53 protein-coding genes and 2 tRNA genes (1 of these 55 running past the window's edge) are annotated in these 57,671 nt (G+C 51.5%); 4 read left to right on the top strand and 51 right to left on the bottom strand.

Annotated elements, in window-relative coordinates:
• From kdsB to Q4E64_RS07825, 34 genes are all read right to left on the bottom strand, one after another.
• Window positions 1-373 carry the 5' portion of a 3-deoxy-manno-octulosonate cytidylyltransferase gene (kdsB, locus tag Q4E64_RS07990; protein WP_303167309.1) on the bottom strand. Its footprint begins 359 nt before the window's first position, so only the first 373 of its 732 coding nucleotides appear in the window; the start codon lies at window positions 371-373; the stop codon falls past the left edge of the window.
• Window positions 373-2,904: a tetraacyldisaccharide 4'-kinase gene (gene lpxK / locus Q4E64_RS07985; protein WP_303167307.1), complete on the bottom strand. Its 2,532-nt coding sequence runs from the start codon at window positions 2,902-2,904 to the stop codon at window positions 373-375. Before lpxK ends, kdsB begins: the two co-directional genes overlap by 1 nt.
• A gap of 19 nt (window positions 2,905-2,923) precedes the next feature.
• Window positions 2,924-4,657, bottom strand: a complete 1,734-nt coding sequence (locus Q4E64_RS07980) for an ABC transporter ATP-binding protein (protein ID WP_303167306.1) — start codon at window positions 4,655-4,657, stop codon at window positions 2,924-2,926.
• Window positions 4,654-5,790 carry a lipid-A-disaccharide synthase gene (gene lpxB / locus Q4E64_RS07975; protein WP_303167304.1) on the bottom strand — a complete coding sequence of 379 codons (1,137 nt, stop codon included), beginning with the start codon at window positions 5,788-5,790 and terminating at the stop codon, window positions 4,654-4,656. The genes Q4E64_RS07980 and lpxB overlap by 4 nt, the downstream gene beginning before the upstream one ends.
• Window positions 5,791-5,894: 104 nt before the next feature.
• The gene (locus Q4E64_RS07970) at window positions 5,895-6,701 is read right to left on the bottom strand and encodes an LpxI family protein (RefSeq protein ID WP_368501549.1); all 807 of its coding nucleotides are present in this window, start codon (window positions 6,699-6,701) and stop codon (window positions 5,895-5,897) included.
• A gap of 5 nt (window positions 6,702-6,706) precedes the next feature.
• Entirely contained in the window at window positions 6,707-7,498 is a 792-nt protein-coding gene (gene lpxA / locus Q4E64_RS07965; protein ID WP_303167300.1) for an acyl-ACP--UDP-N-acetylglucosamine O-acyltransferase, read from the bottom strand.
• A 192-nt stretch (window positions 7,499-7,690) separates the two neighbouring features.
• The gene (gene fabZ, locus Q4E64_RS07960) at window positions 7,691-8,134 is read right to left on the bottom strand and encodes a 3-hydroxyacyl-ACP dehydratase FabZ (RefSeq protein ID WP_293553956.1); all 444 of its coding nucleotides are present in this window, start codon (window positions 8,132-8,134) and stop codon (window positions 7,691-7,693) included.
• 3 nt (window positions 8,135-8,137) lie between these two features.
• Window positions 8,138-8,986 carry a UDP-3-O-acyl-N-acetylglucosamine deacetylase gene (gene lpxC / locus Q4E64_RS07955; RefSeq protein ID WP_303167296.1) on the bottom strand — a complete coding sequence of 283 codons (849 nt, stop codon included), beginning with the start codon at window positions 8,984-8,986 and terminating at the stop codon, window positions 8,138-8,140.
• Between the two features lie 30 nt (window positions 8,987-9,016).
• The gene (locus tag Q4E64_RS07950) at window positions 9,017-9,907 is read right to left on the bottom strand and encodes a lysophospholipid acyltransferase family protein (RefSeq protein ID WP_303167295.1); all 891 of its coding nucleotides are present in this window, start codon (window positions 9,905-9,907) and stop codon (window positions 9,017-9,019) included.
• A gap of 65 nt (window positions 9,908-9,972) precedes the next feature.
• Window positions 9,973-10,995, bottom strand: a complete 1,023-nt coding sequence (gene lpxD / locus Q4E64_RS07945; RefSeq protein WP_303167294.1) for a UDP-3-O-(3-hydroxymyristoyl)glucosamine N-acyltransferase — start codon at window positions 10,993-10,995, stop codon at window positions 9,973-9,975.
• A gap of 88 nt (window positions 10,996-11,083) precedes the next feature.
• Window positions 11,084-11,491 (bottom strand): OmpH family outer membrane protein, encoded by a 408-nt coding sequence (locus Q4E64_RS07940; protein WP_303167292.1) that lies wholly within the window; start codon window positions 11,489-11,491, stop codon window positions 11,084-11,086.
• Window positions 11,492-11,522: 31 nt separating this feature from the next.
• Complete coding sequence (locus Q4E64_RS07935) at window positions 11,523-12,443, bottom strand: hypothetical protein (RefSeq protein WP_303167290.1); 921 nt, start codon at window positions 12,441-12,443, stop codon at window positions 11,523-11,525.
• Between the two features lie 43 nt (window positions 12,444-12,486).
• Window positions 12,487-12,969: an OmpH family outer membrane protein gene (locus Q4E64_RS07930; protein ID WP_366935941.1), complete on the bottom strand. Its 483-nt coding sequence runs from the start codon at window positions 12,967-12,969 to the stop codon at window positions 12,487-12,489.
• Window positions 12,970-13,063: 94 nt separating this feature from the next.
• Window positions 13,064-14,332: a hypothetical protein gene (locus Q4E64_RS07925; RefSeq protein WP_303167288.1), complete on the bottom strand. Its 1,269-nt coding sequence runs from the start codon at window positions 14,330-14,332 to the stop codon at window positions 13,064-13,066.
• A 20-nt stretch (window positions 14,333-14,352) separates the two neighbouring features.
• Window positions 14,353-16,461 carry an outer membrane protein assembly factor gene (locus tag Q4E64_RS07920; RefSeq protein WP_303167353.1) on the bottom strand — a complete coding sequence of 703 codons (2,109 nt, stop codon included), beginning with the start codon at window positions 16,459-16,461 and terminating at the stop codon, window positions 14,353-14,355.
• A gap of 23 nt (window positions 16,462-16,484) precedes the next feature.
• Entirely contained in the window at window positions 16,485-16,970 is a 486-nt protein-coding gene (locus tag Q4E64_RS07915) for a hypothetical protein (RefSeq protein WP_303167287.1), read from the bottom strand.
• Window positions 16,971-17,131: 161 nt separating this feature from the next.
• Window positions 17,132-17,767 (bottom strand): sigma-70 family RNA polymerase sigma factor, encoded by a 636-nt coding sequence (locus tag Q4E64_RS07910; protein ID WP_303167285.1) that lies wholly within the window; start codon window positions 17,765-17,767, stop codon window positions 17,132-17,134.
• Between the two features lie 36 nt (window positions 17,768-17,803).
• On the bottom strand, window positions 17,804-22,093 hold the full coding sequence (locus Q4E64_RS07905; RefSeq protein WP_303167284.1) for a translocation/assembly module TamB domain-containing protein: 4,290 nt from the start codon (window positions 22,091-22,093) through the stop codon (window positions 17,804-17,806).
• 235 nt (window positions 22,094-22,328) lie between these two features.
• A complete protein-coding gene (locus Q4E64_RS07900; RefSeq protein ID WP_303167283.1) occupies window positions 22,329-23,786 on the bottom strand; it encodes a TolC family protein in 1,458 nt (485 codons plus the stop codon).
• A gap of 122 nt (window positions 23,787-23,908) precedes the next feature.
• Window positions 23,909-25,177, bottom strand: coding sequence for an MlaD family protein (locus tag Q4E64_RS07895; RefSeq protein ID WP_303167282.1), 1,269 nt, complete (start codon window positions 25,175-25,177; stop codon window positions 23,909-23,911).
• Entirely contained in the window at window positions 25,164-25,919 is a 756-nt protein-coding gene (locus Q4E64_RS07890) for an ABC transporter ATP-binding protein (protein ID WP_368501548.1), read from the bottom strand. Before Q4E64_RS07890 ends, Q4E64_RS07895 begins: the two co-directional genes overlap by 14 nt.
• A 30-nt stretch (window positions 25,920-25,949) precedes the next feature.
• Window positions 25,950-26,720, bottom strand: a complete 771-nt coding sequence (locus tag Q4E64_RS07885; RefSeq protein ID WP_303167278.1) for an ABC transporter permease — start codon at window positions 26,718-26,720, stop codon at window positions 25,950-25,952.
• Window positions 26,721-26,799: 79 nt separating this feature from the next.
• Entirely contained in the window at window positions 26,800-28,461 is a 1,662-nt protein-coding gene (locus tag Q4E64_RS07880) for a SpoIVB peptidase S55 domain-containing protein (RefSeq protein WP_303167276.1), read from the bottom strand.
• 162 nt (window positions 28,462-28,623) lie between these two features.
• Window positions 28,624-30,012, bottom strand: coding sequence for a phosphodiester glycosidase family protein (locus Q4E64_RS07875; protein ID WP_303167274.1), 1,389 nt, complete (start codon window positions 30,010-30,012; stop codon window positions 28,624-28,626).
• A gap of 107 nt (window positions 30,013-30,119) precedes the next feature.
• Entirely contained in the window at window positions 30,120-31,145 is a 1,026-nt protein-coding gene (locus Q4E64_RS07870) for a rod shape-determining protein (RefSeq protein ID WP_303167272.1), read from the bottom strand.
• A 38-nt stretch (window positions 31,146-31,183) separates the two neighbouring features.
• Window positions 31,184-32,446 (bottom strand): UDP-N-acetylglucosamine 1-carboxyvinyltransferase, encoded by a 1,263-nt coding sequence (gene murA, locus Q4E64_RS07865; RefSeq protein ID WP_303167270.1) that lies wholly within the window; start codon window positions 32,444-32,446, stop codon window positions 31,184-31,186.
• Window positions 32,447-32,562: 116 nt separating this feature from the next.
• A complete protein-coding gene (locus tag Q4E64_RS07860) occupies window positions 32,563-32,748 on the bottom strand; it encodes a hypothetical protein (protein ID WP_303167269.1) in 186 nt (61 codons plus the stop codon).
• Between the two features lie 157 nt (window positions 32,749-32,905).
• Window positions 32,906-32,991: transfer RNA gene (locus Q4E64_RS07855), tRNA-Leu, on the bottom strand.
• Between the two features lie 31 nt (window positions 32,992-33,022).
• Window positions 33,023-33,108, bottom strand: a tRNA-Leu gene (locus tag Q4E64_RS07850).
• A 75-nt stretch (window positions 33,109-33,183) separates the two neighbouring features.
• A complete protein-coding gene (locus tag Q4E64_RS07845) occupies window positions 33,184-33,798 on the bottom strand; it encodes a lytic transglycosylase domain-containing protein (RefSeq protein WP_303167268.1) in 615 nt (204 codons plus the stop codon).
• Window positions 33,788-34,396 carry a dephospho-CoA kinase gene (gene coaE, locus Q4E64_RS07840; RefSeq protein WP_303167267.1) on the bottom strand — a complete coding sequence of 203 codons (609 nt, stop codon included), beginning with the start codon at window positions 34,394-34,396 and terminating at the stop codon, window positions 33,788-33,790. The genes Q4E64_RS07845 and coaE overlap by 11 nt, the downstream gene beginning before the upstream one ends.
• Before the next feature lie 9 nt (window positions 34,397-34,405).
• Window positions 34,406-35,227, bottom strand: a complete 822-nt coding sequence (mutM, locus tag Q4E64_RS07835; RefSeq protein WP_303167266.1) for a bifunctional DNA-formamidopyrimidine glycosylase/DNA-(apurinic or apyrimidinic site) lyase — start codon at window positions 35,225-35,227, stop codon at window positions 34,406-34,408.
• Window positions 35,228-35,243: 16 nt separating this feature from the next.
• Entirely contained in the window at window positions 35,244-37,841 is a 2,598-nt protein-coding gene (gene polA / locus Q4E64_RS07830) for a DNA polymerase I (protein WP_303167265.1), read from the bottom strand.
• 65 nt (window positions 37,842-37,906) lie between these two features.
• On the bottom strand, window positions 37,907-38,341 hold the full coding sequence (locus Q4E64_RS07825; protein ID WP_303167263.1) for a hypothetical protein: 435 nt from the start codon (window positions 38,339-38,341) through the stop codon (window positions 37,907-37,909).
• A 227-nt stretch (window positions 38,342-38,568) separates the two neighbouring features.
• Between Q4E64_RS07825 and Q4E64_RS07820 the strand changes: the two genes are divergently transcribed.
• From Q4E64_RS07820 to Q4E64_RS07810, 3 genes are read left to right on the top strand one after another with little or no spacing between them, the layout of a single operon-like run.
• A complete protein-coding gene (locus tag Q4E64_RS07820) occupies window positions 38,569-39,558 on the top strand; it encodes an energy-coupling factor ABC transporter permease (protein ID WP_303167261.1) in 990 nt (329 codons plus the stop codon).
• On the top strand, window positions 39,551-40,363 hold the full coding sequence (locus Q4E64_RS07815) for an energy-coupling factor transporter transmembrane protein EcfT (RefSeq protein WP_303167259.1): 813 nt from the start codon (window positions 39,551-39,553) through the stop codon (window positions 40,361-40,363). Before Q4E64_RS07820 ends, Q4E64_RS07815 begins: the two co-directional genes overlap by 8 nt.
• Window positions 40,360-41,094, top strand: a complete 735-nt coding sequence (locus tag Q4E64_RS07810; RefSeq protein ID WP_303167257.1) for an energy-coupling factor ABC transporter ATP-binding protein — start codon at window positions 40,360-40,362, stop codon at window positions 41,092-41,094. The genes Q4E64_RS07815 and Q4E64_RS07810 overlap by 4 nt, the downstream gene beginning before the upstream one ends.
• Before the next feature lie 96 nt (window positions 41,095-41,190).
• Here the strand turns inward: Q4E64_RS07810 and Q4E64_RS07805 are convergent, their stop codons facing one another.
• The 4 genes from Q4E64_RS07805 to Q4E64_RS07790 all read right to left on the bottom strand — a co-directional run bounded on the left by Q4E64_RS07805 (window position 41,191) and on the right by Q4E64_RS07790 (window position 45,784).
• On the bottom strand, window positions 41,191-42,390 hold the full coding sequence (locus Q4E64_RS07805; protein WP_303167256.1) for an LL-diaminopimelate aminotransferase: 1,200 nt from the start codon (window positions 42,388-42,390) through the stop codon (window positions 41,191-41,193).
• Window positions 42,391-42,487: 97 nt separating this feature from the next.
• Entirely contained in the window at window positions 42,488-43,372 is an 885-nt protein-coding gene (gene dapF, locus Q4E64_RS07800; protein WP_368501547.1) for a diaminopimelate epimerase, read from the bottom strand.
• A gap of 105 nt (window positions 43,373-43,477) precedes the next feature.
• Window positions 43,478-44,650 (bottom strand): hypothetical protein, encoded by a 1,173-nt coding sequence (locus Q4E64_RS07795; protein ID WP_303167252.1) that lies wholly within the window; start codon window positions 44,648-44,650, stop codon window positions 43,478-43,480.
• Window positions 44,651-44,662: 12 nt separating this feature from the next.
• Window positions 44,663-45,784, bottom strand: a complete 1,122-nt coding sequence (locus Q4E64_RS07790; protein WP_303167251.1) for an MBOAT family protein — start codon at window positions 45,782-45,784, stop codon at window positions 44,663-44,665.
• A gap of 529 nt (window positions 45,785-46,313) precedes the next feature.
• On the opposite strand from Q4E64_RS07790, the gene Q4E64_RS07785 reads away from it, so the two are divergent.
• Window positions 46,314-46,664, top strand: a complete 351-nt coding sequence (locus tag Q4E64_RS07785; RefSeq protein WP_303167249.1) for a helix-turn-helix domain-containing protein — start codon at window positions 46,314-46,316, stop codon at window positions 46,662-46,664.
• Between the two features lie 291 nt (window positions 46,665-46,955).
• On the opposite strand, the gene Q4E64_RS07780 is transcribed toward Q4E64_RS07785, so the two are convergent.
• The 13 genes from Q4E64_RS07780 to Q4E64_RS07720 form a co-directional block, all read right to left on the bottom strand.
• Window positions 46,956-48,728 carry a Na(+)/H(+) antiporter subunit D gene (locus tag Q4E64_RS07780; RefSeq protein WP_303167247.1) on the bottom strand — a complete coding sequence of 591 codons (1,773 nt, stop codon included), beginning with the start codon at window positions 48,726-48,728 and terminating at the stop codon, window positions 46,956-46,958.
• Window positions 48,691-48,939, bottom strand: coding sequence for a hypothetical protein (locus tag Q4E64_RS07775; protein ID WP_293729342.1), 249 nt, complete (start codon window positions 48,937-48,939; stop codon window positions 48,691-48,693). Before Q4E64_RS07775 ends, Q4E64_RS07780 begins: the two co-directional genes overlap by 38 nt.
• On the bottom strand, window positions 48,939-50,444 hold the full coding sequence (locus Q4E64_RS07770) for a monovalent cation/H+ antiporter subunit D family protein (RefSeq protein ID WP_303167245.1): 1,506 nt from the start codon (window positions 50,442-50,444) through the stop codon (window positions 48,939-48,941). Before Q4E64_RS07770 ends, Q4E64_RS07775 begins: the two co-directional genes overlap by 1 nt.
• Window positions 50,441-51,934: a complex I subunit 5 family protein gene (locus Q4E64_RS07765; RefSeq protein ID WP_303167244.1), complete on the bottom strand. Its 1,494-nt coding sequence runs from the start codon at window positions 51,932-51,934 to the stop codon at window positions 50,441-50,443. Before Q4E64_RS07765 ends, Q4E64_RS07770 begins: the two co-directional genes overlap by 4 nt.
• On the bottom strand, window positions 51,931-52,308 hold the full coding sequence (locus Q4E64_RS07760; RefSeq protein WP_303167242.1) for a sodium:proton antiporter: 378 nt from the start codon (window positions 52,306-52,308) through the stop codon (window positions 51,931-51,933). Before Q4E64_RS07760 ends, Q4E64_RS07765 begins: the two co-directional genes overlap by 4 nt.
• Window positions 52,289-52,741, bottom strand: coding sequence for an MnhB domain-containing protein (locus tag Q4E64_RS07755; RefSeq protein ID WP_303167240.1), 453 nt, complete (start codon window positions 52,739-52,741; stop codon window positions 52,289-52,291). The genes Q4E64_RS07760 and Q4E64_RS07755 overlap by 20 nt, the downstream gene beginning before the upstream one ends.
• A complete protein-coding gene (gene mbhE / locus Q4E64_RS07750; protein WP_303167238.1) occupies window positions 52,738-53,064 on the bottom strand; it encodes a hydrogen gas-evolving membrane-bound hydrogenase subunit E in 327 nt (108 codons plus the stop codon). Before mbhE ends, Q4E64_RS07755 begins: the two co-directional genes overlap by 4 nt.
• A complete protein-coding gene (locus Q4E64_RS07745; protein WP_293729333.1) occupies window positions 53,064-53,306 on the bottom strand; it encodes a DUF4040 domain-containing protein in 243 nt (80 codons plus the stop codon). Before Q4E64_RS07745 ends, mbhE begins: the two co-directional genes overlap by 1 nt.
• Before the next feature lies 1 nt (window position 53,307).
• Window positions 53,308-53,721, bottom strand: coding sequence for a monovalent cation/H(+) antiporter subunit G (gene mnhG, locus Q4E64_RS07740; RefSeq protein WP_303167236.1), 414 nt, complete (start codon window positions 53,719-53,721; stop codon window positions 53,308-53,310).
• Window positions 53,718-53,981, bottom strand: coding sequence for a monovalent cation/H+ antiporter complex subunit F (locus Q4E64_RS07735; protein ID WP_303167234.1), 264 nt, complete (start codon window positions 53,979-53,981; stop codon window positions 53,718-53,720). The genes mnhG and Q4E64_RS07735 overlap by 4 nt, the downstream gene beginning before the upstream one ends.
• Window positions 53,982-53,983: 2 nt before the next feature.
• Complete coding sequence (locus Q4E64_RS07730; protein ID WP_303167232.1) at window positions 53,984-54,559, bottom strand: Na+/H+ antiporter subunit E; 576 nt, start codon at window positions 54,557-54,559, stop codon at window positions 53,984-53,986.
• Window positions 54,560-54,825: 266 nt separating this feature from the next.
• Window positions 54,826-55,632 carry a glutamate racemase gene (gene murI, locus Q4E64_RS07725; RefSeq protein WP_303167230.1) on the bottom strand — a complete coding sequence of 269 codons (807 nt, stop codon included), beginning with the start codon at window positions 55,630-55,632 and terminating at the stop codon, window positions 54,826-54,828.
• A 199-nt stretch (window positions 55,633-55,831) separates the two neighbouring features.
• Window positions 55,832-57,493: a Na+/H+ antiporter NhaC family protein gene (locus Q4E64_RS07720; RefSeq protein WP_303167228.1), complete on the bottom strand. Its 1,662-nt coding sequence runs from the start codon at window positions 57,491-57,493 to the stop codon at window positions 55,832-55,834.
• Window positions 57,494-57,671: the final 178 nt, after the last annotated feature.

Here is a 57,671-nt window from a genome sequence, read left to right as displayed (position 1 = left end):
AGGTTGCCATCTGCAAATTCTCATCCGCAAAAGCTTCTGCCAAGCGGTCGATAACCTCCGGCGGCAGCATGGGCTCGTCGCCCTGTACATTAACGATAACGTCGGCGTCAGGATAGCTCAGCACCACCTCGGCCAAACGGTCGGTACCGCTGGGATGGTCGGGCGAGGTCATCATAACCTTGCCGCCGAAACTTTCCACAGCCTTTTGCACCAGCTCGTTATCCGTAGCCACCACTACCTCATCCGGCAGCTTGGCCTGGCAGGCACGCTCATAAACGCGCTGAATCATCGGCTTACCTGCAATCAAAGACAAGGGCTTGCCCGGAAGTCGGGTCGAAGCGTAACGGGCAGGAATGACACATAACACCTTCATTATTTATCAAGCTCCTTTTTAATGGCATTATTAATATATTCTTTGAACTTATCCATTCCCTCGGTAATGCAGATATCCATATTCAGGATATACAACGGTATTTCGCGGGTTGAATAAATAAATTCGGTAGGAATTTTAACGGCGTCCTTCGCCGTAGCGATCATGGCCACAGCCTTTAAGCTGCTGGCGCGTTCGTTAATGTACTGCATTTCCAGCATGCCGTAATCGTGGTGGTCGGGGTAACGCACCGACTCCAAAATATTCAGGCCGATACTGGACAGCGTCTGTTCAAAGGAGGACGGATTGCCGATAGCGGAAAAGACCATAACGTCCTTGCCGCGCAGCTCGTCCAGCTCTTTAAAGTTTTCGGAAATGCCTTTATACCAATCGGCAATTTCCACAAAATTTTTAGGATGATGCACGCTTTCCACCACAGGGGCTTTAGCGTTGTATTTAGCGATAATATTGCGCAGCTGCAGCCGGTTCAGCTTACTGCTCTGATCCGTCTTGGTCAGCAGGAACAAATCGCCGCGCGCCAGATTCTGCAAAGGCTCGCGCAAGGTGCCGCGCGGCAGCACGCAACCGTTGCCAAACATATTCAGCGTATCCACCAGCACCATATCCAAATCGCGCTCCAGCTGCCAATGCTGGTAGCCGTCGTCCATGATGATGACCTCCGCTTTCATTTTATCAACAGCATAGCGGCCGGTAACGGCGCGGTTCTTACCGATAATAACTGGTATGCCGGGCAATGTTTTAGCCATCAGGTAAGCTTCGTCGCCCGCCTCGTAGGCCGTCATAAAAATTTTCTGCCCGTCGGACACTACGCCCAGCTCCTTACCCCAATGGGAACGGTAACCGCGGTTGAGGATAACCACGCGGTAGCCCATGGCTTTGATAATGGCCGCTACCTTTTGCGCCGTGGGCGTTTTGCCTGTGCCGCCGACAGTAATATTACCGATGGAAATAACGCAGCAGTTCAGCTTTTCACCTTTTAAAATGCCGGATTCATACAGGCTCAGCTTACAGCAGACGCCGAATTCATACAAATAGGACATCCCCCGCAGCAGGGACAGCAGCAGCCAGCCCATAAACGGCGTTTCCGGCCCGTAAGCGATTCGATAAATATATTGAATCACAGCATCGCCGTGGCGCAGACGCGCGCCGCCCTCGTCCGTAAGGTTGCGCGTATTAACCGGGTAAACGGAGTATTCGCGCGCAGGCACTGCAGTCAGCTCCAGCAATTCCTTTAAATAGCGGATGCTGCGCACGTCAGCCCCGCGGTTTTCCTTAATAACCTGCAAAGAAGCCGCGCCCATCTGCGCCCGGCGTTCGCCGTTCTGCAGAATATCCAATATTTCGCTGGTCAGTTCATCCTTGCTATGCACCATTTTGCAAGCCTTCACCTTGCTTAACAGGGCATAGGAATCTTTAAAATTCTGCATACTGGGGCCAACTAAAATCGGCTTGGCATGCGCCGCTGGTTCCAGCACGTTATGCCCGCCGGTATTACTGAAAGACCCGCCGACAAAAACTACGTCGCCTACGGCGTAAATGCGTCCCAACTCGCCGATAGTATCGATAAGCAGCAGCGGATATTCCGCCCGCTCCCCCTGTTGCTCCAGCATTTTAGAACGATAACCTGTTTCATAACCGTAATGCGCCGCCAGCTTGGCAATCTCGTCGGCACGAGCCGTTTTACGCGGAGCGATTACCAAACGGGCATGAGGATAAGTTTCCCGCACCGCCTTAAAGGATTCCAGCAAAATCTTTTCTTCACCGGGATGCGTGGACCCGGCGACGATAATCGGGTAATCGTTCCTTAATCCTAATTCCAAACGGTATTTTTCCAAATCCGCAGGCGTTACTTCAGCATACGTCTGGTCGAATTTAGTATTGCCGGTAACAAAAATCTTCTTGCGTTCGGCGCCCAAATGCGCAATATAATCGGCGTCGATGCTGGACTGCATGCAAAAGCGCGTTACGGTATTCAACATATCGTCCCAGATACCGTAAAGGTACTTATAATTTTTCACCGATTTTTCCGAGATACGCCCGTTGACCATCATTACGGGGATATGCCGTTCGCGGATAGCCCGCAGAAAATTAGGCCACAGCTCCGTTTCTACCGGCATAAAAACGCCGGGATGTACAAGCTTGACCAAGGATTCGGCCACGAAGGGCAAATCCAGCGGGAAGTAAATAATAGCGTCCGCTTCGGGAATGATTTGCTTCGCCATATTGTAACCGCCTACGGTAAAGGCGGATACCAAAACCGGACGGTCGGGCATTTCCTTACGGATTTGCTTGACCAGCGGGCTGGTAGCAACGATTTCGCCTACGGACGCGCCGTGAATCCATACGCAGTCCTTGCGCATAACCTTAGCTATCTCTTCGCGCTTAATACGCCCAAAGACCTGCTGCTTAAACCGCAGCGCAAAACCTTTTTCCGTAAACAGGCGATAGGTGTAGTAAGGTATTACAAAAACTACCAGCACTATTAAAATGAGAATATTATACAGAAAATACATTTACTGACCTCTTTTCGCCTTAATCGGCTTCTTTGCTGCGATACTGAATTTTATATAAATGAGCGTACAAGCCGTCCTTGGCCATCAGCTCGTCGTGTGTACCCACTTCCGCCAGGCAGCCTTTTTCCAAAACCATAATTTTATCGGCGTTCTTAATTGTCGACAAACGGTGAGCGATAACAAAGGAGGTTCTGCCAATCATCAGCCTATCCAATGCTTCCTGCACTACGCGCTCGCTTTCCGTATCCAAGGCGGAGGTCGCTTCGTCCAAAATAAGGATTTGCGGGTTTTTCAAAATAGCCCTCGCGATGGAAATACGCTGACGCTGCCCGCCGGAAATATTAACGCCGCGATCGCCAAGCATAGTTTCGTACCCGTCGGGCAGCTCCATAATAAAATTATGAGCGTTAGCCGCCTTGGCCGCAGCCTCAATCTCTTCCTTGGTAGCGTCTAAGCGTCCGTACAAAATATTATCGTACACGCTGCCGTTGAACAGCACCGTTTCCTGCGGCACAATGCCCACCTGCTCACGCAGGGAATTGAGCGTCACGCCGCGGATATCGTACCCGTCGATAGTAATACTACCTTCCGTTACATCGTAAAAGCGCGGCAGCAGGCTGGCGACGGTAGATTTGCCTGCGCCCGAAGGCCCGACAAAAGCTATCATTTCACCCGGCTTGACGTCAAAGCTGACATGGTTCAATACAACCTCGCCGGGATTATAAGCGAAGGTAACGTCGTTAAAGCTCACATTGCCCTTTACCATGGGCAGTGCCTTAGCGTCCGGCGCATTTTTAATGGTTTCCGGTAAATCCAGCACGTCGAAAACGCGCTGTGCTGCGGCCAGCGCTTTTTGGATATTGCCGATAACGCGGCTCAGGCGCTTAATTGGATTGGAAATATTGACGGCGTAAGTCAAAAAGGCAACCAGGCTGCCTGCCGTAATCTTGCCGTCAATAACGCTGTTGCCGCCGTACCACAAAATAATGGTTACGCCGACAGCCGCCACAAACTCGATGGTCGGCGTCAACGTTGCCGACAGCTGCGCATATTTCATATTCGCGCGGAAGTTATTGAGGTTTTCGCGTTCGAAGCGGCCTATTTCATAATTTTCGCGAACAAACGACTTTATCACCCTCGCTGAAGAAACCGTTTCCTGCAAAACGGAAGTAATATCGGCCGTTACCTCCTGGATACGGCTGCCCGATTTGCGGATACGCTTGCCAAACCAGTCGATAAACAGCAGCACGACAGGGAAGGTACTAAAGGTAACTAAAAACAAGCGCCAGTCCAGATAAACCATCATCACAATAGAAGCGATCAAAATAACGCTTTCCGTTACCATTTCCACCACGTTTTCTACCATAGCGGACTGTAGGGCGTTAACGTCGTTAGTTACATAACTCATAATGGTACCGGTTTTATTTTTATCGTAAAAGCTCAAACTCAAACGCTGTAATTTTTCAAAAACCGCTTTGCGGATATCGATAATTACGCGCTGACCAACATAATTCATTAAATAGCTTTGCCCGTAATAAGCGAAGCCGCGGATAATAAAAACCACGATAATGCTGGCGACGATATAGTTAAGCATATCGGTATTTTTTTCCTTCAGCACCTGGTCGACCATATCTTTAATGATCCATGGCAGATAGGCCGTGCCGCCCGCCGCGATAGCAGTGCAAATAGCGGCGCACAAGCCGCGGAATATATAGGGGCGTATATATTGCAATGCGCGAAAATATAAATTCATTTCTTCTCCTCAGCTATTCTTAAAATTAGTTGAGCTACTCGCTCCACCGCGCCTGGCTCGCCTAAGCGCCGCTTCATATACGCTAAATCTGCGTCCAACTGCGGGCGGCGTTCAGGGTTCAACAGCTCTGCGGCTGTGCCGGCCAATTTAACGGGAGTAAAGTCCTCCTGCAGCAGCTCCGGCAAAATCTGCCTGCCTGCTACAATATTGGGCAAGCCGATATTGGGTATGTTGATGACCAAACGGGCGATAAAAGCGTTCAGCGCCGAAGTACGGTAGACGATAACGCTGGGCAGGCCGCACAAAGCCGCCTCCAAGGTAACGGTGCCGCTAGTGGCCAGCGCCAAATCGGCAACGCTGAATAAATCGTAATTATGCCCTTCCGTTATTTTAACCTCTAAGCCGGACTCCTTAATCTTGCTCTGCAGCAGTTCCAAAGGAATGGTTCCGGCCCGCGGCATAGCAAATTGCACCTCCGGCATTTGCTTCTGCAAAAGCCTGGCGCCTGCCAGCAGCGTGGGCAGCATTTTTTCTATTTCCATCAGCCTGCTGCCCGGCATAATCAGCACCAGCTTTTTTCCCGGTTCCTTACCGGCCCAGGCCGCCGCCTCCTCCCGCGTCATAGCAGGCTTCACTATATCCAGCAGCGGATGCCCCACGAATTCCACGGGTGCGCCAGCTTCTTTATATACGTCGTATTCAAAGGGAAAAATACAGGCCACCTTATCCACAAGCTTAGCTACGCTCTTAGCCCGGCCCTTATTCCAGGCCCAGGCCGAGGGAGCGATATAAGATACTACCGGTATGCCCTTATCATGGGCCAGCTTCGCCAGCTTCATATTAAAGCCAGGGTAATCGACTATCACCAGGCAATCGGGCTTGCGCTCGTCCATAACCCTAGCAAAATTGCTGCGCAGCCTGAACAAATCCGGCAGCTTGCGGATAACCTCCACAAAGCCCATAACGCCGTGGTCTTTGATATCGAACAGCACCTCGCCGCCGGCCGCGCGCAAAGCGTCCCCGCCCATGCCAAAGACCTGCGCCTCGCTGTCCATACTTTTTATGGCAGCAGTAATTGCCGCCGCATGAATATCGCCGGAGGCTTCACCGGCTGATATGAGAATTTTCACCATAATAACTCCTCGTTACAACCTACACATATTCAGTATATATTATAACACAAAAAGCGGCTGACATAAGCTGTCAACCGCTAAGAAATGCGAAATTTTTACGATATTTATTTAACCAGAATAGTAATATTGTGCTTATCAGCCAAAGAAATTACTTTTTCCCGCTCTACAAGCAAGGTATTGCCAGCTTCAATGACAATGCCGGTAGCTCCCGCGTAAATCATTGATTCCATGGTCTTAGTGCCGAAGCCGGGAATATCGAAGCGCTGATCCTGTGACGGCTTGGCAGCCTTGGCCACAATAACGCCGCCCTTGCCTAAATAACCGCCGCGCAAAATGCAGGCGTCCGTGCCTTCGATAGCCTCCACCGCCATCACCGCACGGTTTTTCACCACCACAGTCTGCCCAATATCCAGCCCGCCGATGGCCTTCGCCATTTCAAAGCCGAATTCCATATCGGCCAGCTCTGCCTCCGTAGGCTTGCGCTTGGTCAGCACGCCGGGCTGCGGCAGCAGCGGCTTGATCAGCACAGTCTGGTCCATAACCTCGATGCCCTCGCCCTCCAGCTCCTTAACGATAGCGTTCATAATAGTATCGTCCTTGCGGTCGGGCACGCTGGCTAAAATTTTAATCGCCCGCAGGTCGGGAACGATAGCGCCTGCCTTGTACAGAACCTCTTTCGTTACCTTACCTATCATAGTCACGCGGGTCACTCTATGCTTTTTCAGCGTAGAAATAATTTTACCTATTTTGCCGATATTGATATCGTAATAAAAATCAACGCTGTCCGCCAGCTCCTCGTCGATACCGGGAACCACGCCTACGGCTACAACCTCGTAGCCCAGGCTCTTGGCCGACCGCGCCACCTCCACCGGCAGATGACCGACGCCGGAAAGTACGCCTAAAACCTCCATAGCCATCAGCCCTTGCGAGTGCGGATAATGCCGCGCTCTACAGTGCGCAGGAAGCGCATCAAATGCTCTACCGGCTCGCAGCTGTTAAGCTCCGCTTCCATGGTAGCAATAGCCTCCTGCAGGGGCAAACCGCTGCGGTACAGAATACGGAAAGCCTTTTTCAGCTCGCTGCGTTCCTCCTGCGGCATACCTGCGCGTGCCAGGCCCACGCTGTTCAAGCCGGATACGAAGGCCGGGTCGCCGGCTACAATCATAAAGGGCGGAATATCCTGGGAGGCGCGGGCCATGCCGCCTACCATAGCGTTGCGGCCGATCTTGCAGAACTGGTGCACAGCAGCCAGACCGCCGATAACGGCACGGTCCTCCACAATAACGTGACCTGCCAGCGTAGCTACGTTGGACATGATTACGTTATTGCCCACGATACAGTTATGGGCCACATGGGTATAGGCCATCATCAGAATATTGTTACCGATGCGCGTTTCATTACCTTCGCCGCAGGCTCTGTTGACGGTGCAGCATTCACGAAAGGTACCGCCGTCGCCAATAATCGTCCGCGTCTGTTCGCCGACAAATTTTAAATCCTGCGGTACGGCGCCAATCGAGCAGCCGGGGAAAAACCGATTGTTTTTACCCACGGTAGTATATTTATGAATCGTAACATGAGCGCCAATCACACAACCGTCGCCAATAACGGTGTCCTCATCTATAACAGCATAAGGCCCTACCTTTACGTCCTTCCCAATAACTGCGTCTGGATGAATAATTGCCGTTTCATGGATTCCGCTCTCAGGCATTATTATCGAACTCATTATCTTCACTCCCCAGAAAATTAATCAAACAATTAAATTCAAATATAATACTATAATCACAGCCAGCAAGCTTTTTTTACAGGCCGAAAAAGGTATTTATTCTTTATTTAATCCAAAATAAGCCGTCTAGCTCGCTTATACTACTTATTTCTGCTTGTTTGATAATTTTCTCGCGTTTTAATTTTTCGGGTCCATAATGGCAAAGGTGCAGTCGCATTCGCAGGCTACCTTGCCGTCCACCTTGCCCTCGCAATGGATAATGCCCATATTGCCGCGCATAATTTTCGTTACTTCGGCAGTCGTTACCACCTGATCCCCCGGCACTACCTGCTTGCGGAAGCGCACGTTGTCGATTTTAGCAAAAACGGCGATTTTGCCGCGGTTTTCTTCGGGATACAGCATAGCTACGCCGCCGACCTGCGCCATAGCTTCAATCAGCAGCACGCCGGGCATAATGGGCTCATTGGGAAAATGACCTAAAAACTGCATTTCGTTAGCCGTAATATTTTTGATGCCTACAGCGCGCTTCATCGGTTCAATTTCCAGAATACGGTCTACCAGCAGCATGGGATAACGATGGGGTAGAATCTTCTTTATTTCGTTAATATCCAGAACGGTCATGATTTACTCCTCCTTTGTTCTATAAGCCTGAATCTGCTTAGCGATTTGCGAATTAAATGCGTGGCCGGTTTTTACGGCGATAACATGCGCCTTAATAGGACCTAAAAGATACAGGTCGCCAATCACATCAAGTATTTTATGACGGATAAGCTCGTCCTCAAAACGCGGCACGGAAAGAATCTTATCCTCGTCGAAAACAACCACGTTTTCCAAGGAACCGCCCAGTCCCAGGCCCATTTTACGCAGCATTTCCAGCTCATGGGTAAAGGCCACTGTGCGGGCAGGCATAATCTCCTTTTGATAGCTTTCCTTATCCAAAAGAATATCAAAATACTGGGTGCCCAGCATGGGATGCTTGTTAATAGAGGTAAAGGAAATTCTGTAGCCGTCATAGGGCAGCACGGCGATGTAACGGTCGCCGTCATATACCGTAAACGCTTTGTCCACGGCATAAACCCTGCGCTCAGCCTCCTGCTCCTGCAGGCCGGCCTTCTCCAGCAGCTCGCAGAAAACCTTGGCGCTGCCGTCCGTTACCGGCGGCTCAGGGGAAGACATTTCAATATAAATATTATCGATAGCCATCATGGCTAAAGCGCTCATCAAATGCTCGACCGTAAAAACCTCGGCGCCGTTGGCGCTCAAGGTTGTAGCCTTCACCGTAGAGCTGACATTTTCTGCAAGCGCCTTAATTTCCGGTCTGCCCGGCAGGTCGGTACGCACAAAAATAATGCCTGCCCCGGCGGCAGCCGGCTTAAAGGTCATCAGCACATCCTTGCCGGAGTGAAGGCCTATTCCCGAATAGGAAACCTCTTTGGCGATGGTATGCTGCCTTGCTTTATTTTGCTCGGACATCTTCATCCTCCTTAGTATAATTTTTATAATTTATTTTTTCCTGCCAAATCGCTGCTTGCCGTCCTTCCAGCGATCATGCACCCAAAACCACATTTCCGGATGGGCTGTGATCTCCTGTTCCAAAACGTCCACCAGCTTTTTAGTAACATCGTAAAAATCCTGCTGTTTATCCTTAGTATGCTGCGTGTACAGCGGCGGATAGATTTTTGCCGTACAGGTGCCGTCGTCGTTATTATGTAAAAAAATAGGCAGGATTGGCGAGCCGTAAATGCGCGATAAGGCGGCCGCGCCCAAGGGTATAATGGATCGCTTGCCAAACAGCTCAATTTCCACGCCGTCGTCGTTGGTATCCTGATCGTACAGCACGCCCAAAAGATGCTTTTCCCTGAGCATTCTGCTGATAGCCAGCAAGCCGTGCTTGCCGCGGTTGTACGTTACCTTCTGCCCCACCATCTGACGGAATTCGTTGATGGCCTTATCCATATAGCTGTTGTTCTGCTTACGGGTAATGGACAGCATGGGATAGCCGTGCAGCGCCACCGTAGCGCCCAAGAGCTCCCAGTTGCCGTAATGTCCCGTACACATAATGACGCCCTTATCCTCGGCGTAGGCCTGCTCCAGATATTCCAGCCCTTCAACCTGCACCAGCTCATGAATATTGTCCTTATTGAGCAAAGGAAAACGCAGTACCTCGACCACCATACGTCCAAAACGATGCAGGCTGTCCTCGGCTATCTGCCGGGCTCTTTTGGCGTCCACGCCCAAACATTCCTGTACGTTGGCGGCCGCCATCTGCAAACGCCATGCAGGCACCACCAAAACGGCCACTCTGCCCAAAAAGGCGGCGAACAAATTTCGCAGGCATACCGGCAGAATACACATCAATTTGCTAAAAAATTTTACAGTATAATAACCAAACACTTTACCTCACGCTCGGCGCGCACTGCTGCTATGCCTCAGGCACTTGCTTGCGCGCCGGCCATCGTTTATTTTTTCAATTGCGCCAATTCCTTTTCCAAGGCTTTAATGCGCTTGAACATATCGCCCACCTTGCGCACGTTAGCCTCTTGGCGCAGCCATTCCTTCATGGGCATAGCAGGGAAGCCGCCCATCACGGAATTATCGGGCACATCGTTGGTAATGCCGGTTCTGCCGCCAAAGACGCAATTATTGCCGATGGTAATATGTCCCACAGTACCAACCTGTCCGGCGAAGGTTACGTTATTGCCCACGGTTACGCTGCCGGAAATACCTACATGCGCCACTACCAGGCAATTCTCGCCCAGAATATCGTTATGGCCCAGGTGTACCAGATTATCGATTTTAGTCCCCTTGCCCACGATAGTGCTGTCCACCGTAGCCCGGTCAATACAAGTATTGCTGCCGATTTCCACATCGTCCTGCAAAATTACGTTACCGGTCTGCAGTACCTTGCTGTGCTTGCCGTTCTGGGTAATATAGCCAAAGCCGTCGCCGCCGATAACGGCGCCGGACTGCAAAATTACGCGGTCGCCCAGCACACAGTCCTCGCGCACGGTAGTATTAGGATAAAGCGTACAATCCTTGCCCATTTTTACGCGCTTGCCCACATAAGCGTGAGGATAAAGCACGCAGCCGTCGCCAATCTCCGCTCCGTCCTCTACGACGGCAAAGGGCTGCACAGCCACGTTGCTGCCGAGCTTAGCCTCCGGAGAAACATAGGCTAAAGGACTGATTACGCGCTCCACATCCTCCTGCGGGCGGAACAGCTCCAGCAGGGCGGCAAAAGCGGCGCGGGGATTTTCCACGCGAATAACCGGTCGCCCGTCCAGCTCCGGGTCAGCAGGACTGAGCACCATAACGCCGGCCTTGCTTAAATGGCAATGCTCCACATGGGGCGGTACGGCAAAGGATATATCCTGCGGACCAGCTTCTACCAGACCGTTTACGCCGGTAATCTTCAGCTCCGGATTATCATGCTCCACTGTGCCATGTAAAAATTTTGCTAATTCTTGTACACTCTTCTCCATTTCAAACCTCCATCAAATACACCGCGCCAGCAAAATATTTACTGAACACGAAAAGCGGACGGGCCAACCCGCCCGCTCAGGGTGCGTTTTATTGCATTTTGGCAATAACCTCTTTAGTAACGTCGGTACCGCCTTGAGGAACGGCCTCTTTAATCATAATAGCGCCTAAATTTTTTTCCTTGGCTACCTGATTAAGAGCGGTATCCAGGCTGGCCTTCAGCTTATTCTGCGCCTCGCTTTGAATCAGCTTGGCCTTAGCGCCGTAATCCTCGGCAATCTTAGCGGCTTCTTCGCCATTTTTGCCTTCCATATCCTTATCCATTTGCGCCTTTAAATCGCTCATCTGCTTGGTTACGTCCTCCTTAGTGTTTTTCACTACGGGAGCTTCCGTTTCCACCTGCTTCATATCGACCACGCCAAATTCTGCGTTGCGGCCGCTGCAGCCAAAGGTCAGCATAGAAGCTGCAACCAGCAAGCCTGCAATTATTTTTTTCATGTTCAAAACCTCGCTTATCATATTCTTTGCTTTATTGTTTATTCAAATTGCTTATCACAAGGTCCGTTATATCTTCGGCCTTGAGATTAACCTTATATTGATTAAATACGATGGTGTAGCCGCGTTCGTGCGCCAAACGCACGGCCTGGCTTTCAATATCCTTATTAATCTGCTGCTTGAGCCGGTCGTTCTTATCCTGCTGCTTGGCAATCTCGCGGTCCATAATCGCCAATGCGTTCTGCAACGCCTTGGGTGCGGCGCTCATCAGCTCCTTGTCCCGATCGTCCTTATCCGACAGCTGCGCCTGCATTTTACTGCGATAAGCGGCCGCCGCTTCAGCCATACGCGCTTGCATTTGCGCCGCATAAGGCTTAACCTTGGCGTCGACCAAGGCCTGTTTTTCCAGCTCCAGCTCCATCACGCGACTGCCGCGCTCATGCTGAGCCTGCTCCAGCTCCTGCTGCAAGGCTTTGCGCTCGTCCGGCTTCAGCCTGATGGATTCTAAAAGCGCGCGCAGGTTAAAAATTTTCAGCTGATAGCTGTCCTCGATTTCCTTTTTACGCGGAGCCAGCTGCTCTGCCGCTTCCTTCTCGGCTGCGGCGATAAAGCTTTGCAGCTTTTTATTTTCTATTTCCCGCTGCTCCACCATTCTGGTATTAAAGTCCGCCGTCAAATAGCTTTGCTCGCTGAGCTGCCGTAAATTGCGCAGCTTATTCAGACTTCCCAGCTGCGCCTGCGCCAGCTTTTCCTGTCCCTGCCGTTTTCCCAGCAAATCCTTGAGCACGCCCTCGCCCTGCTTGAGCTTGCCGTATTGCGGATGCCCGCCGACGGCTTTTTCCCAATTAACCACGGCGATTTTATCCTGCGGTCCCAAACGGCTGGCGCCGCAAGCTGAAATCAGCATGGCTACTGCCGCGGCGACTGCTATCTTCCCCAGCGTTTTCCCAACCATGCCAACCTCCTCCTAACGACAACACAATAATTTAGCGAAAGCCTTATTTACCGGACTGCAAAGCCTTGGCTACCTCGTCCGTAATATCCACGCCGCCGTAAACCACAGTACTCTTTTCTACGACAACGGACAAGCCCTTCTTATCGGCTACTTTTTTAATCGTAGCTTCAATGCTCTTAATCACCGGGTCCATGAGCTCCTTCTGCTTATTTTGCAAACGCTCCTGAATCTGGGTATAGTAGCGTCTCTTTTCGGCCTCGTTCATTTCCTTGCTTTTTTCGTCAAAATCCTTTTGAGCATTCTCGATTTCCGTTTTCATAGCGTCGTCCACGCCCTTCAGGTCGGGGCTTTGCGAAATCAGCATCTGATAATTTACTACGCCGATAGCCGATTCGCTGGACGCTGCGGAAGCCGTTTTGCCAAAGCCGCTTTGCGTCAAGGACAAAGCGAAGCAGCCTAAAACAAAGATGGCCGCAACAAAGAGAGACACCAGTTTTACATTTTTAGGATTACGCAATTGCTGCATCATAATCAGAATCCCTACTTTCTTTACTAAAAATTTAGATAGATACACATATATAATTTATTATAGCAGTCTGCAAGCATTCTTTCAAGAATTGCTACAGATTTCCTATAATTCGTAAATAAAATTCATCGCCGCCATAGACGTACTCGGCGCTCAAAAATTCGTGAATGCGGTACCGCACGCCGAATTCATTGCGGTCGTCGCCTGAAAAATGCTCGGCCCGCAAGCGCCATTTGGGACTTAAATTATATTCCAGCCGGTAATCGTTATCGCCTACGGGCATTCGCCGCATATAGCTCCACACGCTTTTGCCCCAATAACGGGCATAGCCTGCGCCGAAGCGCCACTGCACGTCATCCAGAATAACCTCCGCTTCGCCGAAAGCCTCGTCCTGCGGCGAAATAAACTTACCTATATGCGCTTTGCCGGAAAGGTTATCCTTATCGCGGCCGACATCGCCGTAGCCCTCGAACCAAAGCTTATAATCGTCCGAATTGATCATAATATTGACGCCCAGATTAGCGCCCGGCGTCAAACGCACAGACGGCTGTAAACGAAAATTCTGCACAGCCTGCTCCGCCAGCAGTTTATCCATCAGTATTTGCTCCAGCTCCTCCTTATGCGCCTGCACATAAGCCACCGGCAAGCCGCGCAGCTTATCGCATTCGGCTAAGTACTTATACTTCAGCTCCATAAGCAGAATATTGGGAATGGCTTCGCTACGCAGCTCGTATTTAATATTGCTCACCAGCTGCCCTACGGGATAAATGACCACCTGCACTACGGTGCTTTGCTTATCCTGCACCACGTCCACAGCCGCCTTAAATTCCGGCAGCCGTTCTTCCACCTGCTGCCGCGCCATTTTACGCAGCACGCCGCCGGCCCAATCCCCGGCGTCCTCGGACGCGCCGCTGATGGCCTGCTCCAGCTCCCGCTTGAGCGACGGTATCCGCTGCTGCAGCAGCTCCGCCGTCTGCGGCTCTACGCCGGAAAACTGCAAATCCACCAGCGGCTGGCTGATAATCCTGTTCCACGGTCTGGCATAAAGCACAATATCAGTTTGCGCGCCAGGCTGCAGCCGCACCCCACTCAGCTCGTAGCCTGTAAAAACGCGGTCGCCTATTTCCGTCAGCAGGCGTTTATAATCCTCGCCGGCGGCGGCCACCTTATCGGCGTCCTTATCCAAAAAAAGCTGATCGGCGACTACCTGCATACTGCCGCTCATTTTATCCAGCAAAATCTGGCTGGTGCCGCCGTTGACGTCCACCACCTGCACGCTGACATTTTCAATTTGCGCAGAAAAAGCTTGCTGCAATGGCAAGCATGTCATTGCAGCAAGGATTAAAATTTTATTCAGCTTCATTACAGCCATCGCCCCACAGCTTAGAACTGCCCGCCAAAGCTAAAGTGGAACTTGCCGCCGTCCTCACCGTAGCCATAATCCAGTTTAACGGGGCCCAAAGGAGAATTGATGCGCAGGCCCACGCCGTAGCTGTTCTTAATCAGACCGAAATCAAATTCATCCTCGTGGCGTTTATCCCAAGCGTAACCGTTATCGGTAAAGAGTACGCCCTGTACCTTCTTAACAATGGGGAAGCGGTACTCCAGCGTAGCCTTAACCATGCTGTTGCCGCGGAACTGGTCGTCCTCGTAGCCGCGCAGGGTATCGCTGCCGCCCATGGAGAAGCGCTGGCTCAGCGGCATATCGCCGTCGGCATAGCCTGCGCCCAAGTTCAGAGCCCAAACGCTTTCGCCGCCCGCACGATAGTAATAACGGTAATCGGCGGTAAATTTAGTAAAGTCAAAATCGCCGCCCAGGCCGCCGGCCCACTCTAAGCTGTAGCCGATGCGCTTGCCCTCGTGGGGATCGTAAATATTATCGCGGGAATCGAAGACGCGCCCCAGCGTAATACTGCGCGTCGTACCGAAGTTTTCCTTACGGCGTTCTTCCGGTGTGCTGGGCATCCAGCTTTCATACTTGCCGCTGTTGGTAAACTGCTTTTCATAATATTGGTCGGTATCGCCTTCATAGCCGTCGGCTTCGCCCTTGTAGATATCCTCACGGTTCTTCAAGGTAATATAATTGCTTATGAATTCATTATCCGTCTTGCGGCTGAAGGTCAGCTCCTGGCCGCGGCGCTTTTTATCGTAACGCGCGATTTCGTCGCCGTCGATATTATAGTCGGCGTATTCGTTAGTGATATCGTACAAATTCAGCGTCGCGCTGGTTTCCTTATCGTCAATCCAAGGACGGGTATAGCTGAAATCATAGTTCTTGTTATCCTCGCCGCCAAATTCCCAACGGATATTGACCCTGTCGCCAGTGCCGCGGAAATTCTTATCGCCGATGGAAACCATGCCGACAAAGCCGTCGGCGTTACTGTAGCCCGCGCCGATACCGAAAGTACCGGTGTTCATTTCCACTACGGAAATTTCTACCTCGACGGAATTAGGCTCGCGGCCGGGATTCAGCTTGATATTTACATCTTCAAAATAGCCCAGGTTGTACACGCGCTGCATACTGCGGCGAGCGTCCTTGGCGTTAAAGGGCTTGCCTTTTTTCAGCTTCATCTCACGGGTAATAACGTAATCCTTACACTTTACATTACCCTTTACCTTGAAGTCCTCGACGATGCCCTCGTTGACGGTCACGTTCAGCGTGCCATCCTGCTCCATATGCACGTCCGTTACGCGCGCCAGAATATAGCCGTTGGAACGGTATTCCTCCTCCAGCTTCTGCACGCTTTTATTGATTTGCTTCAAATTGGCGACCTTGCCCTGCTCCAAATCAAAGCAGGCGTCCACCCTTTTGCTGTCGATAACCGTATTGCCCTGCACCTTGACGGACTTATACACGGGATTTTCCAGCACATGGTAAATAACCTGCACGCCCTCCGGCACAGCCTTAAATTCGGGATGCAAATCATAGAACCAGCCCATATCGTAAATGGCGCTCAAGTCCTCCGTCAGTCCGGCTTCCGTAAATTCCATGCCGGGCTTAGTCTTTAACGCAGCTAAAACGTCCTCTGCGGGAACGGTAGCGTTGCCTTCGATTATTTGCTTGGTAATGGTTTTACCCAAATACGGCTCCAAGCGGTTTTCTTCTTGCTTCTGCTCCTGAACGGCAGCTGCTTCTGCCGCAGGCTCCTGCACAGCTTCGGCTGCAGGCTCTGCTTGCTTCTCAGGCTCCTGTGCCTTTTGTACGCCAGGTTCCGTTGGCACGGCGACAGTTTCAGGCTCGTCTGCGGGAGCTGCCGCAGCGGCGTCGGACGGCGCTGCACTATTCTGAGCGTCGGCTGCAGCGGCAGTCTGGGCGGCGTTCTCACGAGCCGCCGTATATGCCGCCTCCACGGAGTCTGTTTCTGCTGCAGACTCCAAGACTGCTGGCGGAGTCGCAGCCTCCGCGATTTGTATATCATCAGCATAAACCGGCAAGCCCAGCAGCATTGCTGCCAAGCCCACCCTCAAAGGCTGCCGTAGGGTTCTTTTCATCAATGGATTATCCTCCTTGCGCTTCATTTAGAGTTGCTTAACTCCACTCGCGCCGACTGCACAAGCTTGCGCATATCGGCTTTAGATATAGTAACCTGTTGCTTTTCCGGTTCTTCGCCGGCAGCGGTGATATCCTGCTGAACAGTTTGCTTCGCGACCGCTGTTTTAACGGGAACGGCCTGCCGCACAGGCGCAGTTACCGGCGTCGACACGTGCGCTCCTGCCGGAGCGGCGGCCGCCCGCCTCTGCAAATAATGGTCCTTGGCGCAATACCAACCGCCGAAGCCAGCCAGAACCAAAAGCCCGGCGGCGCAGGCCGCCAAAAGGTGGCGGTTCCAGCTCCAGGGAACGTCCTTTTTCCGGCGCAGGTTTTTTAGCTCTGCTTCCGCCAGCATCAGGTCAAGCTCGCCGCGAATATCCTTATTGTCTAAAAAGCTTTGCTCCGCGTTATCCAAACTGCTTCTTACGCTGCGGATACGCCGAAAAAGCGAACGGCCCGACCGCTCCATGCTAAAACCCCTTTCTGCCGGAATCGAAAAATAAACGATTATGCTTATAACAGTCGATAATTATCAGGAATTTTAACAGACCGTTTAAGCAGATTTTACCAGCTTTGAGTTAATTTTCGCTGAAATGCTTCTATTTACGCAATAAACATACTAATGTCGCTTTATTCCTTATTAAAATCGTGCATAAAGCGCGACAGCATACCGCGGATACGGCGCACCCCCTGCTTCTGCAGACGGTACACATGCCCCAGGCTGACGTCGATAGCCTCGGCCACAGCCTGCGCGGGCCTGTCCTCCAGATACATGCCCTGCAGCACCTGCTGCTCCTTGGCAGGCAGGCGGTCCATAGCCTGAGCCACTTTTTCCTGCAGCAGCTTGCGCTCGGCCAGCTCCGTAGGCGAAGCCAGCGCAGACGGCAGCGCGTCGCTTAAAGTAAAGCCCTGACCAATATCGCTGTCCAGATACAGAAGCCCCTTATCCGAGCTGCGGCGCAGATAATCCACCATGCTGCCTTTAATGCGGTAGGTAGCAAACAGGCTGAAGGCTACCTGGCGCTTATAATCGTAATTTTCCGCCGCCTCCAGCAGCCCGACCATACCTTCCTGAATAAGCTCCAGCGTTTCTGCCTCCGGCAGCTTAAAGCCGACGGCCAGCTTAAAGACCAACGGCTGATAAGCCGTCATCAAACGCTGGTGCGCCGCAAAATCGCCCGCCGCTGAACGCTCCCACAAAGCGCGTTCCTCCTGCGGCTCCAGCAGCGGCGTTTTACGCAGCTCCTCCAAATAGCTTTGCAGCATGCTTCCACCTCCCCTCTTACTCGTTATCTGACATAATTAAAAGCTGATTTTATATTCCAGGCCATACCAGTCTTCCGTATCCGACATATCGTAGCTGCGGGAATACGTGATATTGAAATGCCTGCTAATATCGTACTGCCCGAAAACGCTTCTGTCAAGAGCGTCAAAGCTGGTTGTGTAGCCTATCATCAATTTATCGTTCAAATATTTACTTACCAACACGTTGTACTGGTTGCGCTCGTCCGGCGTAAGCTCCTGATTGCGGTCTTTAGAGCTTTCAAAGCCGATACCGGAACGTACCTTGCCCGTATAAATGCGGAACTGGTCCAATCCCAGAGTCTGCTTAACCAATGTTTCCACGTCGCCCAGCACCGTCATTTGCAGGCCCACGGTCATCAGGTTATTCATATCCTCGGAGGTAACCTCGTTACTGCCCGCCGTATCGCGCTGCAGCGTCAGCATTCTGATAATGGTATTTCGCTCCATGGGCGGGTCGCTCTGCAGCTGCAAATCCATATTTTCCACGGGTCCGTTAATCTTCATAAAGATATTATAACGGCTGAACCGCGCCGTGCTTTCCAAATTGACGTTAGGCAGGAAGCTTCCCGGCTCAATCCAGTTCAGGCTTGCCTTATTCAGCTTAAAGTCGGTTCGCAGGTAAGTAACGCTTCCCTTATCAGCCTGAATCGTTCCGTCGATACGCGGATAGTTGCTGCTGCCTTTAATATGAATGCCGCCGCCCAGCCAGATATCGTATAAATAGCTATTATACAAATGAATTTTACGTCCTAAATCCACGCGCATATCAAGGCCGATATTGCTTTCTCCTTCGCCCAGCTCCGGAATAGTCGGCATATTTACCAGCACGTCGTCCAAACGCACGCTGCCCTTAACCAAAGGACGATAAGCCAATGGGGGCGGCGCGTTATTGCTGCGCGGCTTACTAAAGTCGCGGTATTTTTGCGGCTCGATAGTCACGTCGCTGTTAATGCGCCCGGTAAATATCTGGGAGGCAATTTCCGCATCCTTAGCCATAATATGCAGGCTATAGCCGGTATCTATGGACGTATTCAGCGCGTAGCTGCCCTCGGCAGACAGCGTACCCTTACCCAATTTAGTGGAAAGGTCGCGCAGCAGCACCGTATTGCCGTTAAAATCTACATCCAGATTGATATTTTCCAGCACCGTATCTATATATTTCAGCTTCATCGCGCCTTCGGTAATTTTCAAAGAGCCAAAGAGCAAGGGCTCCTCCAGAGTACCGGCCAACCGCACCTGTCCCTGGGTATCGCCCACGCCCCATTCCACCATTTGGGTCATGGCCGGCAAAATTCCCATACGCGCCTCGTTTAAATCCGCAATAATATTCATCTGCGCATGCGGATTGCGGCGCTGATCCCGCGAGCGGAACAAATCCAACGGAATATCGCCCTCGGCCTTAACGCCGTAGACATCCTTGACGGCGGAAAATTGCTGTAAATTGATATTATCATCCTTCAGCGACAGCATGGCCGTCAAACGGTCTATACTTACTCCGGCTATCGAGCCGTTGACTATTTCCAGAGAGCCTGTTCCCTGAGGCTCGTCGATCGTGCCGCCCAGCTTTACCGTCATATCCATTTCGCCCTTAATTTCCGGCGGATCTTTCATGACCGCCGTCACAATCGCCGGGTTAGCCTTAACTGAGGACAACGACATATCCATGCCTTTCCTGCGCAAGTCTATGCGTCCGTCGGCTACAATCACCCCGCGGTCGGTCACATTCTGCTGCTCCTGCAGCTTAACATTATCAAAGGTTACGATACCATTTTGCAAATGCCCGTTAAAGTTCATATGGGCATAATTCAGCTCGTGAATTTTAACGTCGTCAGCATTAACGGCGATGCTGGTGCCGCTGCCCTTGCCCTGCGGATTAAAGCTCAGCTCGCCCTGCATTTGCCCGTTAATATCGTAATCCTGCCGCGCCATACGCAGCAAACCGCCAATATCGCCCCAAGCCATCAGCACCTTGCCCTGTACAAAGCGCTGCACGGTATCGATATTGATATCGGCGCTGTAAATGCCATAGTTAAGCGGGTCGTCCTTATACGGCTGCTTAAACGATACCTGAAAAAGATTTTTTTCTTTAGCGTTGCTGTCCAGCGTACCCTGAAGCTCGGACAGCGCCTCGCCGTTAATATAAATTTTTTCGCTGGCGATATCGCCCTCAAACGTAGGACTGCTCAGCATGCCGCCCAAATGCCCTTTGGCGTCCAGCAAACCGTCTAAATCCACAGTTTCGTCTTTAATGGGCAGATGCGCCAAATCCACATTCTTGGCGTCCATATTGAAATCCAGACGCTGATCCGCCGTCATTACACCGTCCAGCTTAATGCTGGCCAGGAAGGCTTGAACGAGGAAATTGTGCAACTCCAGCCTGCCGTTCTCATAAATATAGCGCCCCGATACGCTGTTAAACAGCTGACTGGCCGCGCTGCCGTCCGTAGCGTGTACCTCGCCGTACACCGACGGATGGCTGACCGTGCCGCTGAGCTGCATAATATTATCCAAATTGCCCGTTACCGAAGCGTCAGGAGCCAAAAGCTGCATAATGGGTTCGATACGCACGCCCTGGGTTTCCAGGGACAGCTCGAAGGCAGGCTCCTCGCCTCGCAAATCTATGCTGCCGTCCAGCAAATGCTTGCCCTGCTCCATATTGGCTACCAGATTTTTAATCGTCAGCACATTATCCTTCAAGCTGATAAAGCCGTGAGCCTCGTCAATCTTCTGCTTCAAAAATTCGGCCTGCGTCAGCTGCACCATGCCGGAAAATTCCGGAGCCGTCAGCTTGCCGCCGATGGCAAAGCCCGTGGAGCACAAGCCGCTGGCCTCCTGCCCCGCCGCGATATCCAGCAAGGGATTTACAGGGAAGTCCGCCATACGCCCTTTTAGCTCCAGCGTGCCATCCTTAGCTACGCTGCCGCTGACCGCCAGACTACCGTTATTGCCGGCAAAAGCGCTGAAATGGTCTATTGTCAGCCCTGCTTCGTTCAGCGCGCCGTCCAGCGCCATTTTATTGATTGCCAGACTGCGCCAGCGCAAATCCAGCGTATCCGCCGCCGCATGCAACTGCACTTTATCCTGCAAATTTTTCGCCAGCACCGCTAGTTTAGCGTTAACGTGAACGTCGTCCGCAGGCCTGTCAGGTATTTGATGAGTAATATTTTGCAGCTGAACGTCGGCTGTCAGCGCCTGCTCCTTAATGCTGTAGGCGCCGTTAGCCTTTATGCTGCCGCCGCCATATTCCGTCTGGAAGCCGTCTAAAATAATATTCTCTTTATCGGCGCGGAAGGGCAGACGCAGCTTAGCCACGGTATAGCCGCCATAGGCCAATTTTTCAGCCCTCACTACGCCCTCGCCCTGAGGCGCTTCGATATCGCTCAGGTCAGCCTCGCCCTCCAGGAGCAGCTGCTGTCCGTCCACGCCCACGTCAAGGCCATTGACCGACACCACATTATCGCTGGCGCGCAGCAAACCGTTCAGCGCTACCTTATGTTTTTCGTTCGCCGCCGATACTTCGGCCTGCAGGCCAGCTAAAGCGACCTCGCCGGAAAATCTCTGCCCGCCGTTTTCGTTGACGTACAAAACGGCTAACTTGCCCAGCCCGCCCTGCAAATTGTCCAAACCGGCGTAGCGTTTCGCCAAAGCGCCATAAGCCGCCAACGCCAGCTTATCGCCCTTCACTTGCAAACGGCCTTCGCCCTTGGCAGTCATCAAACCGCTGACAGCCAACCTGTCCGCACCGCTGGTCAGCTGCATATCCACGCCAAATTTAGGATTAGCGCCGCCGTTCAGCGTGCCGTCCACGCCAAAATCCCATTGCCCCTCAGGCGTCGCCACCTGCAGGCTGCCGTCGGTAATTTCCAATAAGCCATAGAAAGGCGTTTCCTCCGAATCAGAAGGCTTGAGCAAGTGCTGCATATTCCATTGCTCGCTATCATTCATCACCAGATAAGCCTTCGGCCGCATCAGCTCTATTTTGCTGACGGCCCGCGCTCCCTTATCCAGCGCCAGCCACGGACGCACATGCACGATAGTGCGCGGCAGCTCGGCTACCGTGCCGCCGTTAGCGTCCCTTATCACCACATTATCAATCTCTGCGCTCAAGCCGCCGTTCCATGTCAGCTCGCCGATGGATACGCTGCCGTTGATATAATCGTCGGCCATAGTCTCGGCCTGCGGCACCAGCTGCCGCAAATAGGAGGGCATCACCGTATGCACCAGAAAAATATAACCTGCGCTGAGCAGCACTATTAAAAAACCTATGAATCTAAAATACTTTTTCATCTGCCCCACCAGCCGTTATTATCAAAATCTTTCGCGCCGTAACCACGCGGCGCGCTCCGCCAGACGTCGGCGGAAAGTTCATGTAAGCTTATAGCTAGACTTATATTAGTTCGACACGCAAGCGCGTCTTCCTCTTTCTTTCCAATTATTTCACAAATACTACTAAACAGGGCAAAAAATTAACTGGCAAAACCAGTGTCTTGCCAGTTATAAGCTTATCTCATTCAGCGCGTTTTTATTTTGCTTCCTTATCGGCTTCAGCGTCCGCCGGTTGGTCCGCAGCCTTAGCGTCAACGGCAACCTTCGCCTTGGGCGCTTCTACCGTCACCTTCGTCGGGAACGCCATGGGCACGCCGATAGAAGTTTCCAAATCGGTCTTGGAGGTATTGTAATCGTACAAAGCCTTCAGATAGTTAGTCTTAGCCGTGGTCAAAGCCACCTGCGCGTCCAGCACGTCGGTATTGGTGCCAACGCCGTTCATGTAGCGCAGCTGGGCGATACGGTAATCCTCGTCCGCCTGGTCCACAGCCAGATGCGTAGCGTCAATACGCTTTTCAGCCTCGCGCAGGCTCAAATAATTAGTACGCACGTCCAGATTTACCGAATCCACAGTGTTGCGATACGTTTCATGCGCTTTCGCCAAATCGGCTTCCGCGCCGTGAATCTGCGAATTGGTTACGCCGGTATCGAACACATTCAAATTGACGGTTACGCCCACAGCCCAGTTGCCGTTCTCGTCGCCGGGCCAGTTAGTGTTGTTCCAGTTTTGGCTGGCGCTGGCCGTTACCTGCGGCATATGCCCGGCGATAGCCACGCGCAGCGCGCCCTTGGCGGCTTCTACATTCTGCTTGGCCTGCTCGATATCCGGGCGGTGCGTAGAAGCATAATCCAAGCAATAAGCCAAATCTTTGTCATAAGGAGTATAAACTAAAATATTATCCAGCTTGAGCTGCGTATCCATGGGCAGACCCACGATTTTATTCAAGTTGGCTTCGGCGATTTGATAATTGTTTTCGTACTGAATCAGGGTCTGCTTGGCGTTAGCCAATTCCACCTGGCTGCGCAGCACGTCGACCTTGGCGACAACGCCGACATCGTATTGCGCTTCGACGTTTTTCAGATGGTCGGCCAGCTGCTCCACGGATTCGCGTCCCAAATCTTGCATATTGCCGGCCTGCAGCATATCGAAATAACCGTTGGTTACGGTGGAGCGCATATCGTTGTACGCCTTTTGCACGCCTTCTACCGTATACAGGTAGTTGGCCTTGGCCTGTTTAATCGTACCGCTCAGCCTACCGCCGGTGTAAATAGGCAGCGTAGCCGTAAGCGTATTAGAATGCGTATTACCAATCCTTTTACCCAAATTTTGTCGAGGAATATAGGTATTAGCGTTTTTATCTACAGCAACCCATCCACCTTGAGAATATTGGTTATCGTCATAACCGCCGCGCTGCGTGCTGTGGTTAGCCGTAATGGTAATACCGCGGCTTTGGCGGGCGGCGTTGTAATTAGCGCGCGCACTGTCGCGTTCATACCCGGCGATAGTAATCGCGGGGTTGGTATTGAAGGCTCGCTCCATAGCGTCCTGCAAGTTCAGCTCCACGGTTTCACCGGCAAAAGCGGATTGGCACAGCAGCAAAGATACGGCAGCCGACAAAGTCAGCAATCGTTTACTTAATTTATGTCTACTCATCGATAAACCTCCATTTCATTCTGACTAATCAGTCAGTATAAAGAAATTATATTTTTTTTCTTTTAAAATGTCAAATGAAATTTCTGTAAACCTCCACAGTATGCGCCTCTACCGCTGCAAGCTTAAAAATAAGTTCTTACGCCCATATAGGTATCGCGCTTGCTGCCGCGCACATCCATGGTCTCGCCGTACAGGGAAAAGCTGTCGGTCAGGCGCAGCTCGCCGCCCACGCGCACCTTAGCGTCGTCAAAATCATAGAGCTGGGAATACAGCTTAAAATCGCGGCCCACGTCGTAGCTCAAGCCCACGCCGAACTCGCCCTGCATAGCTCCCATGCTGACGCCAGCGTTGCCCAGCTGCCGCCCGACGATAAAGTCGAACTTATTGGCTTCGCCGATATCGTAACCGCCCATATAAACGAAGGCTTCGTTGCCGGGCCGCAGCGTTACGCCCAAATTGCCGCGCCAGTCGCCGCCCTTGGCGGCATAACCGGCATCCGCCGAAATCTTGGCTTCCGTCAGCGTGCCTAAAATTTTATTGGCTTTAGCGCTGGTTTCCTTAACATTAACCAACGTATCTTTTAAGGACTGCTGCGTCACCGGATCCTGCGCAACTGATTCCAGCATCTGCACAATGTTTTCCATGCGTTCGCTGGTCTGCTCTATATTAGCGACAATCGCAGCGATGTTACGCCCGGTCTGCCCGTTATTATCCACGCCGTCCATAATACTTTCAATATGCGATACCGTGCCGTTCATATGCTGGCTCAACTCGCTCATCTGCTGTATCATGCGGCTGATATCCTGCTGGTTGGCCACAGCGACGTCGGCCATTACCTTAGTAAAGGTATTCATATTCTCGCTGATATCACGCATATTTTTAAAGCCGTCCTTCATGGACTCCTGTACTTCCTTGTCGCCGAAGATGTTTTCAAACGCGCCGGCGATATTTTCCAAACGAGTAACCAAATCGCCGGAATTAGCGAAGAACTCGTCCATACCGCCGCCGGGTACGCCCTTAATCGTACTGCCTTCGGTAATAAAGCCCTGCCCCATTTTGAGCGGCGGCGCTACGTTCACGTATTTTTCGCCCATGATGCCGTCCGCAGCGATGCTGAATACGGAGCCTTGGGGAATTTTAATATTATCGTCTATTTCAGCAATAACCTCAACCTTATCGGGCGCTACCTTCAGTTCCTTTACCGTGCCCACCTGTACGCCGGCATAACGCACTACATGGCCGGGCATCAGGCCGCTGACCTGCGGATAATCGATGCGCAGCTCATAGCCCTTTTTGCCGAAGGAAAACGCTCCCATAAAGGTAATGATGCCTGCCAGCACCACTGCGCCGCCTAAGGCGAATGCGCCTACTTTAACCTCACTGCTGCCCATCTATATCCTCCTCTTTCCGTTCCAGTCCATTAATAAAGGCATGCACAACCGGATTACTGCTGTTTTTAATCTCATCCACTGTGCCAAGCTGCACTATCCTGCCCTTGTAAAGCATAGCTATGCGGTCGGCCGCCGAATAAGCCGAAGCCATATCGTGCGTCACTAAAACCGACGTCACCCCCAGCTGCCGCTGCGTCTTGCGTATCAGCCTGCTGATGGTCATGGTCATTACCGGGTCCAGTCCCGACGTGGGCTCGTCGTAAAGAACTATCTGCGGCTCCACCGCCAGCGCCCGCGCCAGGCCCACGCGCTTTTTCATACCGCCGGATAATTCCGACGGCAGCAGCCTTTGCGTATCCGGCATGCCCACCATCTGCAAAAGCTCGCTCACCCGCTTAGCTATTTCTTCTTCCGGCAGGCGCAGCTGCCGCCGCAGCCCGAACGCCACATTATCGCCTACATTAAGAAAATCGAACAGCGCGGAATATTGAAAGACAACGCCCATACGCTTGCGCAGCGCGTCCCATTGCTCCTCGTCAAAACCGCTGGTTTCCTGCCCGTCGATAACTACGCTGCCGCTATTAGGAGACAGCAGCCCCGTCAGCACCTTGATAACCGTGCTTTTACCGGTACCGGAGGGGCCTATGATGGCCAGCGTTTCTCCGGCATAAACGTCCAAATCCATATTATCGAGGACGACCTTGTCCCCAAAAGCAATTTTCAGTTGGCGAATTTTAATCATCGGTTCTTCATTCTGCACAGCGCCAACTCCTTATACATAAATCACGATGGATAAGAAATAATTGAAAATAAAAATCAAAATGATGGAAAGCACTACGGACGCCGTGGTCGCCAGGCCTACGCCCTCCGCGCCGTTGGGCGCGTTGAGCCCTTTGTAACAGCCCACGATGGCGATAATCGCGCCGAAGAAGCAGCTTTTAACCATGCCGCCGAACACGTCGTAAAATTCCGCCAGCGTCCTGATAGAGTTTTCATAAGTAAAGGTACCGATGCCCGCATAATAGTGAGCCACAATCCAGCCGCCGATATTGCCGATAAAATTGGCGAAGATAACCAATACCGGCATCATCAGCACCACGGCCAAAAAGCGCGGCACCACCAAAAAGCTTATAGGATTAGCCGCCATAACGCGCAAAGCGTCTATCTGCTCCGTAACCTTCATTGTGCCCAGCTCCGCCGCAATGGCTGCGCCAATGCGCCCCGCCACGACGACGCCAACTAAAACTGGCACCAGCTCGCGGGCCATAGCGATGGCAACGATGCCGCCTACGGTGGAAGCGGCGCCTAAGCGCACAAACTCTTTAGCCGTCTGCACGGAAAACACCATGCCCGTACACATAATGGTCATCAGCACAATGGGCAGGGAATCGGCTCCCAAAAGAGCCATCTGCCTCACTACCTCTTTCATATCCGCGTCCTTTAACCGGCGCAGGGTCGCTATAAAAAGCAGCGTCAGCCTGCCGCTGGCAGCGCAAAAATCCAATATTCGTTTACCCAGAGCTCTACAAATTGCTTGCAGCATATGCGTAACCTTCTACTTCCGCTTTTGTTATACTAATTATACTAAAAAAATATGACATTTATATGGCACAGAGAAAATTTTATTTACTTACCTCTAAAACAATCTCCTCTTCGCCGTCAATGATAAAATCAAAGGGATATTTCTGCTTAAAGGGCGATCCCTGCAACAGCCCGGCCAGCCCCGCGTCGTTCTGCATCATTTCGGGGTTCATCTGGCCGGTGGCGACGTCGATAATCAGCTCGTTATTTTTATCGGCGTTATTGACGCTCTTGACAAAATCGCCTAAGGTACGGCGCTTTTCCTTCTTCTGCTGCGCCGCGGGCACGCCCTCCTCCTGCTGTTTGCGCAGAAGGTTCATAACCCAGGCCATGCTGCTGCCGCCGCGCACATTCAGCGCTAAACGGCCGCCCGGATGATCCTTGGGCACCTTAAAATATACCGTTTTGGTAAATTCTGCGCCGCGGTAAGGCTTCATTACCACCTCAACAGCAGCTTTATCGCCGGGCTTTACGTTTTTATTGGCAGCCCTCACGCTCTGGATTTCGGCCACCTGCACCTGGTCGCTGACCTCGGCTTCCACGGTAATGCCGTAAATATTTACCGGCTCAAATTTATTCTGCATTAAAATAGTGACCGCTTCCGTCAGCTCCACATTCACATTTTTTAGCAGCGAATCGCTAGAATAAAACATGTTTTCCCTGTCGATGCGCAACATCTGCTTCTTACTGTCCACGCCTGTAATGCTGAAATGCAGCTTAGCCGTACCGCCGCCGTTGCGGTCCACAGCCTTGCTCAGCGTATTGATAACGGCGGCGTCCACAATGGTGGGCACCAGCATTTCATCCTCCACCAGCCGCACGCGAACGCTGGTCCCCTGGCCGCGGCTGCTGTCGTTGACCGTAACGAATAAGGGTATCGTTTTGGGCTGCGCTCCCTGCTTACCGCCAATACCGCTGGCGCGGTCCTGGGTAAAGCTGCCCACAGCCTCGCCCATATTACCCACCTTATAGCTGCTCTGCATATTAGGCACTACGCCCAGCACCCAAACCTTGTTCATAAAGAAATTGCTGTCGCCCCGCTGCATAAAGGGATGCCCGAAAGCCAGCACCCGTCCGGAGTCGTCCGTCCAGGTAACGGTTCCCATAGCGCCAAGGGTCAAATCGCCCTGCATAAGCGAAGCCCCCACCGCGCTGCCCGGCTGCAAAGCTCCCGAAGCAACGGCACTCGTACCGCCGCTGCCAACAGCGTCCATCCCCAAGGGTTTAAGCTTTTCCTGCAAATATGCCAGACCGTAATCCGTAAAGCCGCCCGCTAAAAGCGACGTACCCGCAGGCAGCCAGCTCGCAGGCAGCGGACGCGGCTTATCCAGCAAAGGCAGCATACTGCCGATAGGCGTCAAAAAACAATAATGAGGGTCGTTAAAGGTGCGGCCAAAAGCCACCGCGCCTACTAAACGCCCGTCAACATACACGGGGCTGCCGCTCATCCCCTGAGCTACGCCGCCGGTCTTTTCAATTAAGTCGCCATAAAGGCGCGCAAAAATACTGTAGCCTGCGGCTTCGCTGCCGCTGACGCCCAAAATTTCCACGTTAAAATCTTCAATAGTATCGCCGCTGATAACGGTTTTGCCCACGCCCTGCATTCCCGGCCGCAAATCGCGCACGGGCATCAGGGGAACATTGGCAGCCGCTGCCGCCAGCATCTGGCAGCACAGCAGTAAGGCTATCACAAAAATCTTCATATAAACTCCTATATACCGCAAAACCGGCGGGATGCACCTCGCCGGTATTTGATACGCGTCCCAGCGTTAAGCGCCGCAACGCTTGCCTTCTGTAGTGATTAGCTACGCTTTGATAATCTGCTTTAATTATACAGCCATCCGCAGTTTTTGACAAGCATTTCACTATTTTGTAAACAATCCCAAGCCAATGCTGACGCTGCGTTCCTTGCCGTCGGACGGCTTATTAACCACCTGCCCGTTAATAGCCATGACGCTGCTGCCGCCGCCGTCAAAATTCACGGCGTCCCGCGCGCCCAGGCGCAGCATATAGGTGGCAAGCTCCGCCAGCGTCAGCCCGGCAGAATTATTATTGCGCCCGTCCACTACCACCAAAAGCAGCGTGCCGTCCTTCTTCACGCCCACTGCGGTACGCGGCGCCTTGCCCTTGGCAATATCGGGGGCAATGTTTTCCTCCTGCACCCGCACCTTCACGCGCCCGCGCTCCACTAAAAGCGGACCGCCGCTGACCACGGTGGCTGCTGCGTCGGCGGCGGCGCTGCCAAGGCCTTCCGTCAGTTCCACCCTATCGCCTACGCGCAGGGAAGCCAAAGCCGCAGCATTAACGCCATGACCGGAAACAATCACGCTGCCTGGCGTAATCGGCATATTGCCCGCAGTGGATACGGCTGTGACGCGATTATCAGTCAGCTTCACCTCGCGGCCAAAGCCGTTAGTTTTAGTTGTGGGCGCGTAATAGCTGTTGTACAGCACTAAATCGTCGGCAATATGCGCCCGGTTCATGCCCTTAATATGCAGCACGCTGCCGTTGGGCAGGCGCAGGCTGCCGGTATAGCCGATATCGGCCAGCACGTCGGTCGCGCCGTTCGTTACGATAATGCCGCTGCGGGGCTGCTCGTCCATGGCCATCATCAAGCCCTGATTTTTAATCGTACCGATTACCCAGCCGTCGCTGTCAAAATAAGACGCGTTAATAGCCGCCAGCATTTTTTGGTTCGCAGCCTGTCGCGAAACCAAGCCCCGTCCGTTATAGGTTCCTGCCGCCGAAAAGGGCAACAGTCTGTATTTAGCCTTCGGCGCTACCTCTACCGCATAAGCCTGAATCTGCCGTCCGTTCATCTCGTCCTGCAAATAGCTGTAGGTCACGCCCTCGGCCAGCTTTTTGCTTTGCTTCACTATATTGATGCGAAAAATATCCACCACCAGACGGTGAGAATCCTGCAGTTGGTAAATCTTATATTGGCAGTCCTTTTTCAAATCGATAAGCAGTCTGGCGGAGCTCTTGCCAGCAGGCTCCAGACGCACGCTCTTGATAGAGCCGTCGTTAAGCTTCGGCTGTTGCTTCTTCGCCGTACTCTGCGGCAGCTCTATTGCCAGCCGTAAATTATTTTTATCCGCCTTATAAGCGATGGGCTCCTTACTGTCCAGTACAATACGCACACGCGCCGGACTGACGCTGGTGCGCAAATTATTGACAGGCGCGGCGTAAGCCAGGGACGCCAATCCTAATAAAACGCAGGCCAAAGCGCTGCTGAAAAACTTTCTCACTTGCATATAAGCCTCCCTGCTCTGTTAAAGCTGCCCTGCGCAAAAATAAAAGAAAGGCTCCCCAATACGGGGAGCTTTTTCCGCACAGCGCCCTGCGGCGCCGACAGCTTCCTTTAAATATCCAGATTAGAAACGGTATAAACAGTACCGGGGTGCAGCTTATCCAAATTTTCCAAAGCCTTGCCCGTACCTAAGGCTACGCACTCCAATGGGTCGTCGGCAATATGAGTGGTGATACCGGTTTCCTTCTGCAGCACCTCTGCCAGACCGTCCAGCAGCGCGCCGCCGCCGGTCAGATAAATACCGTTGTCCACAATATCGGAGGCCAGCTCCGGCGGGCATTTTTCCAATACGCTGCGCACCGTAGCGATTAAGGAAGCGATAGAATCCTCCAAAGCCAGGCGGCAATCCTCGCTGGTCACGCTGAAGGTCGTAGGCAGGCCGGTCACAAGGTCGCGCCCGCGCACGGTAATGGACTCGCTGCGCCCATGGGGCGATACGGTAGCCACCTTCATTTTAATTTCTTCGGCAGTACGCTCGCCGATAGACACATTATGCACCTTTTTTACATAGCGCACGATAGCGTCGTCAAAATGGTCGCCGCCGATGCGGATGGAAGAATCCACCACAATACCGCCCAGGCTCAAAACGGCTATGTCCGTAGTCCCGCCGCCGATATCCACAACCATATTGCCGCGCGGCACGGAAATATCGATGCCTGCGCCTAAAGCGGCGGCCAAAGGCTCTTCGATCAAATAGGTTTTAGCCGCGCCGCCATTGGAAGTCGCCTCCATTACGGCGCGCTTCTCTACGGAAGTAATGCCGATGGGCACGCAGGTCATAACGCGGGGCTTAAAGAAAAGGCTTTTTCCCGCCACCTTTTCGATAACGTAGGTTAATAATTTCTGGGTCACAGTATAATTGGCGATAACGCCTTCCTTCAACGGGCGAATGGCCTCGATGCTGCCGGGCGCGCGTCCCAGCATTTCACGGGCGTCTTCGCCCACGGCCAGCACCTTATTGCGCACCTTATCGATAGCCACTACGCTGGGCTCCTTCAAAACTACGCCCTTACCCTTCACAAACACAAGGATATTAGCCGTGCCAAGGTCAATGCCTATATCCATACTTTTAAACATTTTCTTTCTCCTGTCCTTTTCCGCTCTCCGGTCAGAGCTTAATCCACATTAACGCGCTCAATTTCGGCGCCCAGATTTGTCAGCTTTTCTACAATGTTCTCATAACCGCGGTCGATATGGTGCAGGTCGCCGATACGGGTAACTCCCTCGGCCACCAGACCTGCCAAAATCATCGCCGCTCCGGCGCGCAGATCGGTAGCGCGCACATCGCAGCCCGTCAGCTGGCGGGGTCCCTCGATAACGGCGCTGCGGCCTTCGGTAGAAATATTAGCGCCCATGCGGTTCAACTCCACCACATGCATAAAGCGATTCTCAAAAACTGTTTCCGTCACCTTGCTGCGGCCCTCGGCAATAACCATCATGGCCATCATCTGCGCCTGCATATCCGTGGGGAAGCCAGGATAGGGCAGCGTTTTAACGGACACGGCCTTCAATGGCAGCCTGCCCACTACGCGCACCTTATCGATATCCTCTTCCACCAATGCGCCTGCCTCGCGCAGCTTGGCAATCAGCGGCTTCTGGTGCTCCGGCAGCACATTCTCCACCACTACGTCGCCGCCGGTCATAGCTGCGGCAATCATATAGGTCCCCGCTTCAATGCGGTCGGGAATAATCGTATAATCCGTGCCGTGAAGCTCCTTAACGCCCTCGATACGAATAGTATCGGTACCCGCGCCGCGTATTTTAGCGCCCATCTTATTCAGATAGTTAGCCAAAGCCACAATTTCCGGCTCCTCCGCCGCATTTTCCAAAATAGTGGTGCCTTCGGCCAGGGACGCCGCCATCAAGATATTTTCCGTAGCGCCCACGCTGGGGAAATCGAAATAAATGCTCGTTCCCTTCAGGCCATTGGGAGCGCTGGCTTCAATATAGCCATGCCCCTGCTCGATCTTCACGCCCAAAGCTTCGAAGCCCTTCAAATGAATATCGATAGGACGCGCGCCGATAGCGCAGCCGCCGGGCATGGAAATCCGCGCCTTGCCGATACGCGCCAGCAAGGAACCCATTACCAAAAAGGAGGCGCGCATAGTGCGCACCAGCTCATAGGGAGCCTCGTAAGCCGTAATCGTTCTGCTGTCTATATCAAGGGAGTTGGGCTGGTTGCAGGCAACGGATAAGCCCAGGCACCTCAAAACCTCGCTGATCGTATGCACATCCTCCAGCATAGGCACCTCGTCCAAATGACTGGGCGTCGTACCTAAAATAGAGGCCGCAATAATGGGAAGCACAGCGTTTTTCGCACCACTGGTCTTGACCGTACCAACAAGACGAGTACCGCCCTTCACAATTAACTTTTCCAAAATAATCCTCCTGTATGTGCGAAGCTACAATAATTTCTTGTAAGCAACATTCTATCATTGCCGCAGGTAATATTTCAATACCAGCGGCAAAGAAAAAGCCGGCAGTTGCTTCCGGCTTAGAAATTGATCCGCTGGCGGTCTGCAAGGATATTATAATAAGTTTCTTTTTCCATCAGCTCGCGGCGAATTGCCTGCCTCGCCGTTTCGTCTGCACATTCGGCCAGACGCTGACGCAAAAACGCAATGTCCTGCTTGAGCAGCAGCATTTTATTGCCTGCCAGACTTTCTACAATATCAGCCATCCTACAGCCCTCCTTTTACACTTATAGAATACTATAAGCACGAGCTTTATGCAAGAAAAAAATCGTTGACAGCTTTCCCAAAACGTCTACCTGCATACAAAAAAGACGCTGTACAATAATGCACAACGCCTTACAAAGCCTTATCTTATGGTATTTTTGGTGCGGTCGATGGGATTTGAACCCATACGAGGTCTCCCTCACTACCCCCTCAAAGTAGCGTGTCTGCCGTTCCACCACGACCGCGTCTTTGGAGTAAAACCTGCGAATAAAAAAATGGTGCGGTAGAGAGGATTTGAACCTCCACGGGGTTGCCCCCACTAGCTCCTGAGGCTAGCGCGTCTGCCGTTCCGCCACTACCGCATTCTTTATTCTTTTGCTGCCGTCATAAGCAACATAGATATAATAGCACAAAGAATGCTGCTTGTCAACAGCTATTTAGCGCACTTTATCCTTATACAGCAAATAATATTTATCCCTGTCCTGCAGCACCCGGCTTACATATTCCCGCGTATCGGGGAAGGGTATAGCCTTAATATCATTAAAATCGTAATCCCAGCCGGCCTTTTCCATCCACTCGTGGGTCTGCCCGCGTCCGGCGTTATAGGCGATCATCACTAGGGTCATATTGTTCTTAAATTCATGCTCCAGTTCGCCTAAATACCAGCAGCCCATGCGGATATTCGTTTTCGTCTGGTACAAATCGCTGTCCTTATACTCATCCAAGCCCATCTGCTCGGCTATCCAGCGTCCTGTTTCCGGCATAATCTGCATCAAGCCTACGGCCCCCACGCCTGAAACCGCCTTATGCTCAAAATTGCTTTCATTTTTGATAATGGCCGCTACCAGAAAGGGGTCCACCTTATTTTTGCGGCTGTAGGTCACTATATCCTGCTGATAGTCCCACATGTAGACAAAACGCATCTGTACCGCGTCGCTGTTCCACACGCGCCAGCAGCTCCAAAGCACTACCAGCACGGCTACTCCCAGCGCCAGCCAGGGACGCCAGTCCAGCCTGCGGCGACGGTGTCTGCTTCTGCGTCTAACGCTCACTGCCGTCACCTAAAAGCTTAGCCAGCTCTTTATGTACGGCGGCAATAGTCTGCTCCAGACTGCCGCTGTTGTCCAGCACTACGTCGGCATATTGCTTCTTTTCAGCCAATGGCATCTGCGCTTCAATGCGGGCGGTCACTTCTTCTTCCGTCATACCGCTGCGCAGCATGGCCCGCTCTATCTGCTGGCGGCGGCTCACGGCCACCAGCCACACGCAGTCCACCTGCTTGTGCCAGCCGGTTTCGATAAGCAGCGGCACGTCCAGCACCGCTGCCTGCCGCTTGGCGTCGCGGCAGTCCTGCAAAAAGCTTTCGGCTCTTTGCCAAACTATTTTATGAATAATATTTTCCAGCGTCTTTAAAGCCTGCTTATCGTGAAAAACCAGCTCCGACACCTTAGCTCTGTCCAGCTCGCCCGCAGCTGTAAGATAGCCGCTGCCAAAGGCCTGCGCTACCAATGCCAGTCCTTCGCTGCCCTTATTTACGGCGCTGCGCGCCTCCGCGTCGGCGTCGAACACCGGCACGTCCATTTTACGCAGCTCTGCCGATACCGTACTTTTTCCGGAGGCTATGCCTCCCGTTAATCCGATAATAATCATATTATGCTCCTATTTTTGGCATTGGGCGCAATACACAGTGCCTCGTCCGCCCACCTTAGTTGTGCTCAACGCCTGACCGCAGCTTTTACAGGGCTTGCCGCCGCGCCCATAAACCAGCAGATGATTTTGGTTATCGCCCTTATTGCCTTCGCCGTCCTTATAATCGCGGAAGGTAGTGCCGCGATTTTTTATTCCTTGGGCGATAACTGCATTAACCGCCGCGCATAAAGCGTCTATCTCCTGCCGCGTCAGCGTGTTAGCCGCACGCATGGGCAAAATGCCTGACAACGCCAGGCATTCGTCGGCGTAAATATTACCCAGCCCCGCGATAATGCGCTGATCTAAAATAAAGCTTTTGACGGCCTTGCGGCTCTTCTGCGCCAAGGGAGCCAGATAATCCGGCGTAAAGCCTGCGCTCAAGGGCTCCGGACCCAGCGTTTCGTAGCCTTCGATATAGGTATCGCCGTTAGTGACTAAATACAGCGTGCCGAAGGTACGAATATCCGTGAACCACATAGTTACTCCATCCGTCAGCATAAATTTTATTTTGGCATAAGCAGGCTCCGGCGCGTCGCTGCTTTGAGCAAGCAGCGCTCCCGTCATGCGCAGATGCACGATGAGCCGCTGCTCCTTATCCGTCGTCAGCACCAAATATTTACCTTTACGCCCCACATGGCTGATGGTTTTGCCCAACAATCCTTCCACAAATTTTTGCGGGCTGGGGTACTTAATCAATCTGTCCAAATACACCTCAACGGCGGTAATGGTTTTCCCTTCTATATGCGGAGCCAGCGTTTTCCTGACCTGCTCCACTTCAGGCATTTCCGGCATAATCCATCTCCTTTGCTTATTTTGTTTCAGCCCAGTTGACGCCGAAATTAACCTCGGCCAGCAAGGGTATCTCCAAGGAGGCGGCTCCCTCCATCGCAGTGCGCACCAGCTCTGCCACCTGCTCCTTTTCGTCGTTGACTACTTCGAGCACCAGCTCGTCGTGTACCTGCAAAAGAATACGGCTGCGGCAGCCTGCCTGCGCCAAAGCCTGCGCTACGGCAATCATCGCCCGCTTCATAATATCGGCCGCCGTCCCCTGGATGGGCGTGTTGATGGCTGTGCGCTCGGCAAAGCTGCGCAGGTTGAAATTACTGTGGTTAATATCCGGCAGATAGCGGCGGCGTCCCATGAGCGTGCTGACGTAGCCCTGCTCCTTAGCCTTCGCTACGATACTTTCCATATATTGCTTAACGCCTGTATAGCGGGCAAAATAGTTTTCAATATAGCCTGCGGCCTCCTTGCGGGATACCTGCAGCTGATTGGCCAGGCCAAAATCGCTGATACCGTAAACAATTCCGAAATTAACCGCCTTGGCGCGGCCGCGCATCTCGCTCGTCACTTGCTCCAGCGGTACGCCAAAAACCTCTGCCGCCGTGCGGGCATGAACGTCCTGCCCATGGCGGAAGGATTCCAGCAGCAGCCTGTCCTGAGCGATGCAGGCCAGAATCCGCAGCTCCACCTGGGAATAATCGCAGCTCATCAGGCAGTCAAAGCCTGTCCCCGGCACAAAAATACGGCGAATCTGCTTACCCTCCTCTGTGCGCGTAGGTATATTCTGCAAATTGGGGTCGGTGCTGGACAAACGCCCCGTCACCGTTACCGTCTGCTGAAAATGCGTATGGATACGTCCGGTTTTATTATTCACTAAAGGCTTTAGCCCTTCCAGGTAGGTCGACTGCAGCTTCGTAAGCTTGCGGTATTCCAAAATGGTGCCGATTAAGGGATGCTTGCCCTCCAAGGCTTCCAGTACCTTGACGTCCGTGGAATAGCCCGTTTTCGTCTTTTTGACAACCGGCAGCTGCAAGTGCTCGAACAGCACCACGCCCAGCTGCTTAGTGGATTTCAAATTAAAGCTTTCGCCTGCCTGCTCCTCGGCCAGACGCTCTAAGCGGTTTATCCTGAAACCCATATCCTCGTTAAGCTGGCTCAGCAGCTCCATATCCGGCGTAATACCGTAATATTCCATCTGCGCCAGCACCGCCGTCAGGGGCAGCTCCAGCTCCTCGTACAGCTTAACCTGCTCCCGCTGCGCCAGCTCCTGCCGTAGCGGCACTAAAAGCTGCGCCAGATTTTCGCTGTCGTTGGACAAAATATTATTTAAGTAACGCTTACTCAAATCGGCCAAGGCGTAGGAGCTGTGGCCCGGGTCGGCAACATAGGCAGCTAAGGCCGCGTCGTCCGCAATGCCCTGCGCTTTCACGCCGCGGCACAGGCAGCATTTATACAGCTCCTTGCTGTCCACAGTCTGTTTGCGGCAGCTGCCGTCGGCCAGCCACTGGTCAAACTGCGGCCAGCAGCCGCTGCCTGCGTCCAGCACATACACCGTATCCTCTAAAAGTATTTCCGCTTTGGTAAAATACAGCTCCGGCAGAGTACCCGCTATCTGCGCTACAACTGGCGCCGCAGCTTTCGCCTGCCGCAAAGCGGCAAATAAATTTTCCGCCTGCTCCGCAGTCTTAACCAAGACCACTGGCGCAGATTCCTGCTCTACCGTTTCGCCGAACAAATCGAAGCTATGCTGCTCGCCGCCCAAAACGGCGGCAAAGCGCTCGTACATATTGCGGAATTCCAAATCCTGCAAAAGGGTGCGGGCTTCCTCCTTGATGGGGCCCAGCTCATAATTAGCCACGCTGCTGTCCACAGGCGCGTCGGTGCAGATGGTCGCCAGCCTTTGGGACAACAGAGCCGACTCCTTATTAGCTTCCAGCTTGGCCTTCAGCGCTTTGGCCGTTACTTTATCGGTGTTCGCCAGCACGTTAGCCACCGTGCCGTATTCTTTAATCAGCTTCAGCGCCGTCTTAGGCCCCACGCCGGGCACGCCGGGAATATTATCCGACGTATCGCCCATCAGGCCCTTCAGCTCGATGAGCTGCTTAGGCTCCAGGCCTTCGTAAGCTGCGGCAAATTCCGCCTCGTCAAATATCTGGATATCGCTGATGCCGCGCTTGGTATAATAAACCCTGGTGCGCTTATCCACCAGCTGCAGCTCGTCCCGGTCGCCGGTAACGATAATGACCTCCACGTCCTGGGGCGCATGCACGGCAAAGGTGCCGATAATATCGTCAGCCTCGTAATTATCCAGCTCCAGTGTGTGAATGCCCAGACTGTCCAAAACCCTCATAGCTAAAGGGAACTGTTCGGACAGCTCGCTGGGCGTAGGCTTGCGCTGCCCCTTATAAGCTGCGTACATTTCCGTGCGGAAGGTTTTGCGCGATTTATCGAAGGCTACCGCCATATAGCGGGGCTGCACCTCGTCCATAAGCTTGAGCAGCATATTGCACAGGCCGTAAACCGCGCCCGTGTGTACGCCCTGACGGTTCATCAAGGGCGGCAGCGCAAAAAACGCCCTGTGAATCAGGCTGCTGCCGTCAATTATCAAAAACTTATCTGCCATAACTTCTCTCCTATAAAAAGTTAGCAGCGCCGCTTAGCGCTGCCAACCGTTTTGCTATTATCGGCTTACTGCTGTCCCGCTTGCTGTTGTCCTGCGGGTTCTTCCTGCTGCGGAAGTCCAAGAGTAAAATCTTTCAGCAACGGTTTTTCGCCGTTGACAACAAAAACGTAAACGAAGCGGGCGGTGGGGATCTTTTCCGAAACTACCTGATAAATTAACACATCCGCGTCATCCAGCTTTTGGATAATGCGTAAGCGGTTAGTAGTCAGCTTGCCAAAGGTCTTGGCTATCTGTTCCTGCATATTGGCGTAGACCGTTTCGTTCCAATTTTGCTGCATATCGGCGCTCATCAACGAGCTTACGGCTTTATAATCGCCGCCGCTGATAAATTTTTCGGCGATAGCCTCCTCCGCGTCTAAAACCTTGCCGTTTGCCGCGCTGCAAACGGCGCTTACTGCCAGCATCATAACCGTTACAGCCAGCATAAATATTTTTTTCATGGAATATTCCTCCTCAAGCCTTCTTGAAAAACAGCCTGTCGCTCAGGCTATCGACTATGCTTTTATTATAATCTTTTACGCGGCGGCAGGCAAGCAATAGCGTTCATTCTTTACATATTTTTCAGTCTTATCCCCCCTATTGACTTAAAGCGCGTTCAAGGTGCTATAATGAGCCCAAATAAAAGCGATTGGCTCAACCAACGCCTGATTAAAGGAGGAAACTCATCATGCATATGGCAGACGCTTTAGTAAATCCCGCAGTAGCCGGCACGATGTATGTCGCCAGCGCCGCAGTTGCCGCTTATTCTATCAAAAAGGTGCGTCAGGAAAACGACGCGCGTAAAATTCCGCTCATGGGTATCATGGGCGCGTTCGTCTTCGCCGCGCAAATGCTCAATTTTACTATCCCCGGCACGGGCAGCAGCGGGCATCTTTGCGGCGGCTTGCTTTTAGCCGCGCTCTTAGGCCCTTACGCCGCCTTCTTGACGATGATCGCTATTTTAACAATCCAGTGCCTGCTCTTCGCCGACGGCGGCCTGCTGGCATTGGGCTGCAATATCTGGAATATGGCGTTTTACGGTTGCTTTATCGGTTACTTCGGCGTTTGGCAGCCGTTACTGCGCAGCGGCGCGAGCAAAGCGAAAATCATCGCCGCCTCCGTTCTGGGCTCCGTCCTCACGCTGCAGCTCGGCTCTTTAAGCGTAGCCGTCGAAACTACGCTGTCCGGCATTACGGAACTGCCCTTCGGCGTCTTTGCCGTTACCATGCAGTCCATCCATCTCGCGATAGGCGCGGTGGAAGGCATGATAATCGCCTGCGTCCTGCTCTTTATCTACGACGCCCGGCCTGAGCTTATCGATAAGAATAACGCTGCGGCGGCGCGCTTTTCCTACAAAAAAACCTTGGCCGCCCTGGCTGCCGCGGCATTTTTATTCGGCGGCGCGTTTTCCCTCGCCGCCAGCGAAAATCCAGACGGTCTGGAATGGTCGCTGGGTCAAGTCGCCGGTACGGAAGAACTTGACGCCGACAGCCCCGCGCACGCGCAAGCGGCGGCTATTCAGGAAGCAATCGCTTTATTGCCCGATTATGCTTTTAAGGATTCGGATTCCGCTTACGGCACAGTTTTTTCCGGCGTGTTCGGCAGCGCCGTCGTAATTTTGGTAGGAGTAGGAGCCTGCGTTATCGGCAAATTCTTCCGCCATCAAAAATATGAATAAATTATCCGTTTCCCTTAGCGAAATTTATGCTTTAGAAAATCTGGCGCGGCGCAAGTTGTGGATAAACGAGCTGCATCCACTGCCCAAGCTCATCGTTACCATAACGTACATCGCCGCCTTAACCGGCGTCGCCAAATACGATGTGGGCGGCGTTCTCGTCATGGGCGTTTACCTCGCAATAGCTTTTGGGCTAAGCGACCTTTCCTTGGCGAAAGCATTGCGCCGTATGCGATTGGTTTTGCCGCTGGTTTGCTGCCTCGGCCTCGCCAACCCGCTTTTAGACGGCAATCGGATAATGCTCGGCGCTTTTTCGTTCAGCGCCGGCTGGCTGTCCCTGCTGACGCTGGCGTGCAAGGGCGTCTTCGCCGTACTCGCCTCCTACCAGCTCATCGCTACTACGCCGATTGACAAAATCTGCGCCGCTCTGCGCGCAGTGCGCGTACCGCAAATTTTAGTCGTCCAAATTCTGCTCACCTACCGTTACGTCGTCCTGCTGCTCAAGCAGGCTAATAATATTTCCCAGGCTTACAGCCTGCGCGCGCCCAGACAAAAGGGGCTGCACTTTAAAGTCTGGGGTTCGCTGCTCGGCCAGCTGCTATTGCGCAGCTTCGACCGTGCCGACGCGTTGTACGGCAGCATGTTGCTGCGTGGCTTTCGCGGCGAATATTATTATGCTGCGTCCGCGGCTAAACCGCGCCTGCGGGAAGTTGCCTATCTTGTAGCTATGGCGGCGTTGATTTTAATTTTGCGCTGTTTACCTGCCATCAAGGCTGTCGGCGCAAGCTTAACCGGAGGATTACCATGAACGAGACCTGCATTGAGCTGAAAAACGTCAGCTTCGCCTACGACAATAATACCATCCTGCAAAATATTTCCCTGCGGATAGATAAAGGCGAAGCCGTCGGCCTCGTAGGGGCTAACGGCGTGGGCAAGTCCACGCTGCTGAATTTACTGGTCGGCCTGCGCGGCGGGTTCGGCGGCAGCGCCACCGTCGCCGGGCTGCCGCTTACGGACGCTAACCTGCCCGATATCCGCGCCAAAGCCGGTTATGTCTTGCAGGATTCCGACAGCCAGTTATTCATGTCCACCGTCTTTGAGGATATCGCCTTCGCGCCTCGCAATTACGGCCTGCCTGCTACAGAAGTAGAGCAAAGGGTAACGCAGGCTCTCGAACTGGTAGGGATACCGCAGCTGCGCGACAAGCAGATTTTTAAAATGTCCGGCGGCGAAAAAAAGCTGGTCGCTATCGCCACCGTCCTCGCCATGCGCCCGGAAATTATTTTAATGGACGAACCCTCCATAGCGCTGGACCCACGCAACAGGAAAAATTTAATTCGCTTGCTGAATTCCTTTCCCCAGCTTAAAATCATCGCTTCGCACGATCTCGATCTCATTCTCGATACCTGTCCCCGCACCGTGCTGCTGCATCAGCGGCGAATAGTTTACGACGGCCCAACCGCCGCTATCCTCGCCAATCAGGAGCTGCTGCAGGCTTACGGGCTGGAGCTTCCGCTCTCCCTGCAGCGGCAAAAATAAAAGCAGACGCGCAAAGGCCGTACCCCAAGCGAGGGTACGGCCTTATTTGGTTTCTGTTTATTTCAATTACACTGCTATACTGCCAAACGCACTTCTTTACTTCAGGCCGTTGACAATACGCTCCATAGCCTCGACGGTATTTTCGCGGCTGCCGAAAGCGGTCAAACGGAAGTAGCCCTCGCCCATGCGGCCAAAGCCTGCGCCCGGAGTGCCCACCACCTGCAGCTTTTCCAGCAGAAAGTCGAAGAACTCCCAGGAGCTCATGCCGTTGGGGCATTGCAGCCAAATGTACGGAGAATGTACGCCGCCGTAATATTTAATGCCCACCTTATCGAAGCCGGCCATCATAATACGCGCGTTTTCCTGATAATAAGCGATGTTTTCGCGGCATTGCTTAACGCCCTCGTCGCTGAACACAGCCTCGGCGCCGCGCTGAATGATGTACGGCACACCGTTGAACTTAGTGGTCTGACGGCGCAGCCACATTTTGTTCAGCTCCATATCCTTGCCGTCTTTGGTTTTGCGTACCAAAGCGTGGGGCACTACGGTATAGCCGCAGCGAGTGCCGGTAAAGCCTGCGGTTTTGGACAGGGAACACAGCTCGATAGCGCATTTCTTCGCATCCTCGATAACAAAAATGCTGCGGGGAATAGCCGGGTCGCTGACAAAGGCTTCATAAGCGGCGTCGTACAAAATAACGGCGTCGTTTTTCAGCGCGTATGCCACCCATTTTTCCAACTGCTCCTTAGTATAGGCCGCACCGGTAGGATTGTTAGGCGAACACAGATAAATAACGTCGGCCTTCACGCTATCGTCCGGCATGGGCAGGAAATCGTTTTCCGGCTTGCCTTCCATATAAATAATTTTGCGGCCGCACATTACGTTCGTATCCAGATAAACGGGATATACCGGATCAGGAATCAGAATCGTATTCGCATTGCTGAAAATATCGGTAATATTGCCGCAATCGCTCTTAGCGCCGTCGCTGATAAAAATTTCGTCGCTGGCCAGGCTTACGCCGAAGGAAGCGTAATATTTCACCAGCGCCTCATGCAGAAAGCCGTAGCCCTGCTCCGGACCGTAGCCGCGGAAGGTAGCCTGCACGCCCATTTCCGCTACGGCCTTGGTCATAGCGTCCACTACGCACTGAGCTAGCGGCAGCGTAACATCGCCGATACCCAGGCGAATAATTTTCTTGTCAGGATGGGCCTCGGCATAAGCGTTCACCTTATGCGCAATATCGGCAAACAGATAGCTCTCTTTCAGATTGCAGTAATTTTCATTAACAAATGCCATTTTACTTATAAACCCCCATTGAATATAAAATATAAATTATAAAAACGAATGGCAAGCGCCCGCCGCCCACAGGCGGAAGGCGCTTGAAGCCTTCGCTTTATTTAACAAGCTCGTCAGGAATTTCTACCGTACCGGTAAAAGCCTCCACTGCCTCGCCCTCCAGAAAAACATGGTCGTTCAGCGCGTGCGTAACCTGCAAGGTGCCGCCCTTAGCGATAACCGTCAACGGTTCGCCCTTTTTGCCGGCGCGTCCCAGCATAATGCTGGCTACGGCCACAGCGCTGGCGCCCGTGCCGCAGGCCCAGGTTTCGCCGCTGCCCCGCTCCCAGACGCGGAACTTAACGGTATTTTTATCAATAACCTGCACAAATTCAGTATTTACGCCCTCGGGAAACAGCTTATGATGCTCGAACAAAGGCCCTATTTCTTCCAGATTAAGCGCGTCTACATCGTCCACAAAGGTTACGAAATGAGGATTGCCCATGGAAATAGCCGTGCCGTTGAAAACAACCTTTTCCTTAGTCACGTCGTCATGGTTGGCGTCCAGCACCAAGCCCTGATCCACAAAAATATAATGATCGCAATTCATGGGAATTTCCGTAGCCTTAAAAACAGGCTTACCCATATCCACCTTCGCTGACACAACCTTTCCCTCCTCTATCTTCATCTCAATGGTTTTTATGCCGGACAGCGTTTCAATCGTTACCGGATTCTTATCCGTCAAGCCTTTATCATAAACAAATTTCGCTACGCAGCGAATGCCGTTGCCGCACATCTTCCCCTCGGAACGGTCCGCATTGAACATACTCATTTTAAAATCGGCGACGTCGGATTTGCAGATGCAGATAAGGCCGTCGCTGCCGATGCTGAAACGTCTGTGACTGACGTATTCAGAAATAATTTCCGGATGCGGCAGCTCTTGCTTAGTACAGTCCACATAAACGTAATCGTTGCCGGCTCCGTGCATTTTCGTAAATTCTATTTTCATGGCCCAGCCTCCTTTGTCTTCTCATCTACATTATAACAAAAATCAAGCTGCTTGACACCATTATTTAGGAAAATTATCTGCATAGCCGTGTTACATTTTTCAATCGGGAATAATTATTTTGCCAATGCGCTGAACCTCCTTGCTGCGGTAAAAGCTGTTGCCCAGCATTTCCAGTAAAACGTAATCCGGTTGATACTTCGCCAGCAGCTCCGGCATATTTACAAACTTTTTGCCTCTGCTGTAATGCGTAGCGACTACGGTATCGGCATATTGCGATAAATAAGGCGCCATATAACTGCTGTAGGAGTCGCCTAAAATTAAAATAGTCTTTTTATTCTTCAGCGTTTTATTTTTAATAATTCCCTCGCCGTTCATAATCTTGCCCCACAAATAATCGTTGGAAACAATCTTTTTCATTTTGCTTTCCTTCCCGCTATTACAGTCGACGGCATAAATTTCGTCAGTGAACTGTGCGCTCCAGGGCGCGTCCGTCTCATAAGTTTGCCCAAAGCCCAATTCGTTGGCATAGCTGCGCTCTTTAAAAACATGCCGCTTCGTCGTCTCCAAAGCAATCCAGGAGTACCAATTTCCCTCCGAAGCAGCCTGCCAATCCTCCAGAACCAATTTACTGGCCAAAGCCGCGCCGTAATAGCTCCAATGATGGTCGTCATGAAAATACAACGGCGCGCCGTCGTTGCGCCTGGCCGCCTTAAACGTATCTGTTACAGAAAGATAACGTACTCCCTGACGCTGCAGGCTTTCCTTAACCTGCGCTTCCCAATAATCGTAATCGCGGTACTTTCTGCGCTCGGCAGGCGGAAAATAATCGTCATAAATTGCTTCCTTAGGCGGCGCTAATAAAAAAGCAAACCGCGCTCCATTAGCCGAGCAATAAGCCTGCAATTTATGCAACACTACTGCCTTTTCTTCCTTATAATCAAAGCCTTGCACCACGTTGTTCCTGTTAAACAGCCACTGATTTTTACCGCGAAAAATTTTATCCGATAAAATTACGCCTAACCGTGCGTTAAATGTTCGCCAACGCTTAACTGCCTTGTCGCGGTAACGCAGCCTGTCTTGATACCATTTTTCAAAATTACTATAAAAGCTCTTCTCCCTCCAGGAATTTTTCGGGAACGCCGTTATCCTGCGATTTTCGCGCGCCACAATGCGAGCGTTTTCGCGTTCCCGGAACAAGCCCGTATTCGGAAATACCAAACCTAAAATAAATACGCCTATGAAAGTTTTTATCAATATGCCCTTTGTCTTCATACCGCACGCCTCTCAAAATCTAAAATATATAAACGGATTATAAGTACTGCTCATAACGCTGGTTAAAGATAAAATAAATAACCCTGTAGCGGCGACGTAGGAAAGCAGCTTGCACAGCAAAAATTTCTGCCGCGAACCGGCGGCAAAACGCAAAACCAAACGCTTATAAGCGCCGCGCCAATCATAGGAAAGCAGCGCGCCTAAAGCCATCGCCAAAAGAATATCGTTTTGCAGATAATCCAAAACCTGCGCAACGCCGCTCAAATCAAAGCTCAGCATTATGCCCCAATAGCGCAGCGCATACCTGACGCCGTCCGCCCTGAACAACACCCATCCGAAAACGATGACCAGCAGAGTATAAAAATGTGCCAAGCCAGTTTTATTTTGGAAATATTTTCGTAAAAATAAATTTTCCAGAATGATGAATACCCCGTACCAAATTCCCCAAAGCACAAAAGTAAAATTTGCGCCGTGCCAAAGCCCGGAAAGCAGAAAGACCAGTAAAATATTCACATTATACCGCCAAGGGCTTACTCTGTTGCCGCCCAAATTGATATACACATAATCTCGCAGCCAGGTTGACAAAGAAATATGCCAGCGCCGCCAAAATTCTCCCACCGAGCGGGAAATATAAGGATAATTAAAATTCTCTTTATAGTGAAAGCCAAATAACGCGGCCAAACCGATGGCCATATCCGAATAGCCGCTGAAATCAAAATAAATCTGTAGCGTATAGCACACTGCGCCAACCCAAGCAGTAGCCCAATCCAGACTTTCCAACGGCAACGCGAAAATTTTATCCACAGCTTTAGCCGCCACATTGGCGAGCAAAATCTTTTTGGCAAAACCAAAACAAAACCGCCGCAAACCGTTGGCAAAGCCCACCGCAGAAATACTGCGCTCAATAAATTGACGCTGAATATCAGCATATCTCACAATGGGTCCGGCCACCAGCTGAGGAAACATCAACACATACGTTGCGAAACGCAGTAAGCTTTTCTCCGCAGGCATTTTATTCATGTAAACGTCCAGCGAATAGCTCAGACAATGGAAAGTATAAAAGCTGATGCCCAGAGGTAAAATTATTTTATCAACCTGCGATATATGATACGCAAAGCCTAAAGAGTCCGCCAACTTCTGAAAAATCAGTAGCGTAAAATTCCAGTATTTAAAATACCACAAAAGCGCCAAGCAAAGCGTTATACAGCTTATTATTGTAATTCTTTGGCAGCATCTTCCTTTTCTTTCACTTAGTTTATTCGCTGTTCGTAATTGCTGCAGCTCTCCTAAGGCCAAACCCGTCGAATAATTTACTAAAATAACAAGGTACATTAAAAGCAGCATTTTTTGCTCGCCGTAAAAATAAAAAATCGAGCTGACGATAAATAAAAAAGCGTTCCGATAAGCTTTACGCAGCAAAAAATACATTCCCAAAACAAATGGTAAAAACAAAAATAAAAATACCGGCGACGTAAAAACCACAAATTATCATCCTTTCCCCATCACTCATTGAGTATTCATTTCAGATACTCTAATAATTATATTATCTAATTTAGATACTTTCAAGTTATCTGATACGTTTATTTTCTGCTTTATCATATGTGGTTTTAGCTTATACTGTCAGTAAGCAGTATTTTAAAAGCTGGTGATTTTCTTGGACAAAATGATAATTGGTACTCGTATTCGCTATGAACGGCAGCGCCTTGGCCTTACATTGGAGGAATTAGGAAATAAGATCGGAGTTTCCAAGCAATGTTTAAGCGGCTGGGAGCATGGCCGCAACATGCCCGACGTATTTGCTCTCAATACTTTAGCCGAAGTATGCCGCATCGAAATTAAAGATTTTTTAACTGGCCTGCCGGACGAAAACGGCGCTTTACACAAAAAACTCATCGATTCCCCAACACTGCACTTAACAGAAAAGGAAACGCAGCTCATTCACAAGCTGCGTACATTGAGTCCGGAACGGCGTAAAGCCGTGGAAACTCTTTTCGGTATTCGCGATAAAAAATAATCTCGCCTACGAAATATGTAGACGAGATTATTTTTTTACATAAATTTATGCGTATAAATATAATAGAAAATTTTCTATTCCATTTTCTCTCAGCCGCTGGCCTCAGCTAAAGTATAAAATTCATTCGGCTTCACCTAAGTCTTTGTGCGAAAGAAATACTACTGACAAATTTACAACGGAAATTAAAACGAACATTATTTTCCTATCGCGTTTCACGAGGGGAAAATATTCGCAAAAATTAAGCGGACGCCGCAGCGCCCGCTCGCAAAACAATTTAATTTTTCTTGCCGCTCACATGGTAGCGATAAAGTAAGCGATGCTGCTTACTAAAACCGTCAGCGTAATCATCATAGGATCGGCAACGGAGGTACGGTAATTTTCCGGATTATAATGGCTGCGCTTGCGGAAAGGCTTAGCGTCCAAAAATTCCATCGGATTAGCCGTCAAATCCATAAATTTTTCATACAGCACACCCCAGGCTCCGCCCAACGCGCCGCACAGCGCGCAGAACAAAGAGCTGACTCTGAAAACCAGGAAAGCGAAGGGCTTGCGGTAGAACCAATCCGTATCCAGGCTGATAGCCGTATGCGGCTCCATCCGCGGCAGGAACATCATAAAGGGTATCAGCGCCATACCCAGCATCTGCACATATTGCAGCACATGCGCCGCCGCAAAGGGATGGTAGGGCTCCATTTCAAAGGGCAGATAACGGTACAGCAAATCCGGATAAACGCCGTAGAGGAAGCACAGAAAAGCGCTGATGCTCATAGCCAGCTTCATATTAAACGGCAGCGGCTTTTTAATTTCCGCGCCCTTATCGTCCTTGCGCAGGAAAATGAAGTAACCCATTTTCAAGGGGATGGACAAAAAGGTACCGATGGCAGCCAGCTCCAGCAGCGTATATACCGCTCCATGACCGGCCGCATAAGCGGCGTTGACGGTAATGGCCTTACTGATAAAGCCGTTGAACAGCGGAATACCGGCGATGGAAAAGGCCGCGGAAAAGAAGCAGATGCAAACCAAAGGCAGCTTTTTCGCCATACCGCCCAGCTTATTGATTTCTTTAATTCCGGTCGCATAAATAACCGCGCCCGCGCACATAAAGAGCAGGGATTTAAACAGAATATCGCAGAAGGCGTGGGCAGTCGCGCCGTTAAGCGCCATACCCGTGCCGATGCCCGCGCCGGCTACCATAAAGCCGGTCTGGGAAATAATGTGGTGAGCCAGCAGCCTGCGCATATCGTTTTCCATAATCGCGTAGCAGGCGCCGTACAGAGCCATCAGCACGCCGCCCCACATGAGCAGCTCGGTTCCGGCAAATTCGCGGATTAAAGCGTAAACCGCAACCTTAGTCGTCAGGCAGCTCATAAAAACGCCGCCGGTAAGAGTGGAATTAGCGTAAGCATCCACCAGCCAGGCGTTGACCGGAGGCATAGCCACGTTGACGAACATGCCGACCAACACGAACCAATACGCTAAAGTATTGGTCTTACCCGTCAGGCTTTCCATCATAATAGAATCGTTGGTGTATGCCGTAAGGAAAATGCCCGCCAGCAAAACGCCGCCGCCCAGCATATGCACCAGCATATAGCGAAAGCCCGCCCGCCTGGATTCGGCGCTGGGATTGCACCATACCAGGAATAAGGACGATACTGCCAGAGATTCCCAGAAGAAAATGAAGGACAGCCAGTCCTTCGCCAGCGTAACGGAAATAGCGCCGCCGGCATAGAGCATGCAGCACAAAGCCTCCATGCGGTTTTCGTTATGCGCCGCATAAATGCCGCTGACCAAAGCCAGCACGGAAAAGATAAAGGTAAATATCCAGCTTAATTTGTCAACGTACATCAAATGCAGCTGCAAATCATTGACAAAGGGAACGACTACCTCCGTTCCTAATTCCAGCTGCAGCGCCGCGCCGACAGCAGCCAAAGGGCCCAGCGCCAGCACGAATTTACGGACGCATTTAGGCGCCAGCATAGCCACAACGCCGACGACCATCAAAATCAGACCGGGATGAAGCATTAAATTATTCATCATCATCACCTCTGCCTTCGTAATCATCATTATAATAGTCCTCGTCGCGCTGAAGCAGCGGGGCCATAATCAATTTGGCAACGATTATCAAAACCCAACAGCCTGCAAATCCAAAGAAAATATTATAGCCAAAGGGCAGCGGCCACCAGGCAGGCGCATGCAGATGTACGCCGCACAGCTCGGCCACGGCCGAAACGATTAACACCGCCAGACAAAGCAGGTATACTGATTTTTTATTCATTACAGCCACCCCCCATGCCAGCCTGCGCAAACCGTATTGGATACCATTACCGTCAGCCTGTAGAAGTGCGGATAAATATTAGGCACTATACCTAAAACGATGGCGATAAGCGTCGTAATACAAATGGGTATCAGCATGGAATAGCTGATTGCTCCGTATTCGCGGAATTTTTCCTGCGGGTCCTGACGGAAGAAAGCCATCTGCGAAACCGGTATCAAATACGCCGCCGCCAATAAGCCGCTGGCAACCCACAGTAAAACGTATAACGGCTTGCCCGCCTGCAAAGCGCCCAGGCACAAATTCCATTTACTGATAAAGCCTACCAAAAACGGTACGCCGGCAATGCCCAGCGAAGCGATGGTAAAGCAGGTCATAGTCACCGGCAGCTTTTTGCCGATGCCATACAGCTCGCTGATATTGTTGCGGTGAGTGCGGGCGATAATCAAACCCGCGCACATGAAGAGGGTTATCTTCATCACTGCGTGCGCTACCAAATGCAGGTACGCGCCCTTAATGCTGATAGGCGAAATCAGCGCCGCGCCTAAAACGATGTAGGACAGCTGGCCGATGGTGGAAAAAGCTAAGCGGCGCTTCAGGTGATCCTGCCGCAGAGCAATGAGCGAGGATACCAGAATACTGATAGCCGCCGCCCAAGCCAGCACGTCGGTCACGCCGATTTCCGCCAGCAGCTTGGGTCCAAAAACGAAACCGATGATGCGCAGTACGGCGAAAACGCCGGTTTTAACAACGGCTACCGCGTGCAGCAGCGCCGATACGGGCGTAGGCGCAATCATCGCCGCAGGCAGCCAGCCGTGCAGCGGCATTACGGCAGCCTTTACGGAACCGGCCAGAATCATCAGCACAAAAACAGCCTGCAGCACCCATCTGGGAGCCATATCGGCAGTCAGGAAGCCTCCCGGCGTAAACGCCATCGTACCGCTGATGCAGTAAACGGCAATCACGCCAGCCAGGAACAGCTGACCGGAAATCAAGGTATAAATCAAATATTTGCGGCTGGCCATCAAGGCTTCCTGGTTACGCTTATGCAATACCAACGGATAGCTTGCCAAGGTCAGCAGCTCGTAAAAGATGAAGAAGGTCAGCAAATTTTCGGCCATGGCAATGCCCATAACTGCGCTCATGCAAATAGCGAAGGCCGCAAAGTAACCTGTCTGCTCGCTTTCGTTATTGCAACGCATATAGCCGATGGAATAGAAGTTCATGGGCACCCACAGCATGGAAGCCAGCACGGCGAAAATCATACCGGCCGGATCCGTGCGCAGCGTCAGCCCCACAGTGTCGGTAATCTGGCACAGCGTCCATTGATATTGGTTGCCGTCCAAAACTGCCGGCAGCATGGAAAGGATAATGCCGAATTTCAGCACGGAAGCGATAACGCTCCAGGCCTCGCGCAAGTTAGGCCAACGGCGGCTGAAAGCAATCAGCACGGCGGCTATGAAGGAAACGCCCACTGCCAGAAATGGTCTGCAATCTATAATCGTCATCTCAGAAACACCTCCGGCAAGCCTATTTTAATAATATCCGTAACAATGTCCACGCTGCAGAAGCCCAGCACCAAAATGCCGATGCCGGTGATAAAGATGGGCAGCGCCATCGCGAAAGGCAGCCCCAGTTTGCCTTGGTGCGGATGCACCTCGGTCAGGGACGCTTCGCGCTGGATAAACATTTGCTCAATGATGCGGAAGAAGTAAATGGCGTTCAGCAGCGAGCTGACTACCAGCACGGCAATGTAAAAATATTGCTGTCCAGTATAAGCGCCCAGCATCAGATACCATTTGCTGAAGAAACCGGCGGTGGGCGGCAGGCCGATCATGGATAAGGCCGCCAGCGTCACCGTAATGGTACTGATGGTCATCTTTTTATTCATACCGCCTAAACGGTAAAGATTAACCTCGCCGAAGCGGTATTCGATACCGCCGATAACCAGGAACAGGCTGCATTTCATCAACGCATGGTTAATAATATGCAGCACCGCGCCAATAAAGCCGTACAGATTGCCCATAGCCAGGCCGATGGCAATATAGCCGATCTGCGCCACGCTGGAGTAGGCCAGCATACGACGGAAATCGTACTGCGCCATAGCCATGATGGAGCCGATCAGGATACCGGCAACGCCCAGAATGCCAAGTACGTTCAGCGCGCTGTGCAGCACCGGGTTATCAACCTTGAAGATATAATACATAAAGCGAATCAAGGCATACGCCGGAGCCTTACTCATGCAGCCCGCGATAAAGGCCGCAGCGCCGGGATGAGCGAAGGTGTAGGCGTCCGGCTGCCAGCCGTGCAGCGGGAACAGCGCCATCTTAATGCCAAAGCCGATAATAAAGCAGGCCACCGCAATAGCGAACAGCGGCGAGTTCATATGGGGCACTACCCGTGCCGCCAGGTCCGCCATATTCAGCGTACCGGTCAAAGCGTACAAATAGCCTACGCCCAACAGGTATAAGGACGCGCCGATAGTACCGATAAGCAGATAACGGAAGGCTGCCAGCATGGATTTTTTACCGCCCAAAGCGATCAGCCCATAGCCCGACAGGGACATAATTTCCAAATAAACATACAGATTGAAAACGTCGCCCGTAATAATCATGCCGCACAGGCCGACGGTCAGCAAACCAAACAAGGTGTAGTAGCCGCCGACATGCAGCCAGTCCTCATCCTTGACAAAGGGTTTGCTGTACAGCGCCACCAGCATGGAAATAGCCGTAACCAAAACGGCCAGCACGCTGTTCAGCGGGTCCATGGCAAATTCAATGCCCACAGGCGGAGCCCAGCCGCCCATCCAGTAATGCACCGTCTGACCACCGCTGGACAACACCTGCTGCAGCACCGTCAGCGAGCTGATAAACGCGCCGACGATGGACGCCATCACAATCCAGGAGCCCAGGTTTTTGCTGATGCGGCTGAACAGCATACATAAAAGCGAAGCCGTTAAAGGCAAAAGTACGATAAAAACAGGAGCGTGCTGCGTCATTTGCTGGCCCTCCTCAATACCTCTACCTCTTCTACGGAGCCGTAAATTTCCTTAATGCGCATCAAAAGCGCAATGGCTACGCCCGTAGTACCAAGACTTACGACGATAGCCGTCAGCATCAGGCCGTGAGGCAGGGGGTTGATATAAAGATTAGGGTCCGTCGTAACGCCGTTTTGAATAGGAATCATCGCCCCATCCTTCTGTGCAAAGCATAGATAAAAGAAAATTACGGCAACCTGCATCACGTTCATCGCCATGAGCTTCTTCATATAATTCTTACTCAGAACCATGCCGTAAACGCCTAGGAAAAATAAAATCATGACCAGGGAGTAGATGCCTTTAGTTTTTAAAAATTCATTTAACACTTCCATCATCTTCACCCCTTTTCACAATCGCATCCAGCAGGTTGATAATCGTCATCATAACGCAAATCGCTACGCCGATTTCAATAAGGAAAATGCCCATCGCATGCATTTCGTGCTTCGGCTCCAAATGCAGCGGCATATAATCATAATTCAGGAAAAAATCCGCGCCGCCGAATAACGTCAGCCAACCGGTAAAGGCGTATAAAAACGTGCCCACGCCGGCCAGCACAACCGAAGTTTTGCCCAGCACATTAAAATCAGCGTCCATACCCAAAATCAAACGGGACAGCAGCACGCCCACCGCCAGCAAAGCGCCGGCCTGGAAGCCGCCGCCCGGAGAAAATTCGCCCAGGCATAAAACGTAAATGCCGTAGACAATAGTAAAGGGCACCAGCATACGAAAGGCCACATTCAGGATGAGGCCGCCAAACGGTTCTTTCATTTGATAACCTCTCCTTCCTCAGGGTCTTCCGGCTCTTCTTCCGGACGCCTGCCTACAGGATTGCTGGTCAGCACCAGCACCGTCGTCAGGCCGGCCAAAAACATTACCGAAGTTTCCCACATCGTATCGAAGCCTCTGTAATCGATGATGACGCCGGTAACAATATTTGGCGAACCCGTATCCTCCGCACTGCGGGAAATATAGGTCGGAGTAACATGCTGGTTAGGCGCAGTATCGGCGTCGCCAATTTCCGGCAGATAAGTTACAACGGAGCAGAACATACCCGTCATAACGGCAAGAATTACAGCTACTAAACCGCGCATTATTTACACCACCTGTCAATTTTTTTCAATGAAGCGACGAAGAAAATCGTCGAAATCGTGCCAATAACAGCCTCCGTAAAAGCTACGTCCGGCGACCCCATCATCAAATACAGCAGTACGGCGCAGAAGCTGAAGCCGCTGTAAATAATCGCCGCGCTTAAAATATCCTTGCAAAAGATAACGGCGCAGGTAATCAAAATCAGGAAGATCAATAAAATTGCCTCAATAATGTAAATCTGCATTTTATTTTTCCTCCTTCTTTTTCAAATTACCCACCGGTTCATCAGCGCTGTGCCCTGGCTTTTCCAAGCCTACCAGCTTTTTCGCGCCCTTACTTTTCAGCGTCCATACAGGATGTCCGGATTTATAAGCCGCCTTGCTCAGAATATGGGAGCCGATAGGATTAGCCAGAAAAACGATCAAAAAAGCGAAAGCCATTTTAACAGTCGTCAGCGTCGCGCCCTCGTAAATCATCAAACCAATGAAGGACAGCGCGCAGCCCAAAGTTTCGCTGTTACCGGAAGCGTGGATTCTACTATAAAAATCCGGCAGGCGCAGCATACCAATGGCCGAGCCTATGAAAAACACTAAACCGCATAGCATGAGTAAAGCTGCTATTACCTCTCTGAGAGAATTAAAACCGAACGCTTCTATCATATATTTTTACCTCCCAGATATTTTGCCACGATCACGGAGCCGATAAAGCCCAGGAATGCATAGGATATAGCGATATCCACATACATATCGGGGCGGCCGTCGATATAACCGAACAGCACCAACAGCAAAATCGTGTCCGCGCCGATAACGCCCAGGCCGTTCATGCGGTCATAAATAGTAGGCCCGTAAAACAAGCGCTGCAGCATCGCGCCAATGACAAAGATTATGGAAATCATTAAAATAAAGAAAATAACCTGCATAATCATTCCTCGCTCTCTGCCACCGCAAAATCAAATTTTTCTCCGTACAGCCCGGCAACCTTACGCTGCATAGAGCCGTCCAGTACGCCTGCCGCCGCGCCCGCAGTCAGCGCGTGAATTTCGTACAAACCGTCGTCGGTAACGTTAATCGTCACCGTGCCGGGCGTCAGCGTAATGGAATTTGCCAAAACCACAGAAGCCATGGGATTGTCTACCTTAAAGTAGAAGCGCACTACCTTGGGGTCGATGTTCAGCTCCTGACTGGTCGTAGCCAGCAAAACGTCAATATTCGCCAGCACCAGCTGCCACATCAGCCAAAAGAAGTACATAATAAATTTAGGAAGGGAAACGCCAAAAACAAAATACCTTTTACTGCCGTCCTTGTTGGGAACCAACAAAAGCGGATAAGTAAGCCAGGTAGTCACCACGGCGGTCAAAATACCGTAAACGATAAATTTTGTTTCAGTTCTGCCGGAAAGCACCATCCAAAAACCAAACAGCACCACTCCCAGGCAAAGCTTATGGATTAAAGGCGAACCCGCAATATTATTGTTGTTCAATACTCCCTGCTTTTCCACAGCTACCACCTTTCTTTATATTTTTATGCTTAGTAAAGCTCTCGCGCGCGCCAAGCCGCCGCCAGGCGTCGGCACAAAATAGAAGTACCGCTTCGCAGCGCGGCGAAGCCGGTACAGCGTAACCTACAACTTTGTAGAAAACTCCTAAGCTTAAAATTTCATAAGACTACCGAACAGTCTTTATGCAAATTTTATATACAGTATAAATTTGACAAAAAGGAAAAATATCCTGCCTGTCAAACCTCGCAAAGCAGAAAATATCGCATTTATTTTTTCTGCCGCAAATTTATCTCCCTAAACTCGCAATCTATTTCCGGCAGCATCCTGCGCGTCAAGCGCCGCACCCGTTCGATATCCGCCGTCGCGCAAACTTCAACGCGCCCTTCGCCCTCGCCGCGCAATAATCCCTGCTCGCGCAAAGAAGCGATAGCCTCAAGCGAAGTTGCCTCTGCCGGATCAATAATCGTAACGCCAAGGCCAAATTCGGCGGCAATCTGCTCCTGAATAAAGGGGAAATGCGTGCAGGACAGAATCACGGCGTCGACGCCGGCCTGTTTCAACGGAACCGCGTATTCGGCTATGGCCGCCGCCAGCTGCGGACTATCAAACTGCTCGCCTTCAATCAGCGGTACAAATTTAGGACAGGGCATGGGGTAAACCTCCGCCTCACTGTCAACAGCTAAAATTGCTTTTTTATGAGCTTCAGTGCCAATCGTAAAGGGCGTGGCCAGCACGCCAATCTTTTTCTTTTTGCTGGCTTCCAAGAGCAACTTTTCTCCCTTGGACATACCCACGATTGAAAATTTATACTCGCCCTTTAAAGTGTCGACTCCCAGCATCGTCAGCGTATTGCAGGCGATAACCACCTGCTTGACGCCTTGGGCTGCCAGCCAATCGATCATTTCGGCCACAAAGCCGCGAATTTCTTTTTCTGTGCGTATACCGTAGGGGGTGCGGGCAGTATCGCCCACATATATAAAATCCTCATGCGGCAAAAGCCGGTGCAGGCATTTAAGTACGGACAAGCCGCCCACGCCTGAATCCAGCACGCCTATAGGTGCATGAATATCCATTTAAAAAGCCTCCTTTTGAGCTATATTTATTATAACACTTATGCCTGGTCAAGCCAACAAAAAAAGCCTCTACCACTAAAAAAGAACTGAACTGCACAAACGCAGCTCAGTTCGTATTGTGAATATAATTATGCAACCCTCAAAATAACATGAGTTGCCTATGTGTTTTGCTTCCTCTATCTTATATAAGATTCCACCCTTACGCCTTACCTTTATTGACATAAGTCCGCAAACCCAGCAACGTAACAAACATCAGACCCAATGTTATTGGTAAGGATATTAAAGCTGCGGAGCTTTCGCTGAAGTAAGCGATGCCGCCTGCGATCAAATAGCCGACTACGGATACGGACGCCGCAGTTAAAGCGTAAGGCAGCTGAGTAGATACGTGATTAACGTGATCCGAATGCGCGCCCGCCGAAGCCATAATCGTCGTATCGCTGATAGGCGAGCAATGGTCGCCGCAAACTGCGCCTGAAAGACAGGCCGCAATAGAAATAACCAGCATTTCGTGAGTATCACCGCTGCCAAAAACATTGCAGACTACGGGAATCAAAATAGCGAAGGTGCCCCAGCTGGTGCCGGTAGAAAAGGCCAGGAACATAGCTACCACAAAAATTATAGCCGGTAAAAACATTTTCAACAGTCCGGCAGAACCGGCCACCAAATCATGCACATAATATTTTGCTCCTAAAAGGCCGGTCATACCGGATAATGTCCACGCCATAGTCAAGATCATAATCGGCGCCACCATGGCCTTAAAGCCCATGGGAATGCAGTCCGTAAAATCCTTGAAGGTCATCACGTCGCGTACCATATAGAAGCAGAAAACGAAGAAAAAGGTTACCATGCTGCCCAAGACCAAACCTTTGGAGGCGTCAGCGTTGGCAAAGGCGTCTACAAAGCTTTCGCCGGAGAAAAAGCCGCCCGTATAAACCATACCCACGATGCAGCAGGCAATCAATACGGCCACAGGCAACACTAAATCAATCACAGAGCCTTTAGGCAAAGACTCGCTTTTTTCATCAACATCGCCATAGGGACGAGCGTCGGTAGAAAACAAATCGCCCTTACGCGCGTTATCCTCATGCAGCTTCATGCTGCCGAAATCAAATTTCATCACGGTCAGCAGAATCATCATCAGCAAGGTGGTCAGCGCATAAAAATTATAGGGAATAGTGTTGAGGAACATGCTGAAACCGTTGATATCCGAGCCCTTAGGCACGGAAGAGGTTACTGCCGCCGCCCAGCTGGATACAGGCGCAATAATACACACGGGCGCAGCGGTAGCGTCGATCAGATAGGCCAGCTTAGCGCGGCTCACCTGATGTCTGTCGGTCACGGGGCGCATTACCGAGCCCACGGTCAAGCAGTTAAAATAATCGTCAACAAAAATCAGCACGCCTAACGCGATAGTCGCCAGCTGTGCGCCTACGCGAGTCTTAATATTCTGCGACGCCCATTGGCCAAAGGCAGCAGAGCCGCCCACTTTATTCATTAAAGCCACCATAATACCCAGAATGACTAAAAATACCAAAATGCCCACGTTCCAACTGTCCGCCAGCTTGGTAATCATACCGCCGTTCTCATTAAAGAGCATAGTGTTCAGCATCAGCTCTAAATTACCGTTGGCATATAGCAGCGCGCCAATGGCAATGCCTACGAATAAAGAAGAATATACTTCTTTAGTAATCAGAGCCAAAGCGATAGCAATAACAGGCGGCAGCAAAGCGCCGATGGTAGAATAAACGGTCGGCTGATAGGTTTTCGGATCGACAACCGCAGGCGCTTGCCAGCTAATAAAGCTTAATACAGCTAAAAGAGCCAGCGTGGCAAGCAAAAAGGTATAATTAGTCTTGCGCATTGAATAAATCACTCCATATTTTCTAAAAAATCTGTAATATTATATCACAAAGAAAATTTGAAAGCAAGAAAAAGACTTATGCAAATGTGGCGAATCGGCAGCCAGCCCCGCGCTCTTGTCGGTAGATGTCTGCGTATATAAAAATAAGACCATGCATCGCATGGTCTTATTTTTATAA

It is taken from the genome of Phascolarctobacterium sp. (genome assembly GCF_030531065.1).
Lineage (GTDB): Bacteria > Bacillota > Negativicutes > Acidaminococcales > Acidaminococcaceae > Phascolarctobacterium_A.
The sequence above is the reverse complement of the archived record's forward strand: the minus strand, read 5'-3'. Positions and strand labels throughout refer to the sequence as shown.

Coding starts and splice junctions, on each gene's coding strand:
- lpxK (WP_303167307.1), bottom strand. CDS start 2,904: ATGTATTTTCTGTATAATATTCTCATTTTAATAGTGCTGGTAGTTTTT.
- Q4E64_RS07980 (WP_303167306.1), bottom strand. CDS start 4,657: ATGAATTTATATTTTCGCGCATTGCAATATATACGCCCCTATATATTC.
- lpxB (WP_303167304.1), bottom strand. CDS start 5,790: ATGGTGAAAATTCTCATATCAGCCGGTGAAGCCTCCGGCGATATTCAT.
- Q4E64_RS07970 (WP_368501549.1), bottom strand. CDS start 6,701: ATGGAGGTTTTAGGCGTACTTTCCGGCGTCGGTCATCTGCCGGTGGAG.
- lpxA (WP_303167300.1), bottom strand. CDS start 7,498: ATGCCTGAGAGCGGAATCCATGAAACGGCAATTATTCATCCAGACGCA.
- fabZ (WP_293553956.1), bottom strand. CDS start 8,134: ATGACCGTTCTGGATATTAACGAAATAAAGAAGATTCTACCCCATCGT.
- lpxC (WP_303167296.1), bottom strand. CDS start 8,986: ATGTCCGAGCAAAATAAAGCAAGGCAGCATACCATCGCCAAAGAGGTT.
- lpxD (WP_303167294.1), bottom strand. CDS start 10,995: ATGGAGAAGAGTGTACAAGAATTAGCAAAATTTTTACATGGCACAGTG.
- Q4E64_RS07940 (WP_303167292.1), bottom strand. CDS start 11,491: ATGAAAAAAATAATTGCAGGCTTGCTGGTTGCAGCTTCTATGCTGACC.
- Q4E64_RS07935 (WP_303167290.1), bottom strand. CDS start 12,443: ATGGTTGGGAAAACGCTGGGGAAGATAGCAGTCGCCGCGGCAGTAGCC.
- Q4E64_RS07930 (WP_366935941.1), bottom strand. CDS start 12,969: ATGCAGCAATTGCGTAATCCTAAAAATGTAAAACTGGTGTCTCTCTTT.
- Q4E64_RS07925 (WP_303167288.1), bottom strand. CDS start 14,332: ATGAAGCTGAATAAAATTTTAATCCTTGCTGCAATGACATGCTTGCCA.
- Q4E64_RS07920 (WP_303167353.1), bottom strand. CDS start 16,461: ATGAAAAGAACCCTACGGCAGCCTTTGAGGGTGGGCTTGGCAGCAATG.
- Q4E64_RS07915 (WP_303167287.1), bottom strand. CDS start 16,970: ATGGAGCGGTCGGGCCGTTCGCTTTTTCGGCGTATCCGCAGCGTAAGA.
- Q4E64_RS07910 (WP_303167285.1), bottom strand. CDS start 17,767: ATGCTGCAAAGCTATTTGGAGGAGCTGCGTAAAACGCCGCTGCTGGAG.
- Q4E64_RS07905 (WP_303167284.1), bottom strand. CDS start 22,093: ATGAAAAAGTATTTTAGATTCATAGGTTTTTTAATAGTGCTGCTCAGC.
- Q4E64_RS07900 (WP_303167283.1), bottom strand. CDS start 23,786: ATGAGTAGACATAAATTAAGTAAACGATTGCTGACTTTGTCGGCTGCC.
- Q4E64_RS07895 (WP_303167282.1), bottom strand. CDS start 25,177: ATGGGCAGCAGTGAGGTTAAAGTAGGCGCATTCGCCTTAGGCGGCGCA.
- Q4E64_RS07890 (WP_368501548.1), bottom strand. CDS start 25,919: ATGATTAAAATTCGCCAACTGAAAATTGCTTTTGGGGACAAGGTCGTC.
- Q4E64_RS07885 (WP_303167278.1), bottom strand. CDS start 26,720: ATGCTGCAAGCAATTTGTAGAGCTCTGGGTAAACGAATATTGGATTTT.
- Q4E64_RS07880 (WP_303167276.1), bottom strand. CDS start 28,461: ATGAAGATTTTTGTGATAGCCTTACTGCTGTGCTGCCAGATGCTGGCG.
- Q4E64_RS07875 (WP_303167274.1), bottom strand. CDS start 30,012: ATGCAAGTGAGAAAGTTTTTCAGCAGCGCTTTGGCCTGCGTTTTATTA.
- Q4E64_RS07870 (WP_303167272.1), bottom strand. CDS start 31,145: ATGTTTAAAAGTATGGATATAGGCATTGACCTTGGCACGGCTAATATC.
- Q4E64_RS07860 (WP_303167269.1), bottom strand. CDS start 32,748: ATGGCTGATATTGTAGAAAGTCTGGCAGGCAATAAAATGCTGCTGCTC.
- coaE (WP_303167267.1), bottom strand. CDS start 34,396: ATGATTATTATCGGATTAACGGGAGGCATAGCCTCCGGAAAAAGTACG.
- mutM (WP_303167266.1), bottom strand. CDS start 35,227: ATGCCGGAAATGCCTGAAGTGGAGCAGGTCAGGAAAACGCTGGCTCCG.
- polA (WP_303167265.1), bottom strand. CDS start 37,841: ATGGCAGATAAGTTTTTGATAATTGACGGCAGCAGCCTGATTCACAGG.
- Q4E64_RS07825 (WP_303167263.1), bottom strand. CDS start 38,341: ATGAAAAAAATATTTATGCTGGCTGTAACGGTTATGATGCTGGCAGTA.
- Q4E64_RS07820 (WP_303167261.1), top strand. CDS start 38,569: ATGCATATGGCAGACGCTTTAGTAAATCCCGCAGTAGCCGGCACGATG.
- Q4E64_RS07815 (WP_303167259.1), top strand. CDS start 39,551: ATGAATAAATTATCCGTTTCCCTTAGCGAAATTTATGCTTTAGAAAAT.
- Q4E64_RS07810 (WP_303167257.1), top strand. CDS start 40,360: ATGAACGAGACCTGCATTGAGCTGAAAAACGTCAGCTTCGCCTACGAC.
- Q4E64_RS07805 (WP_303167256.1), bottom strand. CDS start 42,390: ATGGCATTTGTTAATGAAAATTACTGCAATCTGAAAGAGAGCTATCTG.
- Q4E64_RS07795 (WP_303167252.1), bottom strand. CDS start 44,650: ATGAAGACAAAGGGCATATTGATAAAAACTTTCATAGGCGTATTTATT.
- Q4E64_RS07785 (WP_303167249.1), top strand. CDS start 46,314: ATGATAATTGGTACTCGTATTCGCTATGAACGGCAGCGCCTTGGCCTT.
- Q4E64_RS07780 (WP_303167247.1), bottom strand. CDS start 48,728: ATGATGATTACGAAGGCAGAGGTGATGATGATGAATAATTTAATGCTT.
- Q4E64_RS07775 (WP_293729342.1), bottom strand. CDS start 48,939: ATGAATAAAAAATCAGTATACCTGCTTTGTCTGGCGGTGTTAATCGTT.
- Q4E64_RS07770 (WP_303167245.1), bottom strand. CDS start 50,444: ATGACGATTATAGATTGCAGACCATTTCTGGCAGTGGGCGTTTCCTTC.
- Q4E64_RS07765 (WP_303167244.1), bottom strand. CDS start 51,934: ATGACGCAGCACGCTCCTGTTTTTATCGTACTTTTGCCTTTAACGGCT.
- Q4E64_RS07760 (WP_303167242.1), bottom strand. CDS start 52,308: ATGATGGAAGTGTTAAATGAATTTTTAAAAACTAAAGGCATCTACTCC.
- Q4E64_RS07755 (WP_303167240.1), bottom strand. CDS start 52,741: ATGAAAGAACCGTTTGGCGGCCTCATCCTGAATGTGGCCTTTCGTATG.
- mbhE (WP_303167238.1), bottom strand. CDS start 53,064: ATGCGCGGTTTAGTAGCTGTAATTCTTGCCGTTATGACGGGTATGTTC.
- Q4E64_RS07745 (WP_293729333.1), bottom strand. CDS start 53,306: ATGCAGATTTACATTATTGAGGCAATTTTATTGATCTTCCTGATTTTG.
- mnhG (WP_303167236.1), bottom strand. CDS start 53,721: ATGATAGAAGCGTTCGGTTTTAATTCTCTCAGAGAGGTAATAGCAGCT.
- Q4E64_RS07735 (WP_303167234.1), bottom strand. CDS start 53,981: ATGCAGGTTATTTTCTTTATTTTAATGATTTCCATAATCTTTGTCATT.
- murI (WP_303167230.1), bottom strand. CDS start 55,632: ATGGATATTCATGCACCTATAGGCGTGCTGGATTCAGGCGTGGGCGGC.
- Q4E64_RS07720 (WP_303167228.1), bottom strand. CDS start 57,493: ATGCGCAAGACTAATTATACCTTTTTGCTTGCCACGCTGGCTCTTTTA.